51 protein-coding genes, 1 other RNA gene and 2 pseudogenes (2 of these 54 cut by a window edge) are annotated in these 57671 nt (G+C 55.3%); 23 read left to right on the top strand and 31 right to left on the bottom strand.

What is annotated here, in order from left to right:
- Positions 1-705: the 5' portion of an acyltransferase family protein gene (locus tag BM132_RS26050; protein WP_092459678.1), read on the bottom strand. 429 nt of this gene lie to the left of the window's left edge; the window shows 705 of its 1134 coding nt (coding positions 1-705); it begins with the start codon at positions 703-705; its stop codon lies off the left edge, out of view.
- 83 nt (positions 706-788) lie between these two features.
- Between BM132_RS26050 and BM132_RS26045 the strand changes: the two genes are divergently transcribed.
- On the top strand, positions 789-1214 hold the full coding sequence (locus BM132_RS26045) for a cell wall hydrolase (protein WP_092459676.1): 426 nt from the start codon (positions 789-791) through the stop codon (positions 1212-1214).
- Positions 1211-1726 carry a lysis system spanin subunit gene (locus tag BM132_RS26040; RefSeq protein ID WP_092459673.1) on the top strand — a complete coding sequence of 172 codons (516 nt, stop codon included), beginning with the start codon at positions 1211-1213 and terminating at the stop codon, positions 1724-1726. Before BM132_RS26045 ends, BM132_RS26040 begins: the two co-directional genes overlap by 4 nt.
- Positions 1727-1785: 59 nt before the next feature.
- Here the strand turns inward: BM132_RS26040 and BM132_RS26035 are convergent, their stop codons facing one another.
- The 9 genes from BM132_RS26035 to BM132_RS25995 form a co-directional block, all read right to left on the bottom strand.
- Complete coding sequence (locus BM132_RS26035; RefSeq protein ID WP_092459671.1) at positions 1786-2193, bottom strand: PIN-like domain-containing protein; 408 nt, start codon at positions 2191-2193, stop codon at positions 1786-1788.
- Complete coding sequence (locus BM132_RS26030) at positions 2190-2882, bottom strand: MerR family transcriptional regulator (protein WP_092459669.1); 693 nt, start codon at positions 2880-2882, stop codon at positions 2190-2192. The genes BM132_RS26035 and BM132_RS26030 overlap by 4 nt, the downstream gene beginning before the upstream one ends.
- A gap of 598 nt (positions 2883-3480) precedes the next feature.
- Positions 3481-3690 carry a hypothetical protein gene (locus tag BM132_RS26025; protein ID WP_092459667.1) on the bottom strand — a complete coding sequence of 70 codons (210 nt, stop codon included), beginning with the start codon at positions 3688-3690 and terminating at the stop codon, positions 3481-3483.
- Positions 3691-3745: 55 nt separating this feature from the next.
- Positions 3746-3976 carry a hypothetical protein gene (locus tag BM132_RS26020; protein ID WP_092459664.1) on the bottom strand — a complete coding sequence of 77 codons (231 nt, stop codon included), beginning with the start codon at positions 3974-3976 and terminating at the stop codon, positions 3746-3748.
- A gap of 5 nt (positions 3977-3981) precedes the next feature.
- On the bottom strand, positions 3982-4209 hold the full coding sequence (locus BM132_RS26015) for an excisionase (protein ID WP_092459707.1): 228 nt from the start codon (positions 4207-4209) through the stop codon (positions 3982-3984).
- Between the two features lie 32 nt (positions 4210-4241).
- Entirely contained in the window at positions 4242-4439 is a 198-nt protein-coding gene (locus BM132_RS26010; RefSeq protein WP_092459662.1) for a DUF4224 domain-containing protein, read from the bottom strand.
- 447 nt (positions 4440-4886) lie between these two features.
- Positions 4887-6779 carry a tetratricopeptide repeat protein gene (locus BM132_RS26005; protein WP_092459705.1) on the bottom strand — a complete coding sequence of 631 codons (1893 nt, stop codon included), beginning with the start codon at positions 6777-6779 and terminating at the stop codon, positions 4887-4889.
- 480 nt (positions 6780-7259) lie between these two features.
- Positions 7260-8105 (bottom strand): hypothetical protein, encoded by an 846-nt coding sequence (locus tag BM132_RS26000; protein ID WP_143092394.1) that lies wholly within the window; start codon positions 8103-8105, stop codon positions 7260-7262.
- 265 nt (positions 8106-8370) lie between these two features.
- On the bottom strand, positions 8371-9015 hold the full coding sequence (locus BM132_RS25995) for a hypothetical protein (protein WP_092459657.1): 645 nt from the start codon (positions 9013-9015) through the stop codon (positions 8371-8373).
- A gap of 152 nt (positions 9016-9167) precedes the next feature.
- Here BM132_RS25995 and BM132_RS25990 point away from each other — a divergent pair, with 152 nt between their 5' ends.
- From BM132_RS25990 to BM132_RS25965, 6 genes are all read left to right on the top strand, one after another.
- The gene (locus BM132_RS25990) at positions 9168-9992 is read left to right on the top strand and encodes a metal-binding protein (RefSeq protein ID WP_092459655.1); all 825 of its coding nucleotides are present in this window, start codon (positions 9168-9170) and stop codon (positions 9990-9992) included.
- A 382-nt stretch (positions 9993-10374) separates the two neighbouring features.
- The gene (locus tag BM132_RS25985) at positions 10375-12009 is read left to right on the top strand and encodes a Shedu anti-phage system protein SduA domain-containing protein (protein ID WP_092459653.1); all 1635 of its coding nucleotides are present in this window, start codon (positions 10375-10377) and stop codon (positions 12007-12009) included.
- Positions 12010-12278: 269 nt separating this feature from the next.
- Complete coding sequence (locus BM132_RS25980; RefSeq protein ID WP_092459651.1) at positions 12279-12701, top strand: DUF6896 domain-containing protein; 423 nt, start codon at positions 12279-12281, stop codon at positions 12699-12701.
- A 338-nt stretch (positions 12702-13039) separates the two neighbouring features.
- A complete protein-coding gene (locus BM132_RS25975) occupies positions 13040-14002 on the top strand; it encodes a hypothetical protein (protein ID WP_092459648.1) in 963 nt (320 codons plus the stop codon).
- Positions 14003-14246: 244 nt separating this feature from the next.
- Entirely contained in the window at positions 14247-14747 is a 501-nt protein-coding gene (locus BM132_RS25970) for a KilA-N domain-containing protein (RefSeq protein ID WP_177218220.1), read from the top strand.
- A gap of 209 nt (positions 14748-14956) precedes the next feature.
- Positions 14957-15541, top strand: coding sequence for a hypothetical protein (locus BM132_RS25965; protein WP_177218219.1), 585 nt, complete (start codon positions 14957-14959; stop codon positions 15539-15541).
- A 318-nt stretch (positions 15542-15859) separates the two neighbouring features.
- Here BM132_RS25965 and BM132_RS25960 read toward each other — a convergent pair whose 3' ends face one another.
- From BM132_RS25960 to BM132_RS28775, 4 genes and pseudogenes are all read right to left on the bottom strand, one after another.
- Positions 15860-16186: a hypothetical protein gene (locus BM132_RS25960; protein ID WP_092459644.1), complete on the bottom strand. Its 327-nt coding sequence runs from the start codon at positions 16184-16186 to the stop codon at positions 15860-15862.
- 246 nt (positions 16187-16432) lie between these two features.
- The gene (gene mobH / locus BM132_RS25955; RefSeq protein ID WP_092459642.1) at positions 16433-17800 is read right to left on the bottom strand and encodes a MobH family relaxase; all 1368 of its coding nucleotides are present in this window, start codon (positions 17798-17800) and stop codon (positions 16433-16435) included.
- Between the two features lie 411 nt (positions 17801-18211).
- Positions 18212-19075 (bottom strand): integrase domain-containing protein, encoded by an 864-nt coding sequence (locus BM132_RS25950; protein ID WP_092459640.1) that lies wholly within the window; start codon positions 19073-19075, stop codon positions 18212-18214.
- An 815-nt stretch (positions 19076-19890) separates the two neighbouring features.
- A pseudogene (locus BM132_RS28775) lies at positions 19891-20053 on the bottom strand (DUF6124 family protein); the annotation flags it as partial.
- Positions 20054-20349: 296 nt separating this feature from the next.
- On the opposite strand from BM132_RS28775, the gene BM132_RS25945 reads away from it, so the two are divergent.
- A complete protein-coding gene (locus BM132_RS25945) occupies positions 20350-21438 on the top strand; it encodes a hypothetical protein (RefSeq protein ID WP_092459638.1) in 1089 nt (362 codons plus the stop codon).
- Between the two features lie 416 nt (positions 21439-21854).
- Positions 21855-22296, top strand: a pseudogene (locus tag BM132_RS28770) (transposase); the annotation flags it as partial.
- A 214-nt stretch (positions 22297-22510) separates the two neighbouring features.
- On the opposite strand, the gene BM132_RS25940 reads toward BM132_RS28770, so the two are convergent.
- The 14 genes from BM132_RS25940 to BM132_RS25875 all read right to left on the bottom strand — a co-directional run bounded on the left by BM132_RS25940 (position 22511) and on the right by BM132_RS25875 (position 40332).
- The gene (locus tag BM132_RS25940; RefSeq protein WP_092459636.1) at positions 22511-23260 is read right to left on the bottom strand and encodes a hypothetical protein; all 750 of its coding nucleotides are present in this window, start codon (positions 23258-23260) and stop codon (positions 22511-22513) included.
- Between the two features lie 9 nt (positions 23261-23269).
- Positions 23270-24166 (bottom strand): ComEC/Rec2 family competence protein, encoded by an 897-nt coding sequence (locus BM132_RS25935; RefSeq protein WP_092459634.1) that lies wholly within the window; start codon positions 24164-24166, stop codon positions 23270-23272.
- 165 nt (positions 24167-24331) lie between these two features.
- Entirely contained in the window at positions 24332-26560 is a 2229-nt protein-coding gene (locus BM132_RS25930; protein WP_092459632.1) for a Mov34/MPN/PAD-1 family protein, read from the bottom strand.
- Positions 26557-27738, bottom strand: a complete 1182-nt coding sequence (locus BM132_RS25925) for a ComEC/Rec2 family competence protein (RefSeq protein ID WP_092459630.1) — start codon at positions 27736-27738, stop codon at positions 26557-26559. The genes BM132_RS25930 and BM132_RS25925 overlap by 4 nt, the downstream gene beginning before the upstream one ends.
- A 759-nt stretch (positions 27739-28497) precedes the next feature.
- On the bottom strand, positions 28498-28743 hold the full coding sequence (locus tag BM132_RS25920) for a hypothetical protein (RefSeq protein WP_092459628.1): 246 nt from the start codon (positions 28741-28743) through the stop codon (positions 28498-28500).
- 304 nt (positions 28744-29047) lie between these two features.
- Positions 29048-30208, bottom strand: a complete 1161-nt coding sequence (locus BM132_RS25915; RefSeq protein ID WP_092459626.1) for an STY4528 family pathogenicity island replication protein — start codon at positions 30206-30208, stop codon at positions 29048-29050.
- 139 nt (positions 30209-30347) lie between these two features.
- On the bottom strand, positions 30348-31604 hold the full coding sequence (locus tag BM132_RS25910) for an integrase domain-containing protein (RefSeq protein WP_092459624.1): 1257 nt from the start codon (positions 31602-31604) through the stop codon (positions 30348-30350).
- Between the two features lie 183 nt (positions 31605-31787).
- Positions 31788-32181: a transfer-messenger RNA gene (gene ssrA / locus BM132_RS25905) on the bottom strand.
- Between the two features lie 96 nt (positions 32182-32277).
- Positions 32278-32565: a hypothetical protein gene (locus BM132_RS25900; RefSeq protein WP_092459622.1), complete on the bottom strand. Its 288-nt coding sequence runs from the start codon at positions 32563-32565 to the stop codon at positions 32278-32280.
- A 98-nt stretch (positions 32566-32663) separates the two neighbouring features.
- Positions 32664-35531 carry an FAD-binding and (Fe-S)-binding domain-containing protein gene (locus tag BM132_RS25895; RefSeq protein ID WP_092459620.1) on the bottom strand — a complete coding sequence of 956 codons (2868 nt, stop codon included), beginning with the start codon at positions 35529-35531 and terminating at the stop codon, positions 32664-32666.
- On the bottom strand, positions 35528-36199 hold the full coding sequence (locus BM132_RS25890) for a LutC/YkgG family protein (RefSeq protein WP_092459618.1): 672 nt from the start codon (positions 36197-36199) through the stop codon (positions 35528-35530). The genes BM132_RS25895 and BM132_RS25890 overlap by 4 nt, the downstream gene beginning before the upstream one ends.
- A complete protein-coding gene (locus BM132_RS25885) occupies positions 36196-37665 on the bottom strand; it encodes a LutB/LldF family L-lactate oxidation iron-sulfur protein (protein WP_092459616.1) in 1470 nt (489 codons plus the stop codon). The genes BM132_RS25890 and BM132_RS25885 overlap by 4 nt, the downstream gene beginning before the upstream one ends.
- Entirely contained in the window at positions 37662-38486 is an 825-nt protein-coding gene (locus BM132_RS25880) for a (Fe-S)-binding protein (protein WP_092459614.1), read from the bottom strand. The genes BM132_RS25885 and BM132_RS25880 overlap by 4 nt, the downstream gene beginning before the upstream one ends.
- Positions 38487-38637: 151 nt before the next feature.
- Positions 38638-40332, bottom strand: a complete 1695-nt coding sequence (locus BM132_RS25875) for a lactate permease LctP family transporter (RefSeq protein ID WP_092459612.1) — start codon at positions 40330-40332, stop codon at positions 38638-38640.
- A gap of 263 nt (positions 40333-40595) precedes the next feature.
- On the opposite strand from BM132_RS25875, the gene BM132_RS25870 reads away from it, so the two are divergent.
- The gene (locus BM132_RS25870; protein WP_092394318.1) at positions 40596-41363 is read left to right on the top strand and encodes an FCD domain-containing protein; all 768 of its coding nucleotides are present in this window, start codon (positions 40596-40598) and stop codon (positions 41361-41363) included.
- A gap of 154 nt (positions 41364-41517) precedes the next feature.
- Here BM132_RS25870 and smpB read toward each other — a convergent pair whose 3' ends face one another.
- Entirely contained in the window at positions 41518-42000 is a 483-nt protein-coding gene (gene smpB, locus BM132_RS25865; protein WP_025211771.1) for an SsrA-binding protein SmpB, read from the bottom strand.
- A 118-nt stretch (positions 42001-42118) separates the two neighbouring features.
- Here smpB and BM132_RS25860 point away from each other — a divergent pair, with 118 nt between their 5' ends.
- The 3 genes from BM132_RS25860 to BM132_RS25850 are packed head-to-tail and all read left to right on the top strand — an operon-like array spanning position 42119 to position 44272.
- On the top strand, positions 42119-43522 hold the full coding sequence (locus BM132_RS25860; RefSeq protein WP_092459701.1) for a sodium-dependent transporter: 1404 nt from the start codon (positions 42119-42121) through the stop codon (positions 43520-43522).
- 7 nt (positions 43523-43529) lie between these two features.
- A complete protein-coding gene (locus BM132_RS25855) occupies positions 43530-43973 on the top strand; it encodes a type II toxin-antitoxin system RatA family toxin (protein ID WP_092394314.1) in 444 nt (147 codons plus the stop codon).
- Entirely contained in the window at positions 43970-44272 is a 303-nt protein-coding gene (locus BM132_RS25850; RefSeq protein ID WP_092459610.1) for an RnfH family protein, read from the top strand. The genes BM132_RS25855 and BM132_RS25850 overlap by 4 nt, the downstream gene beginning before the upstream one ends.
- A gap of 54 nt (positions 44273-44326) precedes the next feature.
- Here the strand turns inward: BM132_RS25850 and BM132_RS25845 are convergent, their stop codons facing one another.
- Positions 44327-44854, bottom strand: a complete 528-nt coding sequence (locus BM132_RS25845; RefSeq protein WP_092394308.1) for an outer membrane protein assembly factor BamE — start codon at positions 44852-44854, stop codon at positions 44327-44329.
- Positions 44855-44951: 97 nt separating this feature from the next.
- Here BM132_RS25845 and fur point away from each other — a divergent pair, with 97 nt between their 5' ends.
- A complete protein-coding gene (fur, locus tag BM132_RS25840; protein WP_092394305.1) occupies positions 44952-45356 on the top strand; it encodes a ferric iron uptake transcriptional regulator in 405 nt (134 codons plus the stop codon).
- A 77-nt stretch (positions 45357-45433) separates the two neighbouring features.
- Here fur and recN read toward each other — a convergent pair whose 3' ends face one another.
- A complete protein-coding gene (gene recN, locus BM132_RS25835; RefSeq protein WP_092459608.1) occupies positions 45434-47107 on the bottom strand; it encodes a DNA repair protein RecN in 1674 nt (557 codons plus the stop codon).
- Between the two features lie 241 nt (positions 47108-47348).
- On the opposite strand from recN, the gene grpE reads away from it, so the two are divergent.
- The 8 genes from grpE to BM132_RS25795 all read left to right on the top strand — a co-directional run.
- Positions 47349-47915 (top strand): nucleotide exchange factor GrpE, encoded by a 567-nt coding sequence (gene grpE, locus BM132_RS25830; protein ID WP_092394299.1) that lies wholly within the window; start codon positions 47349-47351, stop codon positions 47913-47915.
- Positions 47916-48016: 101 nt separating this feature from the next.
- Positions 48017-49933, top strand: a complete 1917-nt coding sequence (gene dnaK / locus BM132_RS25825; RefSeq protein WP_092394296.1) for a molecular chaperone DnaK — start codon at positions 48017-48019, stop codon at positions 49931-49933.
- Positions 49934-50293: 360 nt separating this feature from the next.
- Positions 50294-51418, top strand: a complete 1125-nt coding sequence (gene dnaJ, locus BM132_RS25820; RefSeq protein WP_047229065.1) for a molecular chaperone DnaJ — start codon at positions 50294-50296, stop codon at positions 51416-51418.
- A gap of 9 nt (positions 51419-51427) precedes the next feature.
- Positions 51428-52234: a 4-hydroxy-tetrahydrodipicolinate reductase gene (gene dapB, locus BM132_RS25815; protein WP_092394293.1), complete on the top strand. Its 807-nt coding sequence runs from the start codon at positions 51428-51430 to the stop codon at positions 52232-52234.
- A gap of 294 nt (positions 52235-52528) precedes the next feature.
- Positions 52529-53665, top strand: a complete 1137-nt coding sequence (gene carA / locus BM132_RS25810) for a glutamine-hydrolyzing carbamoyl-phosphate synthase small subunit (protein WP_047229063.1) — start codon at positions 52529-52531, stop codon at positions 53663-53665.
- 105 nt (positions 53666-53770) lie between these two features.
- Positions 53771-56992 (top strand): carbamoyl-phosphate synthase large subunit, encoded by a 3222-nt coding sequence (carB, locus tag BM132_RS25805; RefSeq protein ID WP_092394290.1) that lies wholly within the window; start codon positions 53771-53773, stop codon positions 56990-56992.
- Positions 56993-56994: 2 nt separating this feature from the next.
- Positions 56995-57471 (top strand): transcription elongation factor GreA, encoded by a 477-nt coding sequence (gene greA / locus BM132_RS25800; protein ID WP_030139783.1) that lies wholly within the window; start codon positions 56995-56997, stop codon positions 57469-57471.
- Positions 57472-57499: 28 nt separating this feature from the next.
- Positions 57500-57671, top strand: partial view of a hypothetical protein gene (locus BM132_RS25795; RefSeq protein WP_047229061.1) — the 5' end (the start) only. It continues 233 nt past the right edge of the window; only the first 172 of its 405 coding nucleotides appear in the window; the start codon lies at positions 57500-57502; its stop codon lies beyond the right edge, outside the window.

Here is a 57671-nt window from a genome sequence, read left to right as displayed (position 1 = left end):
CTTGTTATTCATTTGTGGCGTGCGCTGGTGCATGAACGCCAGGGCGAACCCAGAGAACCATATCGGAGCCAGCATATAAAATAACTGATTCTTGCGCGTGACAATGACGGTGACTACCAAAAGAGCGATAGCCGCTGCCTTTCGCGAAGGCCACAAAAATAAAGCGGCAGCGACGACGTAATACCAAGCTTCAATCGACAGGCTCCATAGGGGGCCGTTTGCGGTTGGTGTTGTAGTTTTGAATTCGTTCAGAAATACCAATGCACCGAACAACTGTTTCGCGATTGCAGTGAACTCGGCTCTCACGAATTTAGCGCCAGGTATCGACAGCAGTTGTTGAGTCCCAGAAGGGAAAACTAACGGTGCGAGGGCAGCCAGCAGAGCGATCAGGATGATTGCTACAACCAGAGGTGGATAAAGCCTAAGCGCTCTGTCTCTCGCATACTGTCCGATGCTGAAACCAAGATTCTTTGCGATATTGTTGCAGACCGATTTTCCTATGAGGAAACCACTCAGTACGAAGAACACCATCACAGACAGTTGAGTAAAGAACCCAACGAAAACCGAGCCTGCCTTTAGGGTCGGCAACAGAATCGTTTGGTTTGTGTGGCCGAGCAGCACCACCAGTGCAGACAGAGCGCGGATCGAGTCCAGTTGCTGCGATTGGTCAGGAGTGATACGAGACAAAGTCAGTTTCCATTTCATTGATTGTGTCGAGCCCTGCGCATCATACGGGGTGACACTATGCCCGCCTAGCTGCGGGCTTTTTTTCGCCTGGAGAAAAGTTTATGACCGCAACCGAGAAGGATCGCGACATCCTCGCGCGCACGCTGTACGGGGAGGCAAGAGGCGAAGGTTTCGCCGGCCAAGTGGCCGTGGCCTGCGTCATCCGCAACCGAGTGAACGACGGCAAGGCCAAGTCTTGGTGGGGTGAAGGCTATGCCGGCGTCTGCCTGAAGCCCTACCAGTTCAGCTGTTGGAGCAAGAACGACCCGAACTATCCGTACTTAAGCGGCGCGAAGGAGATCCCGCCAAAGCAGTTCGCCCAGGCGCAGCGGGCGGCGGATCTGGTGATCTCCGGCCAGGAGCCCGACATCACCCGCGGCGCGACCCATTACTACGCGACCACCATGCCGAAGCCGCCGGCCTGGGCCAAGGCCGCAACCCAGACCCTGCGCTTGGGGCACCACATTTTCTTCAAGGACGTGCCATGACTCCTGCCACGCTGAAGCTGATGATCGCCAGCATTGCCGTGGCGTTGATCCTGGCAATGAGCGCGACATGGAAGGTTCAGGGCTGGCGCTACGGCAAGCAGTTGGCGGAGCAGGCTGGCCTACACCAGTCCGACCTGGACAAGATCAGCAGCGCGGCCGCGGCCCAGGTTCAGGCAGATCAGGGCAAACGTCACGCCCTAGAGCAGCGACTGTCGGCCAGCGAACAAACCCATTACAGGAAATTGAGCGATGCCCAACGTGACCAAGATCGCCTGCGCGATCGCCTTGCTACCGCTGATGTCCGGCTGTCAGTCCTCATTGCCGAGGATTCAGCCAGTTGCAACGCAGTGCCTTCCACCGCCGGCCCCGTCGGCGTGGTTCATGGAGCCCGTCGAGCCCAACTTGACCCAGCGCATGCTCAACGAATTATCAGAATCACCGACGACGGCGACCGGGGAATTATCGCGCTGAAGGCCTGCCAGGCGTATGTCCGAGAAGTGAATCAGCGGTAGGCCTGATCAGATCCGCACCCTGGTTGCACATAATAAAAAGCCCGGCGCTGGGCCGGGCTCTAAATTTTCAACTGTTCAAACTTTCCGGGTGCAGTAAATCGCCAAGCAACCCTAAAGGCGGCACCGCCGCTTATTAGTTCTGATTGTTGAATTATTGACGGCCACCATTTGACAAGGTTTTGCGCTTTGCTCCAATAGGACTCTTGCCCCCATTGCTTCGCCAGGCAAAAAATTGGCAAGCCGCATTCGCGAAAAGCCTTCCGCTCCGCATCGCCTTTGGTGAACTTGTCTTGCGATACCACAGTCCAGCGCCCGTCAGCTTTCAACTCTGAAATCCAATCGATATCGCTAGCGTTCTGCTTGAACTTATCCCTGAGGGCTACTACCTGGTGCCCCTCTAGCTGGCATAGCTCATGAAGGGCTCGTGCTATTGCAGGCGGGAGATTGTTATCAATCAGAAAATTCAAGCAGCAATCCTATGCTCAAAGGTTACTGCTGCATCCACTGCCGCAGTCGGGATTTCGAAAATTAATGAAACGCGTTTAGCGTCCTGACCTTCTGCCAAATACGCATGGTAAATAGACGCTGTATCTACACCCGTGGAGGATAAGACTGGCTTACCAAAGTTGCGATTTGGGTCCAGTACGATTGCCTTGCTTCGCTTGACTGGATACCAGCGCTGCGCCCTTCCTTCTCCTGTATAATCGATTCCCTCATAAAGTGACGGACCGATTACCTGCCTGAATGCATATTGCCGCTTTGCAAGGTCGAGAATTGCTTCGTCGCCGGTTTCGTCAAAGACCGTCGCAAAGATACTCCTGCCATCGGTTTGGAAGCGCTTGCAGGTGAAAGGGTAGCGCTGATCGAATATCTCTCTGGCTTGCCTGGATGCTGATCGAATTGCCTGAAGGCTTACTCCATGCTTTCGAAAGGCATGCACAAATCTGATTTCTAGAAGGTCGTGGAACCCGAGCAGTTTTTCTTCAGGCGAATCTATTTCTGGTGTCCAAAGCCCAGAATGATCAACCCCCTCAGATTTGTAACCAAACATCCATCTCCGGATATCCTTTGCAGGTATGCCTGTGTACAAGGCCGCCTCTGCTGGCGTATAGATTCCCACCCCAATGAGGCGGCTTGCTGCTTCGATGCTTTTCATATGCCCCCTTGTCCGTGGGTTAACCAAAAAATCCATTTTGGGGATGAACGAGACTTCGTTCAACACATCTTAGACGGACTGCTACGCACAGGGTCACTATTCAGCTGGGTATTTTGTGCATCTGCGCCTACCCAGCCTTGCCCGCACGATCCTTCCCGCCTTCACCTCATCCGCATAGGCTGTCAGCCGACTATCGTTATCATGAAGGATGGCGGGCCGCCCAGCAATCAATGGTGTATGCGTTCCGGCGGTGCTGGGGTCGACGAGCTGCATATGAGGGCTGTCGAGCGCTGGAGGCTCCACCCGCTATCCTCCTCTAGCTGGTCTTGAAGGCAGAAACCCATGGGGTTAGTATGTTTGTACATATTTTGTACAGGTATCAGCAGCATGACGCCCCTGGATAAGATCCTTGCCTGGCATCAGAACTGGTCCATTTTGAATGGAACCGTCAGGGGCAAGCGCTGCGGCGGAGTGCAGCAAGAGGGAGATAGATCAATGCAATTCCCTCATTCCCCAGCGTGCACCCTGTTCGGTGCAAACATCCGACCGTGGGTAGCGCTGGACGATGTAAAGCCTGCGGTTGATAACCATGAGCAGGTCACTCAGGTGTCATCAGGACCGCAAGCGTCATCTTGATGAACTCCTCGTTCTTGTCGATGGTGTCCAGGGCGCCGCGCACGTTATCAGCAACGTCCGCCGATCCACGCGCTTCCACCCTGTTAGAAAGCTCCATGATGGCCGCTTCGAGGGCCAATTGGTTTTCATTGATCTTGAACAACAGGGAAGGGAGCAGGTCTGAGTTGGGCAATTGATGTCCTCCAGTGATGAGGACAGGGTAGCAGTGTGAGTGCAGAGCTAACGATTCAATCCAGTTTAAGCATTTTTGCGAGCAATGGATCATTCGAGTCAATCACGGCTGCTTGGATGTCCACAAAGTACATTCCCCCGGTGATCTCCCCGACGATTTCGCCTTCCTCAATCCATTTTTTCAGCTGCTGGAGACTCGGTTTATTACCTGCATAGCGCAGCTTGCGATACTCGCCGGCTTCCATAAGCTTAGGAAGTCTCACTGTGACCTGAGAGATAATTTTCATGTTCCTTACCCTCTGCGAGCCGCCTCTATCCTCTCAACCAGATTACTTCCAGTCGTCCTATCAAGCTGCGCCGGTTCACGATAGCGAGCATTGGACTCTACATAGTAATTGCGCCCATGCTTGATTGGGAGAGGAATGATTCGGCCTTCGCGCGCCCATTTTCTCAGCGTATTTGAACTGGGTGGGGTTCTGAAGTGATCGTTAGCCCATTCAGTGAGAGTCAGTTTGCTCATGGTGCACCCGACGATAAAGGTGAGATCAAACATTATTTCAATCGAAGCTCTGGGTTCCTCTTGGGCTCGCACTGCCCACCGAGACGGCTGATAACGGCTTGGCGCAACACCTTCGGATGTCCGTCCCCGCCGAGAATAAATGGAAAGGAGTTTTCGCGCAGCCAGCGCGATTGTGTTGCAGGCCGCTCGTAGCCGGTCAGGTCGGCTACCTCATCCCTCGTCAACAGCATCGCACCTCTCCTTGCAGATATCGACCACGGTGAGCGGGAAGGCGGATACAGGAAACGCTACAGGACCACTACAAAAGCTGTCATAGAGCTGGCATAACCGAGCCAAAACCACCCATTCAGGCACAAAAAAGGCACTTGCGATAAACGCTAAGTGCCCGATTTGTAGCGCTAATTTGGTGGCCGGGGTAATCTGAAACGGTAATTTATCTTATTGATTATTATAGTTAATATTAGTTGTGTATTTTTATTGGAATACCAAATGGAATACCTCATGGGATAGCACTCCGTTGACCCCCGCCTGTATTCGATCTGAAAACCTTGCTTCGCATCCATGATAAGCAGTGATCTTCTCGCAGCAGGCGGGACAACGGGCAGCACTCGATCCGAGTCGGAAGGTGGCAACAGGCAGAAACCGGCCAAAAGCGGTCGGTCGCTTCGCCTGCAAAGTTAAGATTTTATAGTCGATTTAGAATTATGCCTTCTATGTTGTGAATAGTTGCTCTTAAGAACATCCACTAGATTTTCAGCCGACTCAATCGCCCAGCGAGCCAAACTACTTGTCAGAAATTTAAATGGCCAACTATGAGGCACATCTTTTAACTCTACAGACTTAGGAATCTTCGAATAAATAGCTTCCTTTTTTCGCGGCGGCGGTACAACTTGCTCGTATCCATTTGATTTGAAATGAACAAACTCATTCCTTATATGGATGACATCCTTAACCTGCTGCCACTCTTTCTGAGAAACTAACCAACCTTCACCATTTAAACAATCAGAAATTTCCTGCCATTTTGTTTCCAAACTCCCTTTTCTTTGATAGTTGAAAGGGCCATCTACCGCAAGCAGCTCTGGGAGATTCAGAGTGCGAATATAGTCATCCTCCTTGTTCTGATGCAAGAAAAAGGAAATTTGATTTATAAACGCCTCCAAATAACACACTGACAGAATCACAGTAGCTAACGCAGAGCTCAGATCATCGTCTTCTAACGCTTTTTTCAGCATTTCTTGCGCTGAAAACATATGAATCGAAGCCATATCAGGAAGCTCGGCAATAGATACCCAGCCGTCATGCATATGATGCTCCATCCACGATCGTCTCAATGAGCCTTCTGGAATCTTCCTAAGTATGAAATCCAGTGGGCAGGGTGTTATCCCCAATAATGAAAACTCTTCATGAATCTCCTCCGCCTCTTCAGATAATCCACCATAAATGTGAGATAGATTGACAGGCTCAAAATCAGCCATCCCGCAACAGTCATTGTAAAGTTTTCCGCTATCACAACCACAGAGGGCTTTGTCACCAATACCAACTTTGTTCAAACCTGCTTCTTTAGCAAGGCTGTTAATATAATCTAACTGGCCCTCTGAGATATGCAGTAGCCTCTCATCATTTAGCTCTACACCAATAGCTTTTGCTTCTGCTAGAATTTTTTTCGCCTGCTTAAACTGCTTCATCTCTGCATAAATGGTTGAAAAATTTCCCAGAGTAGACGCCAAATCCCTCTTATCCCCTATCAATCGACTGATGTACAAATCCTTTCTGTAATAGGCTATTGCTCTGCCATATCTTTTTTCCCTTCGAAAATAATTACCGAGATTGCAATAATTATTTGCCACCCCCTTTAGATCCCCTATTTTAAGCTTGGTGCTAGTGGATAGATTCAACTCCTCCACCCCTTCTTTCTGCTCATTCTCTTCCTCGCTATACAGCTTCTGCAAGGATATATTCGCCCGAGCTCTCCCAATGTGCTCCGCCTCACGCTCAGAAAACTCTTCCAATTTTTTTATTGATTGTTCCCAGCAATCAATGGCCTTCGAATTATCTCCATTTGAAGAAAATGCCTTCCCAGCCTCGATCAGCATGAGTCCGCGATAATGACGATCAACTGCATTGGGTGCAGGTTTACACTCCCAATTGTCGATAATTATTTGAAAGAGTTCACATGCATACTCCGTATAACCTAGCGCTCCATAAGATACTGCCAGCTGATACGACACCTTCTCTGCCAAGTCAATTTTATCGCTACATTCTATCGTTTCCAAGGTCGATATAGCGCTCTTATGCTCTCCTTGGTGCTGATAAGCTACGGCCAAACTAAAAGTAGCATTAATACCGTCTGTTTCTGACAGCCCGTCTACTGCAAGTATAGTTTTAAGTTGCTCTATCGCCGACTCCCTTGTTTCTTTGCTATCCCTCATAGCCTTCAGTCCTGCTTCCTCAATCATATCACTGTAGGTCTTTGATTGAGGAACAGAGGAGTGACCTTGAGATATACAGCACTTCTTAAATTTTTTTCCGCTACCACATTTGCACAATGTATTTCTTCCATTACGGCTCATTAAACCCCCTTAGATTTCAAAAGAAAGACTCCTAAAATTGTTAACTAAAGAAACCTGACTCAATAGATTAACCTCCGTATCACAAACGCATCACAGGTAGCCTTGGATCGAATGCTGATGATGCGTATGTTTTTGTGATGATGAGGGATGGAAAGGGATTCGAAACCCCTTCAAGCTTTCCTGGGCCGCTCCAGTCCATCAAACACTGCGCTTTCTGTCTCAAGCAATGTCGTCCTACGGTCTTTGATGGCCCCTAATTTCGCCCTAAAACCTTTCCGCTAGGCAGAGCCAGCCGTGATCGCATGGAGGGCTCACAGTGACCGCTGGTATCCTATGACAGCAATATACATCTACCGATGGACGACTATCGGCCAAAGGCGGCCATTCAGAACCGGCGCGCTCGTCTTGACTATCAGAACGCTGTTTAAAAAAGGCCTTTCCATCTCACAAATCCGAGTTGGAAAATAAGAAAATATCTGCTTACGGTACGATCAGAGGCTCCGGCCCTTTGCCTATCCAGGCTTTCAATTCCTCAAACTCTGCCAAATTCAGATCTGGAAATAATGATTTGTTGACGCCAATTGTGGTTTCTTGGACCGTATGCCCAGGGAATGCTGTGCTCTTATGATTGAGAATAGCTATCTCTTTAGCGAACTCTTCAAGCCCTGAGTCCAAAGTTTTAAAAAATATTCTGGCGTTAGGATTTGCTATGTTAAGCCAACGCTTCAAGCCTGCCATTCTTGAAATTGTCATTAAGTCCGCTATGGAATTATATGCCCTTTTTTCTGTAGTGACCTGGTCACTTGAAGGCGGTTTAGGTTTTAAAACGTCAGACGCATTGCGATTGCCATAAAGACTTGCGACTCCGCAAAGAGTTATTATGTTGCCTCTCTCAACTTGCGACCGATCGGCAACTTCTCCAATTTTTTCCAAAATTGGGGCTCGCTCTCTCTTTTTTAACTTTTGATAGAGGTTCTCCTGCATGAATTGAACTAACGGCGCGTACCTCTTAAAGTCGCGAGGTTGCTGGTCAGAAGCTGCTGATGCGCTAAGAAGCGTTTCATGTTGGAAGAAATCAATATCGATTTTGGCTTTTTTAAAAAAATCGGGAAGATATTCGATTTCTTTTTTTATACCGTCGAATGCCTCAGATGTTGTTTGTGGAGACCCTTTATTCCCTTCAATCATCGCAAAAAGCAAACTTATAGTTACTCCCTTGCGATCTAGAGATTTGATCCGTGCAATTTTTTCCGGCTTCACATCTTTAAAGTTATCCTTAATCTTTCCGATGATATTTCTGTCGATCATATAAATAGTATTGCTCATTTAAGTCCCTTTTTGCCTGTAAAGTCCGCAAATTTTCTAATTGCTACGGTTCTAAATTTTTCGCAGGTTTTCTACTTTTCCGGTGAGGATGAGGCGTGTAAGCAGCCACGACGATTGATAATTTACGATCCGATACTATATTGTGCTGGTCTGTACCGGTATTTTGGGGGCGGTTCATAGGTGAGGGCGTGCCACCGAATTATTTTTTAGGTTGGCGACAGCCCCCCGACCCTGCATAAGCTATTAAAAATAGTGCGGCCTTTAGTTATTTTTTATCGGTTATGGCGTTAATAGGCCGAATCTGGAATTTCTTCGTATAGCGGGGGGATTTGAAAAATCGCCCAACTCTGACTGCCGTCTCTATGAGTTGATCCATCGCTTCCTCAAGACCTTCATCTTTATAAGCAATTGAATCCTGATTAGAATAAATGCCGATGTCATCACTAATGGTTTTGCATGCCACGAATGGATGAGCGATTTCTTCTAAATAATTAAAGAAAGCATCTTTTGCAATCACCAGTCCAAACCGGCGCCAAGCATATTTCCGCCCCCAGTAGTAACCATCTGAGGCCTTATGCTTTACACGTTCGTCATTCTTGCCCTGATTCTCAGCAAGCTTATCGAGAGAGAACTGTTTGGCCGCTGAGTAGCTGAGGTATTTATTGACTGTATCTGCTTTGCCCAAGGAGGAGGGCTCTATGATTCGTCTACCACCAGCATCTTCGATGTATCCAATGTTATAACGATCACCATCTACTAATTCTATAGCGCTACTGTTTGTCTCAAACTGATAAAGGGTCTCAGTAGTCGAAGGTTTGAACTGATGAAGGAATTTTCCGCTTGGGAGTGCCGTGACGGTATAGTCCCTGACTATCAGGTCGTGAATGGTGTACAGATTTCTTGACTTCATGTGGGATTTCCATTTCCTATGTGTGCAGGTGGGGACATTACCCGTTTTTCTGGCAGATTGCCATTACGCCAACCTAAGTGTCAGAGGGTAGAGATATCGCGAGTGCGGGCTGCATGCTATAAACCGCACACACGAGGAGCGGGAGCACTTGGATGGGCAGATATTCGAAGATGCTGTCTGAACGCGGCAAGCACACCAAGATCGTCAGCGGCTATTGCGTGATATGTGGAAAACACGGGGTTCTCTCAAAAGATCATGTTCCCCCACAGGGGAGCATCACCGTTACAAAGGTGGAGCAGTTTCATTTAACTGAAGTCTTGGGTTTAGACCGTAATCCCGTACAGGGCATTCCGTCGTTGAATGGAAGCAAGTTCAGGACTATCTGTCGCGAATGCAATATGACGGCTTTGGGAGCGAACGATGGTGAAATCGCCGATGTGTGCAGGTCACTGACGCGGAAAATCAATCATTTCTTCACTGCTGCCAATAGCCCAGTTTCCCGTGTCCATACACCTGTTAACGCCGTGAGATACTGTCGTGCAATGATCGGCCATATACTCGCTGCCACCTCTGTGACTGAGTGTCGAAATCCACCACAAGAAACGCCGTACTTTACGCCTATGCAACAGTTTGTGCTCGGTGATGACCATGCTCTGGATGCGACCCATGACATCTACTACTGGTTCTTCCCTCATAGGTATCACCAAAGCATTAAACTTTTCACCATGCGAAATCACGGTAATCAATGCTGTATGAGCATTCTTTCATTCTTCCCCTTGGCATTTCTTTTAACCGAGAAGGGAAAAGGCATTTTCCCAGCTGGAGCAGAAAAGCTTGAGCTGTCCGATGAGTTATTACTTGTCGGACTATCTGCACTGAATGTTAATTTTTCCAGCTTCCCAGCCGTAGGTTTAAGTGGGGATCAAATGATTGCACTGGTCAGCCATCTTTCTATTGTTAGCTATCCAATTTCTTGAATGCTGGCGTGGCAGCCGATTTAATGCTTGCGTGAAAAATAATCTTATAATTGTACTTCTCGCAATATAACGGAGTGCTGTCGCAATATATAAGACACTTAGAACAATTGACTCTCCATTCAAGTACCAGCGGAACTTAATCGCCCTTGACTGATAAATGTTGAATGACTGCTTTTGGCCGTCAGCCGCCGTTGATGAACGACGGCGACCGGCCAAAAGAGGATGCGCCCCTGTTGTATGCTGGTTCGGCTATTTTTCAGAATTATCCTCTCACCGAACTACGACCCTAGCGCGAAGGATAGTCGGCAATGTAGCAGGCGGTGGCAGAAGTGATACCTTAATGGCGTTCGCACCCTGCGTTCAACACCTAAGGAAAGCCCGGATGCAAGAGCTGGAAGCACATTACATGGACGGTTCGCTGGCAACGGATACCAGGCTATCGCTTAGCGAAAACGACCTTCCACCTGGTACCGAACCCATGCTGCAGCAGGTCCGCCAAGGCACCCTGCGTGAAATCGTGCAAGGCGAGCATCGTACGCCCGATGTCGATGAGATCGTCAGTTGGGTGCGTAACTGTTATCGCAAGAATCCCTTAATCGGCGATATAGCCCGTGCGATGTTCGTGATCAACGAAGATTTGGTGGTGGCCGATTCGGAGTTGCCTACCCCCGACGAAGTACTGCGCGATCTTCATCGCCTAGAAAAGTTAAAGCTGGATCGCGAGTTCTTTGTCTCCTCCACCTTCGAGGGCCGGCCCTGTGGCGTCCTATTTAGGCGCTCGGAAATGGTGGATGGCGGAGTTCTGTTCGAAATTACGGTTTTTGGGCGCGAAGGGTTGTCTGGCAAGGTGGGGCAATTGAACCTGCAGCTATCGAGCACTCGACCGGAGCCATTCATTTCCATGTGCACGGAAGAAGGCTGGGTCCGGTTCGAGCGCGAGTACGCCGTGCAGGTGGCGCACATCATGTTCCTTCTGCAATGCCTGTATCAATACAAGAAATACCTTTATCCGGTACTGCCGCTGAATTCGATCGTCGATAACCGCAAGGACCGCCCCCGCGACAACCCGTACCTGGTGCAGCTCATCACCCGTGCTTACCATGGTCAGGTGGCGTGTATGCGGGTCAGGGTAGACCTTGCCATTGTGCAGCCTCGGGACATTGACTATGCACTGCGTATCCCAGATGAGGACATTAGCCGGTTCATCACCCATGCTAGAACCACCGATATCCTTTTGTACGAAGAGAACGGCGCGCTGGTCATGGACGACGACTATATCGTCTATATGGCATGCAGGGCGCTTGGTCTGACGCGGGTGAAAGCAGTGATTGTAGGTGCCTTCGACCAGCCGCTTGCCGAGGTAATGGAGGTAGGGGGGCGCGAGCTGATACCGCCCATAGGTGTGACTCGCCGGGACAATCGCTCGCGCCGGGGCAGCGTCGACAAGCAACATTTGCTGCAACGCAAGGTAACAGCGCTGGGGCCAAAGGTCTCTCAGTCGGCAAGGTTTGAGCGCAACTTCATTGAGTTGTGCCAGCTATTGGGCCGGGTCGGCACGCGTGAAAAAGACCTGCACCGTTTCCTCAAGCAGCACACCCAAGTACTGGATTCCCATGTGGCAGCGGTCTACAGCGAAGTTCGCATCGGCAAATACCGTGCAGACCTGGTGCTGCAATACCGCCAATCGGACAAGCGTGTTGTGCTGGTGGAGCTCGAACCCCACAGCGCGCAGATATTCACCAAGCGCAATAGCCAGCGGCACAAGGTGACCCATGCAGTGCAGCAGGTGCAGGACTGGATCAGGGAGATCCATAACAACGCGAGTAACCTGCCACAGTGGCTGGCGGGCAACTATGCCGCAGAAGGTATGGTGGTGATCGGGCGCTCTAAGGATTTGACGCAGGAGCAGAAAGACACCTTGATGATCCATAACGCAAAGTCAGATATCAAGATTCTCACTTACGATGACCTTCTGGAGCGCTTCCAGCGCTTGATCGAGGTGCTCGACAAGCGATGATCAAAGCCTAGGTGTGGTACAGACTGGTCTTCAAAGCGCCATCCCACCGCTTGAGCGCGAACTTGCGATTGGGGTGGTGTGGCGCTCTGTTAACTTGATGAATTGCGGCAACTTTATGCCAGTTTTTATCTTGAACAGTCGCCCAGTGGTTCGTTGCGTAGTGCAGTTCATCGCGACGGTCTGCTGTCGGCCAAAAGCTGCCCATCAGTTGCGTCCACTGCTACTCTCTGCGGTCTCTGGACTCAGTGCTCCTTATAACGTGAGACTTTATGAATAACCAACTCGCCATTTTGATCAGCCACTACCAAGCAAGTGTTGGCACCGCTGTGGACATGATGTATCGGTCTGGTATTCCGCGGCCCTTGACCAATATGGATTGGGTGGGCACTGACATTCCTCAGCGTGGAGAGTTAGAAGGCGGAGTTCGTTACTTCAAGCACGGCTATGGCTGCGCGGTTAGTCTCCCCACAGGTACAGTAGACTTTGACTTTGGGGCTCATGGTGAGATCGGTGGCTTCGACGCGTGGCGACTTGCTAGTTTCGCAGGTGACAAGTTATCGGAATACGGTTTTGCTGATGAGGTTGCACTCACAGAGTGCTTCAAAGCGGAAGTTGCTGCCGGTTCTCTAGTGTATTCCGGGTACATTCTCTACTACGTAGCGGACGACACCTCACAATTTCTGTCGAAATAGTCCGTTCTATCCGTGCATTAAGTTCTCAGTACAGGGCGCCTGCCTGGATCTGCCATTTTCGGTCACCTACCGCCGCCAGGTTTGGCCGATTAATCCCGTTCCGACAGGCAAAAATCGACCCAAAGCGGACAGTTGCGCAGGGTTGGCAGTCCTTCCTAGAAGCTTGAAGGCGTCTACAGAAGCAGGGATGGTTCAGATTTGTCAGGCTTGGCTTGCAGAGCGGGTTTCTTTCAGCCTCTCCGGATCTATCCCATCTGGCCAAAATCCATCAGCATCACCATTCAGATGTTCACTAAGGTCAGGTGTTCGTGTCTTACAGTGATTGGGAAAGAACTAGGATGTGGCTGCGTGCCAAGGCCAAAGACGCCAGATCCCTCTCAGCTGAGGAGGAGGCGTATTTAGATCGAGAGCTGGCGATCAAGCTGCGGGAGCGGATGGAGCATGAAGCCTCAATTCGTTGGTGGCAGCTGTTCGGCATCGAAGGCCATAACTTGGACTGCCTTGAGGCAGAGGCCAAGTTCATCACCCACTTGGACAATATTTTCAAATGCCCGCCCGCCAGCCAATTTCTCGCTCCGAGCGATACGAAGCGACGAAGCCATCATGCCTACCATTTCAGCCGGCAGTGTGTTTACCACGGCGTCGAGTACGTGGCGCCTCCAACGACACGCCTCTTGGAGCTCATGCTGTACGGGTATTTTCCGTACGAGAATACCTGGATCTACCTAGATAGGAGATCTCAGCTGAGTTCAGATGGGTACAAGAAACCCAAGCAATGGCTTGCGCTACCCCCAGGGGAGATCCCCCAGGACAGGCTCGGTATCACCATCGAAATTAGTACGGGGTGGAAGTCCCTGATTCGTTCGCAATCGCCAGCGGCCTTATTCAGCAGCTTGAAGCCATTCGAGAAGGAAAACCTAGCGCGGGAGTTTGGTGCGGAAGGGTCTCATCAGCACTGGCTTGAGCATATTGTGGAAGGGCTCTTCTTTGAGCGAGGGCATCGATCCAGAATCAGTATCAGCTACGCAGGTGAGTCAGAAGGGCAACACCTCACCCTTGCTGAATTGATTGCTGAGGAAGGCCGCACTCCAGGAAAAAAAGTGGTCATGCATGACGGGGATTACCTCAACTGTGAGCCAGGCAATCTCATTGTGCGCTCAAACAGAGGTAGGATAATGAGCTGTAAAACCTGCCGTCGCCCCACAACCAAAGACCAATCTGAGATTACAAAGGACTCATTGGGCTCAAGCCTTCGCATCTGCCATTCCTGTCTACGTTGGATGACCAGAACCTCTGAGTGAACACGGCCTCCTTAGGGGGTTGTCAAAAATGAGCAGCTAATTCAATATAAACCCTATGATGTGGTATCTGCATCAGCAAGACATAGAGGCCGGCTCTTTAGCCGGTTTTTTTGTGTCTTGGATTTTCCTCTCGCCGCGTTCCAGCGGCAGTTTTGTCCCTAAATTTACGTGCACATGGCTTAGGTCACGAGAGTTTCCTCGTGAGGCCTACGCACGCCTATCGAAAATGGGTGGAGATCCCGATATGAAAAATTCGATCCAGGTTGAGTATCAAAGCAAGACCATCGCTTTCAGCGTGAACGGCTGGTTGAACGCTAGTCACGTAGCAAAGCTTTACTCAGCTTCAGTGAATGACTGGCTGGGATCAATAGAGACACAGCAGTACCTAACCGATGCGGCTGCTGCATTTGGTGTCGAGGGGCCTGAGGATCTCATCCAGATCCATGGCGGCCAGGCTGGCGATATCTGGCTGCACCCGAAGGTGGCGATGGAATTTGTGAGTGAGCTGGATCGAAAGCTTGCCCGCTGGTGTGACCTGGCCATCAACAGAATCTTACGAGAGACCGTTTCAATGAAAAGTCGCTTCGACGCTGCCTGCAAGGTGCTGGATGAAAGCCGGCGTGAGGCAAGCGAGCATGGAAGGGGGCTCCTGGAGTGGCGTATGAAAAAGCGGAAGCTTGAATATCGTGTGGCCCATTTGCAGGATCAACTGCAGCTCACGTTAGGGCTAGATAATCCCAACTGATGAAGACGAACGAAAGCCCGCCTAGTGCGGGCTTCGTCGTTTTTGGAGCAAACGAAATGGATCAACCGCCCTAGAGCTAGCCCTGCACTGGATCGGAATTCCTGGGTGGCATGGTCTGGTGATCATTACACTCGCCTGGAGAGCCACGCTCAATTTTCAACCAGCTCAGCCGAAAAAACGGTGAGCTATCCGAAACACTAAGGGAACATATGAAGCGCGTCGAACGGGATTTCATCACGTTGTTTAATTGTCTGTGGTACCGGGATTTCCCGGTGTCCGAGGCGCATGCGGTAGCGGGGCGCACCGACTGGACGATCCATCTTGGATTGGTCGTGCGTCAGTGCGCCACGCTTCTTGGCGCTAGAGCCCTGTTTGAGCAGGGAGGGCGCACTGATGCAGTAATCCGCTATAACGACCAAAATACGCTTTCGTTTGTGGAGTGGGAGTGGAAGCGAGCGCACACCGATATCAATGAGTTTTCTAAGCTGCTTCATAAAACAGATGGCGCAGTCTTTCAGACCTTCATCGGCTATAGCAGGGTCACCGACCTCAAGGCCACGATCGAGCACATCTGCAACCACTGGCAGACCGCGGATAAGCCGCTGATAGCTTTCCTAATCACCTATGAGGTATCCGGAAGAACCCGACGTTTCAAGGAGCTTCAGACCTACATGTTCGCCAAGGGCAAATACAAAAAATATCGCTCTCAACCTGCTTTGCCTTGGGAAGTAAACCGAGCGAAAGCAAACAGTGAATATGAGGAAGCCACATATGCGTGCAACCTACCAGTTTGAGGGAATCTCTCCGCACCGCGATTCAGCCAACTCCTACGCGATATAAGTAGCGTACATAGAGAAATATCCCCCGGAACTGTTCCTGCTTTCGTAGATGCTTTTGAGCGTCTGCTTTTGGCCGACTTCGGTCGGTGGAGCGGCTATTGTGAGAAATCATTAGGGGCGCCAGGCCTGACTTCCTCCCTTTAACCTGGCCCGTCCCTGTTTGATGTTGCCGCCGTTTCACCACACGTGCCCATATATCGCTGAAAAAGCCGCAAAAAAACCACCTATCGAATGACAGGTGGTCTTGATGGTTCCAGTAATCGCAGAGGAAAACTATAAGAAGACTTTCATCGCTCCGATCAAGATTCCGATCGTCACGGCGAGCATGGAAGCCATACGAATGGACAACTTGAGATCAGATTTAGCGATCTCTGCAGTCAGCCGATGATTAGTATTGGCGATCTCAGCAGTCGCCTTGCCGATTTCAGCAGTTGTTCTACTGATCTCGGCAGTCAACCGCTGGTCAAGGTTTGTGAGATCACTCTTCGTAGCGAGTAGTGTGAGCATGTCAGATTCCAATGCTTGGATAACAGCTTCAGCTTTGAGCTCAGGCACGTCGATTGCGCGCAGTGCCTGATACATCGCCAGTTCCATTTTCATTAAGGCCTCCTGAAACAAAAAAAGGCCTTCCCCACGACGGGAAAGGCCCGTCGTGGGTGGGAAAGTCATGCTTCCATCGACATTCAAGTCGACTGGCCGCGCTGCCGGAAGCTATGCGGTCATATGAAGGATCCTGCGGAGAACCGCAGCGCCGTCTTGAAGATCCTGGCGGCTGGTGCTGAACGAATCAGCGAGATGCATAGCAAAAATGCCGCTGAGGGCGTTTGCTGTCAATCAGGAAACCGGTTATCGAGTGTTTCCTAATGTTGTGTGAGGCTTCTCGCTGCCTGGCGTCACCACCTTCAGATTCGGATTGTTGAGAGACGAGTCGCTTATCAAGCCATGGTGCTTTTTCAAGAGATAGCCGTGTAAAAAACGTGTTTTGCGTGCACCGCTGAGCTCATATGTCCAGATGCAACGACCGTTCGCTTGTATGCGGTGCAGTTTCATTTTTCCAAAGCGCTTTTGAACCCATTCCCAGTCAGGCTGCCCCTGTCTTTTCGAGATTGAGGCGGGATGAGGGAATGCTTTCGCGTAACGTTGGAATATCCCGGGAGTGACCAAGAAGAGCGAGTCTTCGACGGAATGCACCAGCGCTTGATCGTCATTCATGATGATCTCGTGAGTGCGTACGCCTTCGATCAGCCACTCCATGAAGTGTTCGCCGCTTGGCTTCGCATGCTTTTCTGACACAGGCGCTTCCTCTGCTGAGGAGGCAGATTCGGTGATAGGTACGGAGTCGGAATCTTCAGGCCACTTGGGAGGCTCGCCGATTTGATTCGTTAATGAGTCGAAATAGTCGGTTGATGGTGTATCTGGCATTAATGGATCTGATGGTTTGGCGATGGTCGCTGGCTTATGGCTCTCAGCTGCCGCGGTGGTCTGTGCAGGGGCTTCGGCTACTAAAGCTTGTTCGGCTTGAATAATGATCGCGCCGAGTGCGCCGGTATGTTCGCTATGGCCAGACCAGCGGGCCATGAGCGAGGCCCACAGTTCAGGGAAAGCGGAAAGCCAGTCCAGGATTTCGCTGCTTAATAGCTGGTGGATCATCAGGCTGGATGCGGGGCCACGCAGTCGATAATCGAGGTCTTTTCGGTATCGAACTCGGTAAGGTCGAGTTAGCGGTCCGTGCCATGGGTGCCAGGCGCAGCCATCCAAATATTCGACTTGGAGATCAATCGCAATCTTGCCAAGGTTTTCACTCAGGATGGCGTATGCCAGTGCGGCATTCCACGCTTCCGTTTGGATGATCTGAACTTCTGGTGGAGCTCCTGGGGGCAGTAATCGTGATCGGCGAATTTTTAGAGCGTACGTAACTACTTCCAGGCCATGGTCCAGCATCCCACCGGAGTAAGCGTGGTGCTGATTTTCGGATGCTGGGAAAAGTTGAACCAGTTCGGCGTATCGTCTAATTGGGGAGAGATAAAGTTCATCGAATTGAGGGCGGGACATGGCGGTGCACTGCCAGATCTGCCTCAGCAATTTTTGTCTGCGGGGAGTGGCCAAGAGTGATTCCGCAGATTGGGGAGTGGTCAGGCCGGCGGGTGATGTTGGGCTAGCTGCAGCCGTGGGGTCGAGTGCACGCCGAAGCTTGCGATGGAACAGTGAGAACATAATTGCTCCTGTCGAGAGGGAAGGGAGGTATTTGCTTGGCGACGACATGAGGCAGCACGCATGAACATGGATGAGTGCTTGGCTTCGAAGCGCCGATACAGACCTGTCAGTGGGCAAAGCATGAGGCGGGCGAGCCGGATTAGTTGGCATCCCCTAGGGGCAGCGGGCGGCTTCTTGCGACGCCCTCAGTTATCCAAGCTTGCAGGGTTGTTCAGGTGACCGAAGCCGGGAATACTCGCCGAGCAGGCATTCGATGCCTCGTGTCCATAGGACACGCAACCGGCAAGCGTAGAAAGATTAAATGCGTCACTACGCATATCCGTATTGGCTGGAAATACGCTTGGTCAAGTCGAGGCGCCAACGAGGCGCGGAGGCGCACTCTTACGGCTCATTGACGTCGAAAGCCTTGAACTATCGTCCGAGGTAGGTCGCAGTAATTTGTGTTCTCTCATGCCCGAGTTCACGGCTGATAATTTGTCGAGCAATACGGTCTTGAGAACGCTGCACTGGGGTCAATTCCCTAAAAGAGATTCCTCCTGCCGCCGGTGCCTTCCACCCTGTCAAAGCTAAGTAACGGCTTTGTGCATAATGATGACGTAGGCCATGCATGTGGCTCAGGCCTGCTGCCTTGCACTGACCATCGTAGGTGTTTCTCTGTTGGATATACGTTTTCTGAGCCGGGATTAGTGATCCGGCTCCCGCTAGTTGATGTGCCGAGTTCAGCACCTCGCGCTGTAGCGAAGTAGTGATCGGCACAGAGCGATCACGCCCACCCTTTGTCCATGAGCCCTTGAGGAGAATGTGATCTCCTTGATCCGCATACTTGGTCTTAAATTTGATCGCTTCCTCACGGCGTAGTCCAAACGCCGACTGAAGCTGGAGGCTCATGTGTACATGGGCATCGGTGATCTTGCCAAGGTCCGTTCCCAGTTCCTGGGCTTTGCTGACGTTAGTGACGAAGCGCCGGTCGGCCACACCCAGTTGCGCGTTGTCCGCAGGGAGAATGCCAGCCTTGCCGATTTTTTCAGCCCACCATCGAAGGTGCGCAAGCCGATTTTTGATAGTGCCAGGTGACAGGCCTTCGCCTTTCCAACGATCCAGCAGTGCTAGTACGTGTTTGCCTTTGAGTGAGGAGGCTTTCATCTGCCGGAAACCAGACTCGCGCAGTTGGCGGGCGATCAGCCCCAATGAGCGGATGCGGTCGGCCTGAGTGTTGTGACTGCCATCGCGATTGCGCCGGCAAAGTTGCCGCAGGGTGTAGGTCAAATCGTCCATATACCGTTCACGCTCACAGACTTTGATTTGTGTCGTTGTCCTGTCCTGAAAATCATTGGTAAGTGTTGGTGCCAACTCGCTAGGCGAGATCCCCGAAGGGTAGGGGCATGGTGTTCAGAAAACACCGATGTCTCGACTGAGACGTCCGTCTTGCTTCCTGCTGGAAGATCGGACGGAGATGGAGCGGGATGAGCTGGTTTTTAGTGTTGATGAGTACTCCAAGGAAATGGATGGGATTGTCAAGTGGAAGCAGTCGGCATTGCGCATAGGCCCGCTGCCTAGGACGCTGCAGTAGCGGCGCATCACGGAATAAATCCGATAGAACAAAAGTGGCTCCGCCCATTAGTATGGGTCGGTATGCTGTTGGAGCCTTGCTTACCTGGCTAACTCCATCCTGCTGGATCAGCGCTTGCAGGAGTCTTGCGCTGTTGGGATGACGACGTTCGAACCTGTCGTCTTAGGTTTTGCTTGGCTAATGTAAGGGGGCATCATCATGTATGCCACATTCTTTAGGGTTCAGGATTCGCCCGTGATGTTGGAGCGTCGGATGGGCCGTCACTGCGGCTTGCAGTGACGGCCCAGTTCATGACTTGCGTGCTTCCGGGCAGAGATGTGTTCTGCGGCAGGTGCATATTTACCCATTGCCTTTGGCACTGACGCGGCCTTCGGCCTTGTCGGCTCCCTGCGCAGGTGCGGCATGGTCCCCATGCCACGCCTGCGCAGGGAGCTTGTGTAAAAAGCGGAGGAGGGAACTACATCGTCCATGCACGCCATGTGAGTGGCACAGTATGTCGCTCGTTACCGAGCCGTATCGACTATGTCGGGTCCAGTTGGTCCAGCGCCCGGTTCAGCGCCAACTCGCACAGCTTGGTGACCTGCGCAATGCCCTGCAGGGTATTGCGACTGCTACCCTCCAACTGATCTACCAGATCCGATGTATGCATTAGCCGACGCCAGTGGCTCGCAGGCATGGGCGAGAGCTTTCTGTCGGAGGTCTGAAGCGACTGATAATTAGCAGATGCAATAGCTCGGTTACGATCCAATGCGTTGAGCAGCAATCTGTATCTGCCTTTTGCCAAAAGCAGAAAACGGCCGAGAAGCGGACATGGTCCAACGCCTAATTTCGGTCAAAGGGGCCTCTCAAATTCGATGAACAGCTCAGTGAGAGTTGTATTTCATGACCAGTGCGAGCGGGCTCGTCACGTGTTCAAATTCTGACACCGCTGTGCTAACGCAATTATGGCAAAATTGCCCGCTCAACAAAGGGGTTCCAAATGACTCAAGAAGCAAAGGATGCGCTACACCTCATCAATTTGATTCTGGCGATTTCACCTATTGCCTGCATCTTGCTCTTCTTTGCCTGCGCCAGTGGGATTTCAACGGATAAACGTGCCACCTTCTATAACTTTGCCTTTCACCTTGATCCTCGCCGAGGGCTGGCTTCCCAATGGCCGTTGCGCTTTTGGCTGACCATGATCTTCGTGTATTTCCTGGCTGCGGGGTACTTGTGTTGGGCGCCCTATACATTGTCGTTTACACCAGAAGGATTCGATAAATTTATCGACATCAGCAAGTTTCCTCTCGCATTGCTTTCGTTGACGATTCCCGTCGGTGTTTTCATCAGCAGGTTGCACAGCACACAGCAGACGGCGGCGCAGATAGAGGCGACTGACATGAAGAACAGACTGGATGCCTTTCATGCACAGCGTAAAGGAATAGTTGAGTACATTGCATCCCTAGGGACGATCGAACTGGCGCATCAAGTGTCCCTCAAAATTCAGATAAACCAAGCATTCCATTCGGTAGTTTTCTGTAACTCCACCCACGAAACAGGTGCGCAGGAAGCAGATGAGCTGGTGATGAGGCAGGTTATGTGGCAGGTAGAGTCAATACTAGATGACCTGGCGCAACTCATACCGAACTTCGAGCCTTTGAAAGACCGTACCTCCAGAGAGCCAAGGTTCAATGAAAGCGGAACATACCTTGAACTGATAAAATCAGTAAATGACCTGTGCGCGAAACTGAGCGTTACCGACTATGTAATAGATCCGCAGAACAAACGCACGACGTTCAAGGCAATATTTCCCGGAGGGAAACGAGAGCAGTATGTCCGATTGGCAGGTAACTACCATGAGCTGATCGCTATTCTAAACTACTGTATCACGGTCAGTTTCTATGCAATGGTTTCTGAAAATCGTAGCTGGAAAGGTCTAGAAAGTCGACTACAGATGGAGCGACTCAAGCAGGAACTGCACGCGCTGGGGCTTGAGACGTTGCATTACGACGACTCTATAAAGTCGTATTCAACCAAAGCGTTTATTTATCCCAAGCCGATACCCGAAGCGGTTAGCGAACCTTCGTAACTTTGATCTGCCCCTAAAGGCTGTGATACGGGTATCAGAGACCTTCTCGTAGGAAAACTCGCTCTTGTGCAAGTTCAACCGCAGCCCGCTATCGGCCAAAAGCGGCATTCGATCCACTACCTTCCAGCCGAAAAGCGAAAACCTCTCGATCTGTGAAAGCTAGTCTCTAAGGGTACGCATTATTTCCTCGACCACCGGCTTCGTGTATTTCTCACTTGGGGTCAGTCTCCGGTGGGGCGTTACTGCGGAACCATTCATCTTGATCGAATGCTCGGTAAAGAGAGAAAGCGGGTTGAGGCATGTCGTTAGTCATGCCTACTTCAACCACGGCATTTATGATCCCGTTCATAATGTAGTGGTCTAATGAAACCGGACACGCCTTTTAGGCGAGAATGCTCGCCAGATCGAGGTGTCAGATGACCCAACAACGCCGCTCCTTTACTCCTGAATTCAAGCACGAGGCTGCTGACCTCGTGCTCAAACAAAACTACAGCTACATCGAAGCCAGCCGTTTACTCTGCATTGGTTAGTCGGCATTGCGCTGCTGGGTTGACCAGATTCAGCAAGGACATAAAGGTATCACCCCCCAGAGCAAGGCATTGACTCCGGGACAGCAAAAAATTCAGAAACTGGAAGCCCGAATTGCTCGTCTTGAGCGAGAGAAATCAATATTAAAAAAGGCCACCGCGCTCTTGATGTCGGAAGATCACGAGCATTCGCGCTGATTGACCAATTGAGCGCCCTTGAGCCGATTGATTGGCTGTGCAAGGTGTTTGACATCACCCGCTCGTGACTACGCCCGGCGCCTACGGTCGCACATCCGACGTTGAATGGCTTCGATTGCGTAGTCGTGTAAGTGTAGCGGTCAACTAATCCCGGGCGCGAACTTGAGTTTACTCTCGGGAGGAACCGGGGCAGTCCAAATAAACTTGTAAGGTGCGTAGAGAATTCGGGGCGATTCAGGAGCTTGGCAAAATCTATGAGATGACTGCCCCAAAGTTTCCCACCGTAACGAAGATGAGTAGAGAAAGCCCCGGCTCATGGCCGGGGTAGGAGCCGCCTTGATCTGCGCTTAGCTGACCTCTTCGCAGCTTGCGAACAAACGCTTGGCATAAGCAAAGCCACGAACGCGAACCCAATCGTGGTTCACCAAGAAGATCCAGCACAGCAAGATGATCAGCTCAACCCCCATGGCTGCGAGCAGGATCGGATGTTTCGCCAAAACAGCCAGGCTCAACTCCTGCAAGGGCACCCCCAAGGAGTGATAGAGGCCTACCAAGCACAGCACAAGACAGGTCAGGGTTAGCGCGATTCCGAAGGGCTTACACGCCGTAAGATTGCGTGCAAATCCGTACTCAACGTTCTCGTTGAAGATCATAGAATACTTGGTCGTGTCCCGCGTTTTCTCGCGAAGGAAATTGGTGGCCGACCGATACATCTCATCTGCGGCTTTCGGGTCAGCCTTTTCCTCCGCTTCAGTGATAATGACAAAGTCTTTGATGAGATCTGCCAAGCGCTGCATGTAGCGCTTTTTCGTGGGCCGCTCCACGGTGTCATCGGAATGCCTGAGAACTATCGTGGTCGGTGCACCACCCCACGTTTTGAATAGCTTGTCCTGAAGCTTATTTCCTTTGCTGGACATTTGGCTGGCCGCGAACGCGATCACCCCGAACGACACCAGAAAGGTTGATAGCACCCCGCCCCAAGATCGGGCCGCCTCGAAGAAGGTCATTACATAAATGACGACTGGCAAAACCAACAACAAAGCAGGCTTTACCCTCGCCTTGTACTTATACGGATCAAAAACTTTGCTAAAATCCATAGCAACCTCTCAGAGAGTGTATTCCGTCTCTACTTCAAGTGAGCCAATGTAGCCAGGGAAGCGACTTTCACCTTCGTTATTCAACAAGTCGTGGGTGTACGATTCCTTGGAGGCATAGAAATGCACATAGCCATCCTTGCAATCCATGGTGATATGGCCGGCACTGTTTTGAGTGATTGTGTCGTAGCCCGTGTAGTAGTGCATAACACGGCTAGGTGCTTCACCAATGACGATTATTTGAGGGTCGAGCTTCTTCAGCCAAGAATTTGGAATCTTGCCGGATTTGCGACCGTGATGCGAAGCGAAAACAACAGTGGTTTTCTCAAGTTCGATATCATCGACGATGCTCTCCATAAACTCAGTTTCAAGATCCCCGAGCCACATGAAACTTGCGCCATCCTTGATAGAATATCGGAGAACACACGAGACGTTATTTGGGCTCTCTCCCGCGTCGCACCTGCGCAGCGCTTCTATGAAGTTGGGGTTTGACACATTCGGCCAGAGGACTTGGATACCGGCGGCTGGACGGCTGTCGTCGCGTTCGTTCAGCCAGCGACGTCGCACGCCTTTTTCTAGATAAAAAGCCTTGTCCCCGTCACGTAAAGATTGATAGTGTAAAAATGAATCCGTCAACTGTTCTTTCTGTGCGTCATTTTTCACACAATAGAAATTGTGGATCGGAAGTGCTCTGTCTAGCAGTTCGATGCCTCGGAAATGATCCTCGTCAGGATGGGTGCAGATGAACCGGCTCATCCCTTTGGTTCGGGATACCTCCTTGAGTTCCGCGATAATTTCGTCTGTGTTATCCGCCTTGAGGTTGCAGTCAATCATGGTGAAATTGTCACTAGCATGTACGATATAGAACATGTCACCCGTGCCGACCGAAAGGCTTTTTATTACCGGCATACGACCCCCTATTAAATGAATAAGTAACCCTCTTGCCGGTCTGGCACAAATAGCCATTCACCGGAAAGGTGAAGCTTGTATGAAATATCGAACACATCTCGTGTAGCGCCGCCTCCCACTACTCAAAAGAGGGAGGCTTATATTTAAACTATTACCTAGAGCTTTTTAGGTGACATAGACACCCAAGTCCGTATCCGAAACGATCAGCATCACCGCTGGCAGACCTTCCACCCTCATCCTGCTTACCAAGGAGGTAAACAAGATGTGATCGTCGGCACTGGGCATAACTGAGCAACTATTGGGATGCGAATGCCAATCCCCTACGTAGTCGACGATGCCTGCGGTGAGGTCATGCACTTTCTTGAGCGCTTCCAATTGCCCTTCTTTACCCCGGATAAAGTGGGTGGGGCTCGACTCGCTGTCCTGTGGCGGTGGCATGGTATCCACGAGGACGATGCTCTTACTTTTCAAATCAGTGATGCCGAGAATTGAGCCTCCGGTTTCGTGGGGGAGAGCCGAAAGCCTCTGTGCTTTGATCTTTGCGATGAGGCCACCGTCGTACTTCACCGACCATTCGCCAACCTTCGCGCAAGTGACTGGGTGAACCTGCGCCTCGTGGGATTCGACGCAGCCTGATTCGTCATCCAAGGTTGAAATTAGGATCTTAGCTTCGGTACCGGTGACCACCTTGCGCAACCGCCGGGAAATCAAACCTGCATGGACATGGATGTTCTCATTGGACATGCGGAACGAGACATCTCGACAGCCGCCGCCCACCCACCGATTGCCCAGATGATCTACGAGATGGGTCTCTCCCCAAGCGCTGCTCAATATGGCCCGATAGTACTGGCCCTCCAGGGCATCGACACGCTGCAGCCGCGCCGAGTCTTCGAGCAAGATGACGTTGGACATCCCGGACGGGGTAAGGAAAACGCTCGCGATCCGAGGCGCCTGATCCCGTAGTGCCAAGTCACGGGGCGCAGCCAGCGTCGTCGTTGCGTCTATCAACAGGTCGGCGTGCTCGATGGCTTCGTGGATGCGTGCATCATCGGCCAGAATGCCTTTGGAGATAGCGCATGGAACCGGCTCCCCTGGATAGATGTGTCGCATCATCTCTTGGAGCACATCCGCTTTCCGAAAGCCAACATAGTCGTCGCAAGCGACGTGCCTAGCCACGTTATGCGGTAGCAGCAAATCCGGGTCTACAAACGTCCAGTTCCCCCAGGCCAAGCGAGTCCAGATGTCTGCGAGCATGCCACCGAGTGCTCCTGTTCCAGCCAGCACGCCCTTGAATGTCGCAGTAGTGGGGTCGACTGCAGACAGGTCTCTGGCAAACTCCGCGTTCAAGGAGCCCCGCACCTCAACCGGTCGAACGCCAAGGCCTTTCCAGGTCTCTCCTGTGTAACCTCCAAGCTGCAGAGCTGGATAATAAACACCCTGGGCGGTTGGCGGTGCCAGCATCTCGAATGAGGCTGCCAGATCAAACAGATTGATCTCCAGCATGTAGCCTTTGACATCCGTTCGATCCACTTCGCCATTGCGAAGCCTGGGTACCCAGGCCAGGATCAAAATCCCTTGTTTATCGCTCTGGTCAGATTTACGGAGCCCACTGGATGCTGCCTCGTGCACAGTGTCAGCGAGATGCTTAGACAGCTCACTGCCCCACTCAACCAACTGATCATGCAATTCACCCAGGTTGGCCGGGAACATGACTACCGAGGTGGGTTCGACAGGCTTTACCATGATATTGAGTAACTGGTAACCGGCTTTTTTGGTTGATGCGTCGGAATCGACAACCGCACGTAGCGTGATTTTCCCGATGCTATCGGTCATCTCGACGCGCAGCTTGCACTCACCGTTAGCCAACTGCGTGGGATCCAGTGCGGGCAGGATGAGCTGGAAAGGGCTTTCATAAAACATCTGCTCCAGCGGCTGATCGTCGCGGTGCAGACGGAGCTCCGATGACTCGCGTAACCACCAGAACAGCCGCTCCAGGAAACGTTCAGCTGTCCAGATTCTCTCGACGCCGCTCCAATCTACGTCGTAAAGGCAGAGGATCTTGGGCATACCCGGCTCCGAGCGGTGGAGGTGCGACAACGCGGGAAAATCCTCGCGCAGTGCATGCGCCGTCACCGGGACACGAAGGCGTGGATTGACGGCAATTGCCAACGTCTCTACGCGATGGACTCCCCCTGGGTTCTCGCCAACGATAGTCCCGTCGCCCGCCTCGATCACGACGTACTCCGTTACTCCGCCGGCTTCGTTTTCCTGCCGAAGCTCCAGGAACTCGACGCCCGAGAACCTTTTGCATGCCTTTACCAATGCTTGGGTGCAGGCATGAATAGGTTCGGGCTGCTCGCCCATTGGCTCCCCCACCACGTAGAAACTGGTCATTTATTAAGGACACCTGCGCGAGGTGCAGCGGCTGCTGCAGCGGACGTGGCAGCGGCGGCAACCGCTACCGCCGCTTTGATCACTGAACCGTCAGATGCTGACTCCAGTTCAAGCACACCCTTAGAACCGTTCTCTTCCGTGCAGGCAAACCAACCATCGACATTCCGCAATATCGCCTTGTACTCACGTTTGGCGCGGATGCAGGGTGGGTCGTTGAAGTCGTCGACGATTTTCTTGCTACTGGAGATAATCGTTGCTGACTTCTTTGCCTGGCCCAGGGCATTACGTGCAGCCTCTGAAACCTTGGCGTTCTCGCCTTTGCCCGACCAGCTATCCCACGACAGGGTGTGCCATGAGCAGTGGTGCGGTGCGAGCAGCAAATCATAAGCGAGGGTCTGTGGGTCGTTCTCGAAACGTTTCCACATCCGCTCCCAGATCAGAACCTCGGCATCGCCACCTACCAGGAACCGGGTACGCTTGCTGCTAAAGACAGATGGCGTGATTTCCAAGTTCATGACGATACTGGACTCGTTCTTGGTCAGATCTTCTTCAAGTTCAGCGTCATCCTCATGAGGTGCCGGAGCCAGAAGCTGGGCCCGGAACATCGACGATGTAGCACCATCGATTGCGCTGAACCATTCGCCTGACTTGACCAGGATCGAGCGTAGGTCATCGGTCTTGCCTTCGATGTCCTCGCCCATGATCTTGATGCGATTGCCGCTGGACGCCCAGCGGTGATCACGCCAGTACTGAACGCGCCGACGCGCCTCTTTGTTAAAGGCACTCGCATCATCGCAAAGGGTGTGGTTTTTCGACCGCCGCCTGAAGACCAGAGGCGACGACCAGAGTTCACGGATGATGATCCGCTTTTCCCAGCGATCCAGTTTGTCATCCGGGTATTGGTCAGGCGGGCCCAGCCAAAAATGCTTGCTCAGACCACTACAGTGATCCTTGTCTGGATGGCTCAACATGAATGCATCGACGAAAGGACGATTATTAGTGTCGTACATCACCCGCTCGCGCAGCGCGCGAGCCACATCGGGGGTATCATCATTCGGCTCATCAGCCTTCGCCCGAACATGGCAATCAATCAGGATGGTTGTTACGTTGAAATCTGCCAAGCGCACCAGAGTCATATCCCCGTTATCTACTTGGAAGAAAGAAAATTTAGCTGGCACTCGTACCTCCTTGCGCTATCTGCAAAACAGCATCTCAGAAAAAGCTGGGCACCATTTTCCATGCGCAGAAGAAAAATTTATGTATAAAACACCGTCCTTCAAATAAAGGCGGAGCACGAATGAAACTTCCTTTGGCGAGCTGTATTTACTCAATATGTGCTTAGTGCGGACTTCGTGAGAGTCGGGGGGGAGAATTTAGTCACCGACCGGCTGAGCACCGGATCGGTATACTGAACGAGCATCCTCAACGCCCATCGCCCCATCGATTAATTCGCTGGCGCTATGGGCAGGATCGCCATTTGGCTATCCGCACTCTCCTATCCTCCACAGAAAAATCCGTTTCTAAGTCACCGAAAAACACAACATATAGCGCCTCTTCCAAGTGGCCACTACAACATATTCAAAAAGCGCGGTGGCTGCAAGCGGTTGCCATGCGAATAGCTCGCGCCTAAATTGAATTTGGATCCAATTTTTTAACTGTACGGATGCACAGACCGCGTGCTTCAAGGGGTTACCAGATTTCACTTGAAACTTATTGTTACAAATTGATCTGGCTGGCCGGTGTAGGCTCTGCGGTGGCTAAAGTCGCAATCAATCAGGTGCCGGAAAAGCGACATATTTTTCTGTCAAATTTATGGCAAAAAAATTATTGATTTAGTGATTTAAATAACGATTGGCGCGAACTATTACCGGGACACAAGAAAAAGCCATCTGCCCTAGAGCAGATGGCTCCTAGTACCAATGGAAAAGGTGGTCTGGTTAATGAATAAACGCGACCGCGGCGAAGAGAATCGCCACCGCGAGGAAAAGCATAACGCCAATATTCATAGTAAGACTCACCTCAAGCTGAGATAACGTTGCCCGAAACTGTGTCATGTCGGAATCGGGCTTAAATGCAGGAGATGGATGCAGAGCAGTCTCCATGGCTTGGATTACTGATTCAATTTTCGGCTCAGGCACGTTAATCGCTTTCAGTGCTTCATACATTGCTAGTCGAATTTTCATTTAGGCCTCCAAAAACAAAGAAAGGCCTGCCCCAGGACGGGGGAGGCCCGTCGTGGGTGGGATGGGATAGCTTGCTTCCTTCGACACTCAAGTCGACTGTCCGCGCTGCCGGAAGTGATGCGGTCATTGGGCGGATCCTGCGGAAAACCGCAGCGCCGTCTTGATGATCCTGACGGCTGATATGCAGTCGTGAAAGTGCTCCCACGGACATTTTCTGTCAATTCACAAACCGGCTATCGAGTGTTACCAGATGTTGGGTAATAGCACCGGACATTCATGAGTTTACAGGCGTTGAACGTCCGCCCTATGCAGGGCACGCCTGCCACCCTTTGTCTTTCATCACCTGTGCCGCCAAGTCTCCAGCGCCCCTAGGACCGGCCAGGATTTCTCGCATGTTGGCAATGTGTGGCCGGCCAATTTCGCGCCATGCCGAGCGCTCTGGTGGCTTCTTGAGCGCTTCTGTGCGAACGCGGGGTGCGGGCGGCATTGCAACTGGGTCGCCAGCTTGATTCTGTTTTTTGCGGCCGGCCCACAAGTGAAACTCGCCGGCCAACACACGCTTCGCTAGGGCGAAGAAATAGGCGACGACATTGCGTACTGTGCCGCTTTGGCTGCGTGCCTGTAGTTCGTCCAGCACGTCCTGGCGATGGTGTGAGGGCAACCGTTTCAAAGCCATCAGCACGTCTCTTTGCTGATCTGCTTTAGCGCTGACCAGGCATGGCGGCAAGGTCAGGGGGAGTGACGATGAATCGCTTGCCTCACGCGTATGCGCGCGGTACGTACGTTCTTTTTTGTATAAATACGTCTTATACGTACGGTGTTGCTCTTGAGGTATCTGTCGGGTCTGTTTGGTCTGCTGTGTAACGGTCGATCTGTTTACGGAAGCAGTAGGTGCGGATGTTCGGTTGAACCTAGAACGCTTTCGCGATGGCGCGGAGGGCGGTGGTTCATCGTCTTTGTTCCGTTGCTCCCGAATGGCAATGGGGGGATGTTCAGGCGTCTGCTCAAAAGTCGCCAGAACGTGCTCGGCAAGATGCTTGATTTGTTTGTTTTCATGGCCGATGCAGGTAGCCATAAGCTCCTCCAGGCTGTCGTCGAGCGCACAGGCTTCATGGAAGCTTAGGGCGCGCTCATTGACCCGATACAGCACGCTTTGAACATTGCCAGTCAGGAGATCGCAATGTTGCCTTACGAAGCTGATCCATCCTGTAAGCCGCAGTACCGCTAAAGCGCGCCAAGCGGTGGCAGCGCCAGCTCGCTGCCCACAGGGAGTACACGTGAGATAGCGGCGCAGCTGCCCCATATTCACTAGCGGACTGAGGCCATCAGTGGTGCGAAGCATGCGCAGGACCTGCCAGCCATTGCGCTCCAACGGGGTAAGACGCCGATCGAGCATGAGCGCCGTCAAGGTAGCGCTCAGAGCATCTTGGTCTTGTGAGTTCTGGTGAGTGCGTAGGTCTGCCATGAGATGACTCCAAGGTATGGGCCACGACGGCCCGTTCCTCTGCATCTCATCGCGGATCAACCTGCATGTAAGTCGACAATACGATTTGCATCACCACCGGCTTTATCGCTGTTCCGTATCAGCCGATGGCAGTCCTTCATCAGCGTATGGCGACGACTTTCCGATCGCTGCTTTCGATGGTTGCTGATACCGAGAGATTGCCGGTAGATGCTCCCTGGATGTGTTCACTCCACCACTGCATCATCGGCCGTCTGCGCTCAATGTAGTCCGCTCGGTTATAGGCGCTACGTACCTCGTCCTTATCGACGTGGGCAAGCGCAACTTCGATCAGCTCTGGGTCCCAACCCTTTTCATTGAGGATGGTGCTCGCCATCGAGCGCATTCCATGACTGACCAGACGCCCTTCGAAGCCCATCCGTTTCAACGCCATGTTCGCGGTCTGGCTGTTGCAATGGGTGCGAGGATTACGGTCGGCGGGAAACACGTACTCCCTGTGTCCGCTGTAGGGCTTGATGGCTTCCAGGAGTGCCAAGGCCTGATCCGTGAGCGGGATGATGTGTGTGCGACGTTTCTTCATGCGCTCCGGTGGAATCGTCCAGATCTTCTTCTTGAAGTCAATGTCAGCCCATCGGGTGGTCGCAGCTTCTGCTGGCCGAGTCATCGTGTGGAGTTGCCACTCGATGAGGCAGCGGGTGGTTCTTTTGATGCTGGCGTTGGCAATTGCCACCATGAGTTCATTGAGCTCATCGGGGGGCAATGCCGGCATGTTTTTCTTCTTTGGTTTTTTGAAGACTGAACGAATTCCGCTCAGGGGGTTGGCATGAATAAGTCCGTAGTTCACCCCGTAAGTCATGATTTCGTTGAGGCGTTGGGTCAGGCGCTTGACCGTTTCCAAGCTTCCTTTGGTCTCAAGTGGCTTAAGCAACTTGATGACCTGGGGAGCGCTGATTTCGGAAATTGGGGTCGCGTGTAAATCCGGGAAGATGTGCAGCGTGAGCGAGCGCCAAATGTCCTCAGCGTAGGCGGTTGTCACGGAGTCTTTCTTCAGCTCAAACCAGGCCGTCGCCACGTTTTGAAAGGTGTGCTCTGTCGCGGCTTTTTTCGCTTGGCGATCGGCATCGCGCTGCTCTTTCGGGTCCAGTCCCTGGGCGACCAATTCCCTGGCCTCAACGGTGCGTTTTCGCGCTTGAGTCAGGCTGAGCTCAGGGAATGTGCCCAGTCCCATGTTGATCCGTTTTTTCGTCACGGGATGGACGTAGTTGAAATTCCATAGCCTTGAACCATTGGTTCGGACTCGCAGCTGGAGGCCGTTGCCATCGGTCAGTATGTAGTCCTTGGCTTTAGGTTTGGCGGCTTTGATTTTCAGGTCTGAAAGGCGTGTGGCTTGGGCTCCCATGGGTACTCCAACGCTGTTTGTGTATTCCAAAATTTACCAGCTGCAGGCTTGGAATACGTCTTGGAATACATTTCAAAATGGATCTGCGTGAAGTGCTATGGAGCCCGATGGCGCTGAAACCCCCGTATTTACTGGGTTTCAGGCACAAAAAAAGACGTCCGTGGACGTCTTTAGATGATGAAGTGGTGGAGCCGGGGGGATTTGAACCCCCGTCCGCCAGTACTCCGCTGTCGGTACTACATGCTTAGCCGTGTCTATTAAGTTAACCCTCAGCGACCCGACGGGCAGGGTGCTTTGGGCGAGTTGTGTAAGTTTTAGCCGATTCGTCCACAACGTACTGCACGGCGATTCCGTTCTATATGACAATCACTTTGGGTTTACGGACATCCCCTGGTGATTGCTGGACCCGAAGGTACCAGAAGGGAAGGGCTAAGGCTGCTTACGCAGCGAGAGCGTATTCCCCGTAGGTTTCGTCATTGGCAACTATAGGAAGTTGCAACAGTGGATTTACGAGTTCTGTTACCAACTCGGCATGCACCTAAAGTTTCGCAACCGGCGTCGAATCCTAAACGGCCCCGAGCCTGTAGCTCCGTGAATCAGCTGGAGCGACAAGCCTGTGCAGTGTACGCCAATCCTCGTCGAAGGCCAACCCGAAGGTTGGCCGGCCGCGAGGTTACTGCTGATCGCCTTTATCGTTGTTCTCCAGTTTTTGCAGGACCTGGTTGGTCAGCGAGATGCAATTTTCGATGCCTTTCTCGGTGCCTGTCGCCTGCTCGGCCTTGGCTTGACCCACTGTCGCGGTAACCTCGGTCTTCAAGCCTTCGCTCATTTTTTGAGCGGTGGTCATGTTGTTGTCAATTTTTTGCAGATTGGTATCGCAAAGGGTTGTTTCCGCTGCAAACACCGGAGAGGCCAACAGTGCCGCGGAAATGAACAAGCCAGCAAATGCGGTGCGCTTCATGTGTATCTCCTTGAACGTTTGGTCTCGGTGCTGGCGGACGGTCACGGCCAGGACCCGAGTCAATGAAGGGCCCGACGGCGTCGGGCCTATTCAAGTGACTACAGCGACACACAGGAATTCGATTTTTCTTCGGGTGCGATGGGGAACCCTTCACCGTCGGCGGATTTGGGCCGGGTGACGCGGTCTACCAGATACACCAGGCCGTGGTAGTCGATTTCGCCATGGCGCGTCAGACCGATCTCGCAGGTGCGGCTGGTGGAAACGCCTTCGCTGCAATGTTGTACCGCGTCCTTGAGGGTTCGCAGCGAGTGCGCGTTGAGCTCCGGTGTGGTGAACCCCTTGTCGCCGGCAAACCCACAGCAATGGATGCCTTCGGGGATCACGACTTGCTTGCTGCATTTGCGCGCCAGGTCGATCAGCGCCTGGCTCTCGCCCAGGTGCTGGGTACTGCAAGTGACGTGTACGGCAATCGGTGCATCCTGCGGGGTGAATTCGAGACGGTCCATCAAGTGCGTACGAATGAAACGCACCGGATCGTACAGGTCCAGTCGAACATGCCCCAGGTCCTGGACCAGCCGCAACGTGCAAGGGCTGGTGTCGCAGTAAATCGGGTCAATCCCGCCGCGGCTGGCGTGGAGCAGGGCGCCGATCAGCTCCTGGCGCTTGTGCTCGGCCTGTTCCGCGTAGCCTTTGGAGGCGAAAGGCTGGCCGCAGCAGAGGCTGTCCACGTTGTCTGGGAAGACCACCTGATAGCCGGCTTTTTCCAGCAGTCGTTGGGTTTTTTCGTACAGTGACATCTGTTCTTTATCACCCGCCGCTGGAGCCATTGCCCGCGACACGCAGGCGGCCAGATAGACCACGCGCGGGCGGGCGTCGGACACGGCCGGGATGAAGCGGATGGCTTTTTCCGGCTGAGGCATGGCGTTGTCCCACTGAGGCACTTGGCCCTTCGATAAGCGGGTCAGGCCGGCTGACAAGCGAGCCAGGCGCGGCGCGCCCAGCAGCATTCGGGCGCCGTTGGCGACGTGCAGGGTAAAGCGTGCCCCTTGCAGTGCAGTGGCGAAATGGCTTGCAAGCCAGTCGGCGGTTTTCGTACGTGTGGCGGTACGCGCGCGAAGCTTTTTCACCAGCTCGCCAGTGTTGATACCGACCGGGCAGCGTTGTGCGCATAAGCCGGTGGCGGCGCAGGTGTCGATGCCCTGATATTGATAGGCCGTTTCCAGTTCTGAAGTGTCGATGCCTGCGCGCTTTTTCGCCTGGATGTCGCGCCAGATCACGATGCGCTGGCGCGGGCTCAGGGTCAGGTCTTTGGACGGACAGACCGGCTCGCAGAAGCCGCATTCGATGCACTTGTCCACTATCTCGTCGGCCGCCGGCAGCGGCTTGAGGTGCTTGAGGTGGATTTGTGGGTCTTCGCTGAGCACCACGTCCGGGTTGAGGATGCCGTTAGGGTCGAGCAGGCGTTTGAGTTGCCACATCAACTGGTAGGCGTCGCTGCCCCACTCCAGCTCGACGAATGGCGCCATGTTGCGTCCGGTGCCATGTTCGGCCTTCAGCGAACCGCCGAACTCCACCGCCACCAACTGCGCCACGTCATCCATGAACGCCTGATAGCGTGCGACTTCTTCGGCGTTGTTGAAGCCTTGGGTGAAGACAAAGTGCAGATTGCCTTCCAGCGCGTGCCCGAAAAGAATCGCTTCGTCGTAGTGATGTTTGTCGAATAGCTCGATCAGGCGGTTCACGCCAATGGCCAGTTGCTCGACCGGAAAGGTCACGTCTTCGATGATCACCGTGGTTCCGGTTTTGCGGACCGCGCCCACTGCTGGAAAAGTGTCTTTGCGGATGGCCCAGAGTCGGGCGTTTTCTCGCGGGTCTTCGGTGAAGTCGACCTGTTTTTCCACAGGGAAACCGGCCAGCGATGCCATGATCCGGGCCAGTTGCTCTTGCAGCAAAGATGACGAAGCCGCGCGGGATTCAATCAGCAGGGCGCAGGCATTTGTCGACAGATGCTGTACGAAATCCGGCATGCCCGGTTTGTCCTGCACCGAACGCAAGCTGCGCCGGTCCAGCAGTTCCACCGCCGATACCGGTTGGCTTTTCAACACCGTGACGGCGTTGCAGCAGGTTTCCACGTCCGGGAAGACGATCAGCGCCGAGGCTTTGTTCGGGTGATCGATGACGGTGTTGTAAGTCACCGCGCTGATGAAGCCGAGGGTGCCTTCGGAACCCACCAACAGGTGGCTTAAGATCTCCACAGGCTCGTCATAATCCACCAAGGCATTGAGCGACAGGCCGGTGGTATTTTTCAGACGGTATTTGTGGCGAATTCGAGCCGCCAATTCGGTGTTGGCGCGGGTCTCGCGGCCAAGGGTTGCCAGACGTTCCAGCAGTTCGCCATGGCTTGTACGGAAGGCCGCCACGCTGGCGTCATCTTCTGTGTCCACACGGGTGCCATCGGCCAGTACCAGGCGAATGCCGGCGAGGGTGTGATAGGTGTTTTGCGCTGTGCCGCAGCACATGCCGCTGGCATTGTTGGCGACGATGCCGCCGATTTTGCAGGCGTTGATCGATGCCGGATCGGGGCCGATCTTGCGGCCGAACGGTGCCAGCCAGGCATTGGCCTGGGCGCCGATCACGCCGGGCTGCAAGCGAATCTGCATGCCCTCTTGGCGAATCTCGCGAGCGTTCCAGTTATCCCCCAGCACGATCAGCACCGAATCGCTGATGGCTTGGCCGGACAGGCTGGTGCCGGCCGCGCGGAACGTGACCGGAACCTGGTCGCGTTGGGCCAGTTGCAGCAGTGCCACCACTTCGTTTTCGGATTCGACGCGTATCACCAGTTTCGGAACCAGCCGATAGAAACTGGCATCGGTGCCGAAGGCCAGTGTCGACAGCGGGTCGTCGAAACGTCTTTTTGCCGGGATCAGTTGTTGTACATCGCGCAGGAACGGGGCCGGGAGGGTCATTGGTCCTCCAGAATCAAAACCACCAGATCCTTCGGACCATGGGCGCCATAGGCCAGCACTTGTTCGATGTCGGCCGTCTTGGAGGGGCCCGACACCAGCAATGCGTTGGTAGGCATGCCTTGGGCCCAGGCGAACTCCTGCTGCACTTCATAAAAGTTGTCGCGGATTTCGCTGGCCTTGAGCAACGCGAAATGCACTGGCGGAACCAGGCTCATCAGCCGCGGTTCTTCCCGCGTCGGCCAGAGAATCAGGCTGCCGGTCGCGGCAATGGCGCCCAGAGTCGCGGTCAGGCTGGCGGGGGTGTCGTTGAACAGCTCGGCTTTCCATTCCTCCACCGGGCGGTCGTAAGCCTTGAGGGTTGGCAGCCCGGGATTGTTCGCCCAGAACTGTGTGATTTTTTGCCCGTGCGGCGTCGTCGGGGCGATGAGCAGGCTTGGCAATTGACGGTCGCGCAGCAACTGAGCCAGCAGCGCAGGCCAACCTTCGCCAGACGTCAGGTGGATTTCAGTGTGCACCGCTTCCATCAGTTTGCGCAGTTGAGCGATGCGCTCTTCGGGGGCGTAGCGATAGATTTTCGTCACCAGTTCGACATCGAAGTTGTCGGCCACTGGCGTGGTGCCGGTCAGGCTTTTACGCAGCTTGGCGAGGATGTTTTCCTTGGCGCTCATCGACGGTCTCCCTGCTGGTTCAGGTGTTCGCGGGCCAGGTCATGCAATGAGCGGGCGGCGGGTTTGGGGGCGCTGTGGTTTTGCGTCCAGGGGCCGACGTTAGCGGGCATCAGGGCGCGCAGGCGCGTGGCGAGGAAAGCGAACAGCCGATACAGGCGCGGTGAACTGTTGAGTCGGGCCCAGGCGTTCCAGATGAAGCGCTCCTTGGGCGAATACTTACTGCCCTGGCCGCGCATCACCGGGTTCGGACTGTCCGGTGCCTTGACGTTTTCTTCGCGCAGGCGCCGCAACAGCGCCGGAATTGGAATCTTCACCGGGCACACTTCGCCGCAAGCGCCGCACAGCGAGGAGGCGCTTGGGTGGTCCGGCACTTTGGCCAGGCCGACCATGTGCGGCGTGATGATTTTTCCGATAGGCCCTGGGTAAACCTCGCCGTAGGCATGACCACCGATTCGGGTGTAGACCGGGCAATGATTCATGCAGGCGCCGCAACGAATGCAGTTCAGGGTCTGGCGCAGTTCGCTGTCGGCAAAGGCCTGACTGCGCCCATTGTCCAGCAGCACCAGGTGGACTTCCTGGGGGCCGTCCAACTCCTCGGCCTTGCGCGGGCCGGAGATCATGTTGACGTAGGTGGTGATCGGCTGGCCGAGGGCCGAGCGGGTCAGCAGCGAGAGCAGCGGCACCACGTCCCGCAGGTTCTCCACGACTTTTTCAATGCCGGTCACGGCAATGTGGACCGGTGGCACGGTGGTGGACATCCGCCCGTTGCCTTCGTTTTCCACCAGCAGCAGTGTGCCGGTTTCTGCCACGGCGAAGTTGACGCCGGAGACGCCGATGTCAGCCTCGAAGAACTTCTGCCGCAAGACCTTGCGACCGATCTGAATGAGTTGGTCAACGTCCTTGGTGTACTCCACGCCAAGTTTGTCGTGGAACAAGGACGCGACCTGACCGGCGTTCTTGTGGATCGCCGGCATAATGATGTGTGAAGGCTTCTCGTGGTCGAGCTGGACGATGTATTCCCCCATGTCGGACTCGAGACATTCGATGTCCCGACCCTCGAGGAAATGGTTCATCTCCATCTCTTCGCTGACCATCGATTTGCCCTTGATCACTTGCCGCGCCTCGTGAGCGCGGATGATCGAGAGGACGATGCCATTGGCTTCGTCCACCGTTTCCGCCCAGTGTACTTTCACACCGTTGCGGGTCAGGTTGGTTTCAAGCTGCTCGAGCAGGTCGGGCAACTTCGATAACGCACGAGCGCGGACGGCATTGCCCAGCACGCGCAGATGTTCTCTTTCGTGGGCATCGCTGAAGGACGCTGCCCGCTTGGTCATCAGTGAATCCATCGCTGTGCGAAAGTTATTTCGCAGTTGCGTGTCGTCCAGCGCCTTATGGGCTCTGGCGCGAAAATCTTCCTGCGCCGCAATTGGCACTTCAACGGTCGGAATCAGCGTCGGTGTGCTCATGCGACACCTCCGGTGCGCTGCCAGAGGAAGCTCGCCAGGTGCTGGCCGCGTAACGCCTCTTGCTGTTTCTCCAGTGCGCCGTTGATATTCATCAGGCAGCCACAGTCGGCACTGACGACCTGGTGCGCGCCGGACTCCTTCAGTGCGCGGGTCTTGTCGGCCACCATCGCGCCGGAAATATCCGGCATGCGAACGCTGAATGTCCCACCAAACCCACAGCATTCACTTTCATGGCTGTGTTCGACTCGCTCCACGTTGTCCAACTGCGCCAGCAAGGCACGGCCATGCAGGTGGGTGTTCATTTCCCGGCGTGCCGAGCAGGACGTGTGCAGCGCGATCTTCACCGGCTCGCCACTGTCCTGAAACTGCACCTTGCAGACAAATAACAAGAACTCGGCCAACTCATAGGTCCGGGCCGCCAGGGCCTGGACCTGTTTGAGCGTATCGGGCTCGTCCTTGAACAGGTCGGCGTAATGCTCGCGCAGCATGCCGGCACAGGAGCCCGACGGCACCACCACCGGATAATCCCCGGCAAACAACGCCAATTGCGCCCGGGCTACCGTCCGGGCCTGATCGGTGTAACCGGAGGTGTACGCCGGTTGCCCGCAACAGGTCTGCCCTTGCGGGTAGTCCACCTGGATCCCTTCGCGCTGCAAAAGATGAATCGCGTCCATCCCGGCTTCGGGATAGAACAGGTCCACCACGCAGGTTCCGAACAGGTAAACCCGTTCGGGCTTGTTGCTGGGGTACTGCCGAGGCTCGGGCAATGGCGGGGCGACACGGGTCGCATTCGGCACGGCGTTGTAAAAAAGCTCGCTCATCAGGCGTGTCTCCGGGTGGTCCCGGTTATCCGTCCGCTGAGGCTGCTGAATATAGATAAGGAATCTTTCAGCAGCCTTGCAGACCCGGTTATCAATAGCAGACGCCGAATCGTGGTTCGGCGTCGTTCTTTTTCGGTGTTAGCTGTCGTGCTTAGTGCACCAGCATGCCGGTGAGCCAATAGGCCTGGGCCAAGGTGATCAAGCCCACGATCGTTGCAAAGAATAGGCTGTGTTTCAGGGTGAAGCGGAACAGATCCGACTCCTTGCCCACCAGGCCGGTCGCAGCGCAGGCCACGGCAATGGACTGTGGCGAAATCATTTTGCCGGTCACGCCGCCGCTGGTGTTGGCGGCGACCAGCAATGTGTCGTTGACGCCGATCTGGTGCGCGGTGGTGGCTTGCAGCGAGCCGAACAACGCGTTGGACGAGGTATCGGACCCGGTCAGGAACACCCCCAGCCAGCCCAGGAATGGCGAGAAGAACGGGAACGCCGCGCCTGTGCCGGCCAACACCAGGGCCATGGTGGACGACATGCCCGAGAAGTTGGTGACGAATGCGAACGCCAACACCATGCCAATGGACAGGATAGGCCACCGCAGCTCGTAGAAGGTTTCTTTTAAAGTGGTAAGACCAGTTCTAAGGTTGATGTTCAGCACCAGCATCGAGATCAATGCCGAAAAGAAAATCGCTGTGCCGGTGGCGGAAATCGGATCAAGTTTGAAGATCGCCGGGATGGCCGTTGGATTGGTCACGATCGGTGCGACCTTGATCACCATCTGATCCAGGTGCGGGATGGCGAAATTGAACACCCAGCCATACATCGATCCGCCCGGGGCGAACATGGCCTTGAACGGTTTGAGCGTCCAGATCGTCACCAGCACGGTGAGGATCAGGAACGGCGACCAGGCCTTGATGATTTCTCCCAGGCTGTAAGGGGACGCCACGGTGCTGCGCGGCTGGCCGAAACCGCCGACGCTGGCGGTAATGGCTGCGCTGGAGGTGGCGCCGGCAATCTGCGCGCCGGCAGTGCGTTTTGGCTGCCAGACTTTCAGGAACAGAGTCAGGGAAACCAGGCTGGCCAGGGCCGAGGTGATGTCCGGCAGTTCCGGGCCGATGAAGTTGGAGGTGAAGTATTGGGTGATGGCGAAGCTCAAGCCTGCCACCAGCGCTGCCGGCCAGGTTTCCCGTACGCCGCGCACACCGTCCATCATGAACACCAGCCAGAACGGCACGAACAGTGACAACAATGGCAACTGACGGCCCGTCATGGCGCCGATCTTGAACGCGTCGATCCCGGTGACCTGACCGGCCACGATAATCGGAATGCCCAGGGCGCCGAAGGCCACGGGGGCGGTGTTGGCGATCAGGCACAGGCCGGCGGCGTACAGGGGGTTGAAGCCCAGGCCGACCAACAGTGCTGCAGTAATCGCTACCGGCGCGCCGAAGCCGGCGGCACCTTCCAGAAATGCCCCGAAGCAAAAGCCGATCAACAGCACCTGAAGGCGCTGGTCATCGGTGATCGACAGCACCGAGCTGCGGATCACTTCGAACTGGCCGCTCTTGACGGTCAGTTTGTAGAGAAATACTGCCGCGACGATGATCCAGGCGATCGGCCACAGGCCATAGGCAAAACCATAACCGGCTGCAGCGAACGCCATGTCCGCCGGCATTTGAAACGCGAAGATCGCCACGGCGATCGCCAGGGCCAGAGTGATGCTGCCGGCCACATGTCCCTTGAGGCGAAACACCGCCAGGGCCAGGAAGAAAAATACGATGGGAATGACGGCCGCAAGTGCGGACAAGCCGAGGCTGCCGAGCGGGCTGTAGAGCTGTTGCCAGGTTTGCATAGTGGGTGGGCCCCTAATTGTTGTTGGTCAGGCACTGGTCAGCGATTTTGGATAATTGGTAAGACCAATTTACAAGCGCTGTCGGCTAGGGTAAAAGCCTTGGTTGTCGCATGTCAATTTGCCGCTCTGAAACTTTCGTCGAATGAGGACGGTCGTTGGCATCTGATCTGTGGGTATAAGTGGCTTCTGGAGGGTGTCGGCGGGGCGCGGATAGGCCAGAATAGAGAGCCCGGCGAGCCGTCGGGATCGTGGAGAGTCGAGTTATGGGGTTTGATCAGATTCGTCAGCGCCGTTTGTCTGACGATATTGTCGAGCGGCTTGAAGGAATGATCCTTGAAGGCACGCTGAAATCCGGCGAACGCCTGCCCGCCGAGCGTGCCTTGGCTGAGCAGTTCGGCGTGTCACGCCCTTCGTTGCGCGAAGCGATTCAGAAACTGGCGGCCAAGGGTTTGCTGGTCAGTCGCCAGGGTGGTGGCAACTATGTGGTGGAGTCGCTGGGCTCAACCTTCAGTGATCCACTGTTGCAGTTGTTGGAAAGCAATCCTGAAGCGCAACGTGATTTGCTGGAGTTTCGCCATACCCTGGAAGCTTCCTGCGCTTACTACGCGGCACAGCGGGCCACTGACGTGGATCGCGAGCGGCTGACGGCGGCGTTCGAGGAGCTTCAGGATTGCTATTCACGCCATGAAAATGTGAGCCGGGCAGAGGAGGGCGCGGCCGATGCCCGGTTTCACCTGGCCATCGCCGAAGCCAGTCACAATGCAGTGTTGCTGCATACGATTCGGGGTCTGTTCGACCTACTCAAACGCAACGTCGTCACCAACATTGGCGGCATGTACAAGCAGCGCAGCGAAACCCGAGACATGCTCATCAGCCAGCATCGGGAGTTGTACCAGGCCATTATGGGCGGGCACGCCGAGCAGGCCCGGGAAGTCTCCAGCCGGCATATTTTGTATGTGCAGGAAGTGTTGGAAGAGGTACGTCAGGAAGTGCAGCGGGTGGCGCGGGCGGAGCGGCGCAAGGGGATGTAGTCAGTTGGTTCTATAGCGATTGGACTCCTGTGGGAGCGAGCCTGCTCGCGAAAACGGTCTGTCTGACACATCAAGGTTGCATGTGCCTCCGTCATCGCGAGCAGGCTCGCTCCCACATTGGATCTTCAGCGAGCACAGAGCCCAGGCGAAAGAATCAGTCTTCCTTGCCCTTGTTACGCACCGCGCGTTGCAGCTCGCGACCGGCGTCGCGTTCGCGCTCGGTATCACGCTTGTCGTATTCCTTCTTGCCTTTGCCCAGCGCGATTTCGCACTTGATCAAATGCTTGCTCCAGTACAACGACGTGCAGACGCAGGCGTAGCCTTTTTGCTGCACGGACGCGAAGAGCTTTTCCAGCTCGCGCCTGTTGAGCAGCAGCTTGCGCGAGCGTGTCGGATCGGCGATGACGTGGGTGCTGGCGGTGGTCAGGGGCGTGATATGGCTGCCCAGCAGCCAGGCCTCGCCGTCCTTGAGCAGCACATAACTGTCGACCAGTTGCGCCTTGCCTGCACGTAAGCTCTTTACTTCCCAGCCGGCCAGGACCATGCCAGCCTCGAAACGCTGTTCGATGAAGTAGTCGTGTCGCGCTTTTTTATTTTGCGCGATGGTCCCTGTGGGGTGTTTCTTCTGTTTAGCCATAGGGGCGGCATTATAGGCAGTTGCGGGCGTGTCGGCTACGGTGAAGCTGCGTGCTTGAGCAGGTTGAATGAATCCCGGACAATGCGGCCTCTTTTTCGAACGCTTGGGCGTGATCACGATGTCGACAGACAAGGTTTCTGTCCACGGCAGTTGGGCTAGCCGCTGGGTCTTCATATTCGCCGCAACCGGTTCGGCCGTGGGGCTGGGCAGTATCTGGAAATTTCCCTACATGGTCGGCGTCTATGGTGGCGGTGCCTTTGTATTGATGTTTCTGGCGTGCATCGCGCTCATTGGCGCGCCGGTGATGCTGGCCGAAACCCTCATCGGTCGTCGCGCCCGGCAAAGCCCGGCCAATGCCTTGAAGGTGCTGGCAATGGAGGCCGGGCACTCGGCCAAGTGGTCGTGGGGCGCGTTTGCCGGAATGATCACGGCGCTACTGATCCTGTCTTTCTACAGTGTGGTTGGCGGCTGGTCGCTGGACTACATCATCGATATGGGGCGTGGGGACTTTCAGGGGGTGACACCCGATCAGGTCGGCGCCTACTTCGGCGATGTGATCTCCGATCCCTGGCGGCTGACACTTTGGCATACGATTTTCATGCTGCTTTCTGCGGTGGTGATTGCCCGTGGGGTGGTTGCGGGGCTTGAGCGCAGCCTGCGAATCATGATGCCGCTGCTGTTCGTGATGATCCTGGTATTGCTGGGCTACAGCATGACCACCGGGCACTTCATGGAAGGCGTTCACTTCATGTTCGATTTCCAGCCGGAGAAAGTTCTGGATGGCCTGCTGCCGGCCATGGGGCATGCGTTTTTCTCCCTGAGCGTGGGGGTGGGGTCGATCATGATCTATGGCGCCTACATGCCCAAGAGCGCCTCGCTGACCAGGACCGTCGTTGGTGTCGCGCTGCTGGATACCTTTGTATCGTTGCTGGCCGGGCTGGCGTTGTTTCCGATTGTCTTCGCCGCCGGCCTGAACCCTAGCGAAGGGCCGGGGCTGATGTTTGTCAGCCTGCCATTCGCTTTCGGCAACATGGCATTTGGTCAATTCATGGGCGTGGTGTTTTTTCTCCTGGTGGCCATTGCCGCCTGGAGTTCGGCCATTTCCCTGCTCGAACCCATGGTCGCCTATCTGGTGGAGCGGACCCGGCTCAGTCGCGCCTGGGTGACGTTCTGGCTGGCCTTTACCTGTTGGTTCGTTGGCCTGGGGACGGTGTTTTCCTTCAATATATGGAAACAAGCGAAGTTTTTCGTGAACGACGGCGGGCTGTTCCATCTCTACCAGTGGGGAGCGGCCGGAGGGCTGGATTTCTTCGGCGTGATTGATTTCTTCACATCACGGATCATGCTGCCGCTGGGTGGTTTGTGTTTCGTGGTGTTTGCAGGATGGGTCATGGGGCGTGAGGCGGTGCGTGACGAATTGTCGTTGCGCAGTCCTGTATTGTTTACCTTGAGCCTGTTCTTGATGCGCTATGTGGCGCCCATCGGCATTCTCGTAGTGTTTGCCGCCCAGCTGTGGAAGTGACGCTTACATGACGACACATATTCAACGCTCGGCCTTGCTGCCCTATCCGGCGCAGGCGTTGTACGACCTGGTCAACGATGTAGCAAGTTACCCGCAATTTTTGCCTTGGTGCTCGTCCGCCGAAGTGCTCGAAAGCTCTGAAACCCATATGCGCGCCAGCCTCAATGTCGCCAAGGGCGGATTGAGCCAGCACTTTGTCACGCGCAACACCCTGGTGCCTGGACAGTCCATTGAAATGAACCTGGAAGAAGGGCCTTTCAATCAGCTCCACGGCGTCTGGGTGTTCAAGGCGCTGGGAGAGAAGGCCTGCAAGATCAGCCTGGATCTGTCGTTCGACTACGCAGGCCCGTTGGTGCGAGCCACGCTTGGCCCGCTGTTCAATCAGGCGGCCAATACCCTAGTCGACGCATTCTGCCAGCGCGCCAAGCAAAACGCCGAGCTTGCGCGTTGATTGAGCTGGAAGTGGTGTATGCCTGCGTCGATCGTCAGGTCTTGCGCGTATTTTCCGTGCCGGAAGGCACCAGTGTTCGGACGGCGTTAGCGGCTTCTGGCATTGCTGCCGAGTTTCCGCAGCTGGATCTGGCCACTTGCCCGGTGGGGATTTTTGGCAAGGTGGTGGCCGATCCGGATCGCCAGGTGGTGCGGGCGGCTGATCGACTTGAAATTTATCGACCGTTATTGGCCGATCCAAAAGAGATTCGGCGGCTGCGCGCCGCCAAGGCCGCTCAGGCGCGCCAAGCTGATCAATAGCGCTGAATTGCAGGCCATAAAAAACCCGGCAAGCCGGGTTTTTTATTGAGCAATTTATTGCGGCGAGGTATCCAGCGGTTCTGGCGTCGGGACCGGTACGGTCTCGACGTTGTCCACGTCCTTCTGGATCTGATCGAGCAACGAGCCTGGCTTGACCGGTTTTTCCGGTTTCGGCTGCTCGGCATTCTGGGCTGGGTCGGTCACCACAGTGCCGCTGTCCTGGCCCATAATGGCCTCGTCGCGGCTCACGCCGGGCATGAAATCGCCCGACAGGCTGACAAGCTGGTCATTGGCGTTGAAGATAACGCTGATGCGTTCCTGTTGGCGTTCACCACCACCTGGTTGCAGGCTGTACAAATAATCCCAGCGATCGGCATGGAACGTGTCGGTCAGCAGAGGGTTACCCATGATAAACCGTACTTGCCGACGGGTCATTCCCGGGCGTAACTGGTCTATCATGTCCTGCGTGACGACATTGCCCTGCTGGATGTCGATTTTGTAAACCCCGGGGAATGAACAACCGGCGAGTGCGAGCAGTCCCACAAAGGTGAAACTGGTTAGCAAGAGCTTGGTGTTTTGCATCGGTGGGCGACTTCCACTATCTTGGCTGGGACAACGTAAACGCCGATCATACCCGCATTAAGAGAAGCTGCGAAGCAGCATCGCGAGAAAGCTGACCATGGTTGAAAATAGCGAACTACGCAAAGCCGGCCTCAAAGTGACCCTGCCACGGGTCAAAATTCTACAAATGCTCGATTCCGCCGAGCAGCGCCACATGAGTGCCGAGGATGTCTACAAGGCACTTATGGAAGCTGGCGAGGACGTCGGTCTGGCCACGGTTTACCGTGTCCTGACCCAGTTCGAAGCGGCGGGGCTTGTGGCTCGTCACAATTTCGATGGCGGTCATGCGGTCTTTGAATTGGCTGACGGGGAACATCACGATCACATGGTGAACGTGGAAACCCGTGAGGTCATCGAATTCATTAGCCCGGAAATCGAAGCGCTGCAAAAGGAAATCGCTGAAAGACATGGTTTCGAGCTGATCGATCACCATCTCGTCTTGCATGTGCGCGAGAAGAAGTAAGCACGTCGCGTGAGCCCAAAGCTCTCAAAACGAAAGAAGGCGACCCCCAGGGTCGCCTTCTTGCTTTACGGCTTTTGTCAGGCTTTTGCCGCGACGACCATTTTCTTCGCGTGGGCCAGGGATTCTTTGGTGAGATCAATCCCCCCCAGCATCCGTGCCACTTCTTCAACTCGCTCGTTCTTGTTCAGCTTGGACACAGCGGTGCGAGTGGCGTCCTCATCACGCACCTTGTGCACAAATAAATGCTGGTGTCCTTGGGCTGCGACCTGGGGCAGGTGAGTCACTGTCAGCACCTGGCCGCGCTCCCCGAGTCGACGCAGCAACTGGCCGACAATTTCCGCCGTAGGGCCGCCAATACCCACGTCCACTTCGTCGAATACCAGCGTCGGCACGCGAGAGGTCTGTGCGGTGATGACCTGGATGGCCAGGCTGATTCGTGATAACTCGCCGCCGGAGGCGACTTTGGCCAGGGCCTTGAGCGGTTGCCCGGGGTTGGCGCTGACCAGCAACTCCACCTGCTCCAGCCCGTTGGGTTGAAGCTCGTCCCCCGTGTTGGGGTGCAGCTCGATGGTGAAGCGCCCGCCGGGCATGCCCAGGCGCTGGATCTCCTGCTCAACGGCACTGGCCAGCCCGGTCGCGGCCTGTTGACGCAGTTCACTGAGCTCCCTGGCTTTCTCCTGATAATGACGGGCATAGGACGCCAATTCGTCTCCCAGGCGCTCAATGGATTCGTCGTTAGCGTTCAGGGTCTCCAGTTCTTCAAGCAGGCGTTGCTGCAGTTCGGCGACATCGGTTGGCTGGACGCGGTGCTTGCGCGCCAGGGTATAGATAGTGTCCAGGCGTTCTTCCAGATATTGCAGGCGCGCCGGATCGGCGTCGAAATGATCCAGAAACCGGTTGAGTTCGCCGACGGCCTCCTCGACCTGAATCTGTGCACTCGTGAGCAGATTGGTCGCCTCGCTCAGGGCGCCTACCGAATTGTTGACGCTGGACAGCCGGTTCAGGCTGGCGGTCAGTGCATTGAGCACGTTACCCGAGTCGCTTTCACTGCATTGCTCGACCACTTGCCGGCAAATGCCCAGCAGGGTTTCGGCATTGGTGAGGTTCTTGTGTTCCTGTTCCAGTTCCGCCAGCTCGTTTTCACCCAAGGCCAGGTTCTCCAGCTCTTCGAGCTGATAACTCAGCAACTGGTGGCGGGCACGTTGTTCGTCACCGGAGTTGGAGAGTCGATCCAGTTCCTGGCGGGTCTGGCGCCATCGCTGGGCGGCCAGTTGAACCTGGCGGGCCAGGTCGGTGGCGCCGGCGTATTCGTCGAGCAGGCGGCGATGGGTCTCGGTCTTGAGCAGGGACTGGTGTTCATGTTGGCTGTGGATGTCGATCAACAGCTCACCCAACGCCTTGAGGTCGCCGAGGGGGCAGGGCGTACCGTTGATGTAGCCCCGCGACCGACCTTCGGCGGTGATGACGCGGCGCAATATGCACAGGCCGTCGGTATCCAGGTCACGTTCCGCCAGCCAGGCGCTGGCTTCGGGAATGTCGATCAGGTCGAAGGTGGCCAGGATGTCGGCCTTGTCCGCGCCGGGGCGTACCACGCCACTGTCGGCGCGATCGCCCAGCGTCAGGCCCAGGGCGTCGAGCATGATGGATTTGCCAGCACCGGTTTCACCGGTGATCACGCTCATGCCCCGATCGAGTTCGAGGTCGAGGTGTTCGACGATGGCGTAGTTGTGTACGGACAGGTGCACCAGCATAAAGGCCGCTCCCAGGCTTAGGTCTGGTTATTTATACAGTGTTTTGTTTCGAGCTGACAATGCCTTTGCTTAGCTCGATTTGCTTGAGCGAATGACTTTCTTAGCACCGGGAGGAATGGATATGCAGGGGTTTTTTGTAAGGTTAATTCGTCGGACCGCCCTTGAAGCTGAAAAACCCGGCCCCATATACCGGGGCAGAAGCGCGAGTTGAGCTCGCGGACGAAGTTGAAAGGAGAAATCTATGGCTGACGAACAGACGCAGGACACGCAAAATCTAGACGCCAATCAGGCTCCCCAGGATTCGGGTGACGACCTGGCGGCACGTGTACAAGTGCTCGAAGAGCAACTGGCCGGTGCGCAGGATCAGGCGTTGCGTGTAGCCGCCGACCTGCAGAATGTCCGCCGTCGCGCCGAGCAAGATGTTGAAAAAGCTCATAAATTCGCCCTGGAGCGGTTCGCAGGCGACCTGTTGCCGATCATCGACAGTCTGGAGCGCGGCCTGGAGCTGTCCAATCCGGACGACGAAAACATTCGTCCGATGCGTGAAGGCATTGAGCTGACCTTGAAAATGTTCCAGGACACGCTCAAGCGCTATCAGCTTGAAGCCATTGATCCGCATGGCGAGCCCTTCAATGCCGAGCACCATCAGGCCATGGCGATGCAGGAAAGTGCAGACGTCGAGCCCAACAGCGTATTGAAGGTTTTCCAGAAGGGCTACCTGCTCAATGGTCGCTTGCTGCGCCCGGCCATGGTTGTGGTCAGCAAGGCACCAGCACCGGTTTCGCCTTCTATTGATGAGCAGGCTTGAAATTCCGCGCAGCGGCCCCATTTAGAAGTCAAGCGTTTAAGTGCTACCGCAGTTAGCCACCACTGCTGCGGCAACAAAATCCAAGTTCCGGGAGAGTTAACATGGGCAAGATTATCGGTATCGACCTGGGGACCACCAACTCGTGCGTCTCCGTGCTGGAAAACGGCAAGGCCAAAGTAATTGAAAACGCTGAAGGCGCGCGTACTACGCCGTCGATCATCGCGTACGCCAACGATGGCGAAATTCTGGTTGGCCAATCCGCCAAGCGTCAGGCAGTGACCAATCCGCATAACACCCTCTACGCGGTGAAGCGTCTGATCGGTCGCAAGTTCGACGAAGAAGTCGTTCAGAAAGACATCAAGATGGTGCCTTACAAAATCGCCAAGGCTGACAACGGCGACGCCTGGGTTGAAGTGAACGGCCAGAAAATGGCGCCGCCACAGATCTCGGCGGAAATCCTGAAGAAAATGAAGAAAACCGCCGAAGACTACCTCGGCGAAGCGGTGACCGAAGCGGTCATCACTGTTCCGGCCTACTTCAACGACAGCCAGCGTCAGGCGACCAAAGACGCCGGCCGCATCGCGGGCCTGGACGTCAAGCGCATCATCAACGAACCCACCGCAGCCGCTCTGGCTTACGGCATGGACAAGGCCAAGGGCGATCACACCGTGATCGTTTATGACTTGGGTGGCGGTACCTTCGACGTCTCCGTGATCGAGATCGCTGAAGTCGATGGTGAGCACCAGTTCGAAGTACTGGCCACCAACGGTGACACCTTCCTCGGTGGTGAGGACTTCGACATTCGTCTGATCGACTACCTCGTCGACGAATTCAAGAAAGAAAGCGGCATGAACCTCAAGGGTGACCCGCTGGCCATGCAGCGTCTGAAAGAAGCTGCCGAAAAAGCCAAGATCGAGCTGTCCTCGAGCCAGTCGACCGACGTGAACCTGCCGTACATCACTGCAGATGCCACCGGTCCGAAGCACCTGAACGTGAAAATCTCCCGCGCCAAGCTCGAAGCGCTGGTGGAAGACCTGGTTCAGCGCACCATCGAACCTTGCCGCATTGCCATGAAGGACGCCGGTATCGACGTTGGTTCGATCAACGACGTGATCCTGGTCGGCGGCCAGACCCGTATGCCGCTGGTTCAGAAGCTGGTGACCGATTTCTTCGGTAAAGAAGCGCGTAAAGACGTGAACCCGGACGAAGCCGTTGCCATGGGTGCCGCGATCCAGGGTGCTGTTCTGGCCGGTGACGTGAAAGACGTTCTGCTGCTCGACGTCAGCCCGCTGACCCTGGGTATCGAAACCATGGGTGGCGTGATGACTGCGCTGATCGAGAAAAACACGACGATTCCTACCAAGAAATCCCAAGTGTTCTCGACCGCCGATGACAACCAGAACGCCGTGACCATTCACGTGCTGCAGGGTGAGCGCAAGCAAGCTGCGCAGAACAAGTCCCTGGGCAAGTTCGACCTGGCCGAGATTCCGCCAGCTCCACGTGGCGTGCCACAAATCGAAGTGACCTTCGACATCGACGCCAACGGCATCCTGCACGTTGGTGCGAAAGACAAGGCCACCGGCAAGACCCAGTCGATCGTGATCAAGGCCAACTCCGGTCTGTCCGAGGAAGAAATTCAGCAGATGGTTCGCGATGCTGAAGTCAACGCCGAAGAAGACCGCAAGTTCGAAGAGCTGGCCAGTGCTCGCAACCAGGGTGACGCCCTGGTGCACTCGACTCGCAAGATGATCGCTGATGCTGGCGACAAAGTGACCGCTGAAGAGAAAACCGCCATCGAGGCTGCCGTGGTTGCCCTTGAAGCAGCTGTCAAAGGCGACGACAAGGCAGCCATCGAGGCGAAGATCGAAGAGCTGTCCAAGGTCTCCGCACCAGTGGCTCAGAAGATGTACGCCGAGCAGGCTCAGCCGGCTGAAGGCGCGGCGCAGCAAGGCGAGTCGGCCGAAAAAGCCGATGATGTCGTTGATGCCGAGTTCGAAGAAGTGAAAGACCACAAGTAATCGCTTGTTGGTCGGCCGGTTGACTGCATTTGTGCGGTGACTGGTAGGATGTCGCCGCGCGGGAGCTTGCTCCCGCGTTGGCGTGTCTGGAGTCAGTGAATTTTTACAGCATGCGACAGCGTTCGGATGCTGGCGGCGTGATCGGGAATGCTCCTGCTTTCCGAGCGAGAGACGCCGCGTTTTGGCCGGTTCCCTGGCTGAAAGAGGTGGGTTTGTACGGAAAGTCGCACTTTTCGTTCAAGGCCCAAGACCAGGATCGTTGAATCGACGTGAGTTGGGTCCGGGCCTGTATTGCGGCTCAACGAGTTTGGCAAGGTTCAGGAGAGGTTTGCCGGACGTCCTATAAGAGTGCAAAGACTAATGGCAAAGCGTGACTATTACGAAGTATTGGGTGTCGAGCGTGGTTCAAGCGACGCGGACCTGAAAAAGGCCTACCGTCGTCTGGCAATGAAGCACCACCCGGACCGTAATCCCGACGACAAAGCGTCGGAAGAGTTGTTCAAGGAAGCCAACGAGGCTTACGAAGTACTGTCCGATTCCAGCAAGCGTGCTGCTTACGACCAGTACGGTCATGCTGGCGTCGATCCGAGCATGGGCGGCGGCGGTGCCGGTTTTGGCGGGCAGAACTTCTCCGATATTTTTGGCGATGTGTTCAGCGACTTCTTCGGTGGCGGTCGCGGTGGTGCGCGTGGTGGCGCCCAGCGCGGCAGCGATTTGCGCTACACGCTGGAGTTGAATCTGGAAGAGGCGGTGCGCGGTACCACCGTCAATATCCGTGTTCCCACGCTGGTCAATTGCAAGCCGTGTGACGGTTCGGGCGCCAAGAAGGGCTCCTCGCCCGTCACCTGCCCGACCTGCGGCGGCATCGGTCAGGTGCGTATGCAACAGGGCTTCTTCTCTGTGCAGCAGACCTGCCCGCGTTGCCACGGGCAAGGCAAGATCATCTCCGATCCGTGCGATTCCTGCCACGGCGAAGGGCGCGTCGAAGAGTACAAGACGCTGTCGGTGAAAGTGCCGGCTGGTGTCGATACCGGTGACCGCATCCGTTTGTCCGGCGAAGGCGAGGCGGGTGCCCAAGGCGGCCCGACCGGCGACTTGTACGTGGTCATCAATGTGCGTGAGCACGCTATTTTCCAGCGCGACGGCAAGCATCTGTTCTGCGAAGTGCCGATCAGTTTCGTCGATGCGGCCTTGGGCGGCGAACTTGAGATCCCGACCCTCGATGGTCGCGTGAAGCTGAAAATCCCCGAGGGCACGCAAACCGGCAAGCAGTTCCGGATTCGCGGCAAGGGTGTTGCGCCGGTGCGTGGCGGCGGTGCGGGTGACCTGATGTGCCGTGTTGCGGTGGAAACTCCGGTCAACCTGAGCCGGCGCCAGCGCGAGTTGCTGGAAGAGTTCCGCAGTTCGCTGGCGGACGATAACAGCCACTCCCCGAAAACCACCGGTTGGTTCGAAGGCGTGAAGCGCTTCTTCGGCGATCTGTAAGGAGCTCGCATGCGACGTATAGCTGTGATGGGCGCTGCCGGGCGCATGGGCAAGGCGTTGGTCGAGGCGGTGCAGCAGCGCTCGCCGCTCTCGGGCCTGACAGCCGCTATCGTCCGGCCCGACAGTACGCTGGTCGGTGCTGATGCGGGTGAGCTGGCATCCCTGGGGCGTATCGGGGTACCGATGTCCGGTGGCCTGGAAAAGGTCTTGGATGAGTTCGATGTCCTGATCGATTTCACCCTGCCGCAAGTGATGCTGAAAAACCTCGCCATTTGCCGCAAGCACGGCAAGGCGATGGTCATTGGCACGACCGGGCTGGATGCTGCGCAAAAGCAGTTGCTGGCCGAGGCTGGCAACGATATTCCGATCGTTTTTGCGGCGAACTTCAGCGTGGGTGTGAATCTGTCGTTGAAGCTGCTTGAGATGACGGCTCGGGTTTTGGGTGACGATGCGGATATCGAAATCATCGAGGCTCACCACCGACACAAGATCGACGCGCCTTCGGGCACGGCCCTGCGCATGGGTGAAGTGATTGCCGATGCCTTGGGTCGCGATCTGCAGAAGGTCGCCGTCTACGGGCGCGAAGGGCATACCGGTGCCCGTGAGCGAGACACCATCGGTTTCGCCACGGTGCGTGGTGGTGATGTGGTGGGGGATCACACCGTGCTGTTCGCCACAGAGGGCGAGCGTCTGGAGATCACTCACAAGGCGTCAAGCCGGATGACCTTCGCCAAGGGTGCGGTGCGTGCCGCTTTGTGGCTGGATGGTCGCGAGGCTGGTCTGTACGACATGCAGGATGTTCTCGACCTGCGTTGATGTTCCGGTGTGCTGTCTCGCAAACCTTTTGCCAGACGCAGCGCCAGAAAGCGGGGTTCAGGTTATACTGAGCCCCGTTTTACACCGCCTCGCGACGACCTGTCGCATTCCCCTGCCTTTAAGGCTCATTAGCGGTGGACCAAAAAAGCCTTTTTCTGTAAGCTACAGCTTTAGTGTGTCCACTAAAAGCGCGCAGAATAATTCAGTGAACAAGCGGGGTGACGTGTCCATACGTCACTCCGCTTTTTTACAACCTGCGATCGCCCTTTCAGGCTTTATTTACGGGAGGTCTTCTTGACTAAGCCAGCCATACTCGCCCTTGCTGATGGCAGCATTTTTCGCGGCGAAGCCATTGGAGCCGACGGTCAGACCGTTGGTGAGGTGGTGTTTAACACCGCAATGACCGGCTATCAGGAAATTCTTACCGATCCTTCCTACGCCCAGCAAATCGTTACTTTGACTTACCCGCACATCGGCAACACCGGCACCACGCCGCAAGATGCCGAGTCCGATCGTGTCTGGTCCGCCGGCCTGGTCATCCGTGACCTGCCGTTGGTAGCGAGCAACTGGCGTAACACCATGTCCCTGTCCGACTACCTGAAAGCCAACAACGTTGTGGCGATCGCCGGTATCGACACCCGTCGCCTGACCCGCATCCTCCGCGAGAAAGGCGCGCAGAACGGCTGCATCATGGCCGGTGACAACATCACCGAAGAAGCTGCCATCGCCGCTGCCCAGGGCTTCCCTGGCCTTAAGGGCATGGATCTGGCGAAAGTCGTCAGCACCAAGAAGCAGTATGAGTGGCGCTCCACGGTCTGGGACTTGAAAACCGACAGCCACGCGACGATCGAGGCTTCCGAGCTGCCGTACCACGTGGTTGCGTACGACTACGGCGTCAAGCTGAACATCCTGCGCATGCTGGTGGAGCGTGGTTGCCGCGTTACTGTGGTGCCCGCGCAGACCCCGGCGGCAGATGTCCTGGCCCTCAATCCTGACGGCGTGTTCCTGTCCAACGGCCCGGGTGACCCCGAGCCTTGCGACTACGCTATCCAGGCGATCAAGGACGTGCTGGAAACCGAGATCCCGGTGTTCGGCATCTGCCTCGGTCATCAGTTGCTGGCCCTCGCGTCGGGCGCCAAGACCTTGAAAATGGGTCACGGTCACCACGGCGCCAACCACCCGGTCCAGGACCTGGATACTGGCGTGGTGATGATCACCAGTCAGAACCACGGTTTTGCGGTGGATGAGGCGACCCTGCCGGCAAACGTGCGTGCGATCCATAAGTCGCTGTTCGACGGCACGCTGCAAGGCATCGAGCGTACCGACAAGAGCGCATTCAGCTTCCAGGGCCACCCTGAAGCGAGCCCTGGCCCGAACGATGTAGCGCCGCTGTTCGATCGCTTCATCACCGAGATGGCCAAGCGACGCTGACCGCGTGAAGCCCGAGGGCGGCCCCGAAACCGGTGGTCCCCTTGGGCGCTGCAAAGATTGTTCGACGGCCTAGCCGACTGACCTGCGGATTTGAGTGACAAACCCATGCCAAAACGTACAGACATAAAAAGCATCCTGATTCTCGGCGCTGGCCCGATCGTGATCGGCCAGGCTTGCGAATTCGACTACTCCGGCGCCCAGGCCTGTAAAGCCCTGCGCGAAGAGGGTTATCGCGTCATCCTGGTGAACTCCAACCCGGCCACCATCATGACCGACCCGGCCATGGCCGACGCCACCTACATCGAGCCGATCAAGTGGCAGACCGTTGCCAAGATCATCGAAAAGGAGCGCCCGGACGCACTGCTGCCGACCATGGGTGGTCAGACTGCATTGAACTGCGCCCTGGACCTGGAACGTGAAGGCGTCCTGGAGAAGTTCGGTGTGGAAATGATCGGCGCCAATGCCGATACCATCGACAAGGCCGAAGACCGTTCGCGCTTCGACAAGGCGATGAAATCCATCGGCCTGGACTGCCCGCGCTCGGGCATCGCCCATAGCATGGAAGAGGCCAACGCCGTTCTGGAGCGTCTGGGTTTCCCATGCATCATCCGTCCGTCCTTCACCATGGGCGGCACCGGTGGCGGCATCGCTTACAACCGTGAAGAATTCGAAGAAATCTGTGCCCGTGGTCTGGATCTGTCGCCGACCAAAGAGCTGCTGATCGACGAATCTCTGATCGGCTGGAAAGAATATGAAATGGAAGTTGTCCGCGACAAAAAGGACAACTGCATCATCGTCTGCTCCATCGAAAACTTCGACCCGATGGGCGTGCACACCGGTGACTCCATCACCGTCGCACCCGCCCAGACCCTGACTGACAAGGAATACCAGATCCTGCGTAACGCCTCCCTGGCGGTGCTGCGTGAGATCGGCGTGGAAACCGGCGGCTCCAACGTCCAGTTCGGCATCTGCCCGAACACCGGTCGCATGGTGGTCATCGAGATGAACCCGCGGGTATCCCGTTCCTCGGCCCTGGCCTCGAAAGCCACCGGCTTCCCGATCGCCAAGGTCGCGGCCAAGCTGGCTGTGGGTTACACCCTGGACGAACTGTCGAATGACATCACCGGCGGCAAGACCCCGGCGTCTTTCGAGCCGTCCATCGACTATGTCGTCACCAAGCTGCCACGTTTCGCCTTCGAGAAATTCGCCAAGGCCGACGCCCGCCTGACCACTCAGATGAAGTCGGTCGGTGAAGTCATGGCCATCGGCCGGACCTTCCAGGAGTCCCTGCAGAAAGCCCTTCGCGGTCTGGAAGTGGGTGTTTGCGGCCTTGATCCGAAGCTGGACCTGAGCCATCCGGACGCCATGAGCGAGCTCAAGCGTGAGCTGACCGTACCGGGTGCCGAGCGGATCTGGTACGTGGCGGACGCCTTCCGTGCCGGCATGACCGTCGAGCAGATCTTCGGCATGAACATGATCGACCCTTGGTTCCTGGTGCAGATCGAAGATCTGATCAAGGAAGAAGAGAAGGTCAAGACCCTGGGCATGTCCAGCATTGACCATGCCACCATGTTCCGCCTCAAGCGCAAGGGCTTCTCCGACATGCGCCTGGCAAAACTGCTGGGTGTGACCGAGAAGAGCCTGCGGGCTCATCGCCACAAGCTTGAAGTGTTCCCGGTCTACAAGCGCGTAGACACCTGCGCCGCCGAATTCGCCACCGACACCGCTTACCTGTACTCCACGTACGAAGAAGAGTGTGAAGCTGCGCCGTCGACTCGTGACAAAATCATGATCCTGGGCGGCGGTCCTAACCGGATCGGCCAGGGTATCGAGTTCGACTACTGCTGCGTGCACGCGGCACTGGCTCTGCGCGACGACGGGTACGAGACCATCATGGTCAACTGCAACCCGGAAACCGTGTCCACCGACTACGACACCTCTGATCGCCTGTATTTCGAACCAGTGACCCTGGAAGACGTGCTGGAAATCGTCCGTGTCGAGAAGCCAAAAGGTGTGATCGTCCAGTACGGTGGCCAGACCCCTCTGAAACTGGCGCGTGCTCTTGAAGCGGCCGGTGTGCCGATCATCGGGACCAGTCCGGATGCCATCGACCGTGCCGAAGACCGTGAGCGCTTCCAGCAGATGGTCGAGCGTCTGAACCTGCGTCAGCCGCCTAACGCTACCGTGCGCAGTGAAGACGAAGCGATTCGCGCCGCCGCCAAGATCGGTTACCCGCTGGTGGTGCGTCCGTCCTATGTACTGGGCGGTCGGGCGATGGAAATCGTCTATCAGGAAGATGAGCTCAAGCGCTACCTGCGCGAAGCGGTTCAGGTGTCCAACGACAGCCCTGTGCTGCTGGACCACTTCCTCAACTGCGCCATCGAAATGGACGTGGATGCGGTCTGTGACGGCAAGGACGTGGTGATCGGCGCGATCATGCAGCACATCGAGCAGGCCGGTGTTCACTCCGGTGACTCCGCTTGTTCGCTGCCGCCTTATTCGTTGCCGGCCCACATCCAGGACGAAATGCGCGAGCAGGTCAAGAAAATGGCCTTGGAACTGGGCGTGGTCGGCCTGATGAACGTGCAACTGGCCCTGCAGGGCGAGGACATCTACGTCATCGAAGTCAACCCGCGCGCTTCCCGTACCGTACCGTTCGTCTCCAAGTGCATCGGTGTGTCCCTGGCGATGATCGCTGCACGGGTCATGGCCGGTAAGACCCTGAAAGAGCTGAACTTCACCAAGGAAATCATTCCGAACTTCTACAGCGTCAAAGAGGCGGTGTTCCCGTTCGCCAAGTTCCCTGGCGTGGACCCGATCCTCGGCCCTGAAATGAAGTCCACCGGCGAAGTCATGGGCGTGGGCGATACCTTCGGCGAAGCGTTTGCCAAGGCCCAGATGGGCGCCAGCGAAGTTCTGCCGACTGGCGGCACGGCGTTCATCAGCGTGCGTGATGACGACAAGCCGCTGGTTGCAGGCGTGGCCCGTGATCTGATCAACTTGGGCTTCGAAGTGGTCGCCACTGCCGGTACCGCCAAGCTGATCGAAGCGGCTGGCTTGAAGGTGCGCCGCGTGAACAAGGTGACCGAGGGGCGTCCGCACGTGGTCGACATGATCAAGAATGACGAAGTCACGCTGATCATCAACACCACCGAAGGTCGCCAGTCGATCGCCGATTCGTATTCCATTCGTCGCAACGCGCTGCAGCACAAGATCTACTGCACCACGACCATTGCTGCGGGCGAAGCTATCTGCGAAGCGCTCAAGTTCGGTCCCGAGAAGACCGTGCGTCGCTTGCAGGATCTACATGCAGGATTGAAGGCATGAGCATAACCAAGTACCCGATGACTGTTCAGGGCGCGAAGGCCCTGGAGGAAGAACACGCTTTCCTGACCAAGGTCGAGCGCCCGCGCCTGAGCCAGGCGATTGGCGAAGCGCGTGAGCTGGGCGATCTCAAGGAAAACGCCGAATACCACGCTGCCCGCGAGGAGCAGGGTATGGTCGAGGCGCGAGTCCGTGATATCGAAGGCCGCATGCAGAATGCCGTGATCATCGATGTCACGACGATCCCGCACACTGGCAAGGTCATTTTCGGCACCACGGTGGAAATCGCCAACGTTGAGACGGATGAAAGCGTCACTTACCAGATCGTTGGTGAGGATGAGGCGGACATCAAGCTCGGCAAGATTTCCGTCGGCTCTCCCATTGCCCGCGCCTTGATTGCCAAGGAAGAGGGTGATGTGGTGGCTGTGAAGACACCAGGTGGTGTCATCGAGTATGAGATTGTCGAAGTCCGTCACATCTGAGCGAAGGCGTCCGCTGCGAGCGGGCGCCATGATCTGGCAGCTCACCCAGATGTTGTGGGTGGGCGGCGTCTGGTTGTTGCACGTCGGTTTGCTGCCGGTGCTGGGTCGAATCGGCCTGGCACCGCTGCTCATCGATGAAATCGCAGCTATGCTGACGTCGCTTCTGGTGGGTTTTTCCTCGGCATGCGTAGTGTTTCAGG

Source organism: Pseudomonas sp. NFACC45, from assembly GCF_900113505.1.
GTDB classification, from domain to species: Bacteria; Pseudomonadota; Gammaproteobacteria; order Pseudomonadales; family Pseudomonadaceae; genus Aquipseudomonas; species Aquipseudomonas tehranensis.
Note: the sequence above shows the minus strand (reverse complement) of the source record. Positions and strands in the feature narration are given on the sequence as shown.

Bases quoted from the DNA above. Each gene is read 5' to 3' on its own strand.
- BM132_RS26015 (WP_092459707.1), bottom strand. From the start codon at position 4,209: ATGAGCAAACTGACTCTCACTGAATGGGCTAACGATCACTTCAGAACC.
- BM132_RS25885 (WP_092459616.1), bottom strand. From the start codon at position 37,665: ATGAGCACACCGACGCTGATTCCGACCGTTGAAGTGCCAATTGCGGCG.
- BM132_RS26040 (WP_092459673.1), top strand. From the start codon at position 1,211: ATGACTCCTGCCACGCTGAAGCTGATGATCGCCAGCATTGCCGTGGCG.
- BM132_RS25855 (WP_092394314.1), top strand. From the start codon at position 43,530: ATGACGACACATATTCAACGCTCGGCCTTGCTGCCCTATCCGGCGCAG.
- BM132_RS25880 (WP_092459614.1), bottom strand. From the start codon at position 38,486: ATGAGCGAGCTTTTTTACAACGCCGTGCCGAATGCGACCCGTGTCGCC.
- BM132_RS25980 (WP_092459651.1), top strand. From the start codon at position 12,279: ATGAATAACCAACTCGCCATTTTGATCAGCCACTACCAAGCAAGTGTT.
- BM132_RS25970 (WP_177218220.1), top strand. From the start codon at position 14,247: ATGAAAAATTCGATCCAGGTTGAGTATCAAAGCAAGACCATCGCTTTC.
- BM132_RS25915 (WP_092459626.1), bottom strand. From the start codon at position 30,208: ATGGCAGACCTACGCACTCACCAGAACTCACAAGACCAAGATGCTCTG.
- carB (WP_092394290.1), top strand. From the start codon at position 53,771: ATGCCAAAACGTACAGACATAAAAAGCATCCTGATTCTCGGCGCTGGC.
- BM132_RS25890 (WP_092459618.1), bottom strand. From the start codon at position 36,199: ATGAGCGCCAAGGAAAACATCCTCGCCAAGCTGCGTAAAAGCCTGACC.
- dnaK (WP_092394296.1), top strand. From the start codon at position 48,017: ATGGGCAAGATTATCGGTATCGACCTGGGGACCACCAACTCGTGCGTC.
- BM132_RS25990 (WP_092459655.1), top strand. From the start codon at position 9,168: ATGGGCAGATATTCGAAGATGCTGTCTGAACGCGGCAAGCACACCAAG.
- BM132_RS25845 (WP_092394308.1), bottom strand. From the start codon at position 44,854: ATGCAAAACACCAAGCTCTTGCTAACCAGTTTCACCTTTGTGGGACTG.
- BM132_RS25910 (WP_092459624.1), bottom strand. From the start codon at position 31,604: ATGGGAGCCCAAGCCACACGCCTTTCAGACCTGAAAATCAAAGCCGCC.
- BM132_RS25995 (WP_092459657.1), bottom strand. From the start codon at position 9,015: ATGAAGTCAAGAAATCTGTACACCATTCACGACCTGATAGTCAGGGAC.
- BM132_RS26010 (WP_092459662.1), bottom strand. From the start codon at position 4,439: ATGCTGTTGACGAGGGATGAGGTAGCCGACCTGACCGGCTACGAGCGG.
- BM132_RS25860 (WP_092459701.1), top strand. From the start codon at position 42,119: ATGTCGACAGACAAGGTTTCTGTCCACGGCAGTTGGGCTAGCCGCTGG.
- BM132_RS25935 (WP_092459634.1), bottom strand. From the start codon at position 24,166: ATGCCGGTAATAAAAAGCCTTTCGGTCGGCACGGGTGACATGTTCTAT.
- BM132_RS26005 (WP_092459705.1), bottom strand. From the start codon at position 6,779: ATGAGCCGTAATGGAAGAAATACATTGTGCAAATGTGGTAGCGGAAAA.
- BM132_RS25950 (WP_092459640.1), bottom strand. From the start codon at position 19,075: ATGGACGATTTGACCTACACCCTGCGGCAACTTTGCCGGCGCAATCGC.
- mobH (WP_092459642.1), bottom strand. From the start codon at position 17,800: ATGTTCTCACTGTTCCATCGCAAGCTTCGGCGTGCACTCGACCCCACG.
- BM132_RS25945 (WP_092459638.1), top strand. From the start codon at position 20,350: ATGACTCAAGAAGCAAAGGATGCGCTACACCTCATCAATTTGATTCTG.
- BM132_RS26000 (WP_143092394.1), bottom strand. From the start codon at position 8,105: ATGAGCAATACTATTTATATGATCGACAGAAATATCATCGGAAAGATT.
- BM132_RS25900 (WP_092459622.1), bottom strand. From the start codon at position 32,565: ATGAAGCGCACCGCATTTGCTGGCTTGTTCATTTCCGCGGCACTGTTG.
- grpE (WP_092394299.1), top strand. From the start codon at position 47,349: ATGGCTGACGAACAGACGCAGGACACGCAAAATCTAGACGCCAATCAG.
- BM132_RS25985 (WP_092459653.1), top strand. From the start codon at position 10,375: ATGCAAGAGCTGGAAGCACATTACATGGACGGTTCGCTGGCAACGGAT.
- BM132_RS25895 (WP_092459620.1), bottom strand. From the start codon at position 35,531: ATGACCCTCCCGGCCCCGTTCCTGCGCGATGTACAACAACTGATCCCG.
- dapB (WP_092394293.1), top strand. From the start codon at position 51,428: ATGCGACGTATAGCTGTGATGGGCGCTGCCGGGCGCATGGGCAAGGCG.
- BM132_RS25870 (WP_092394318.1), top strand. From the start codon at position 40,596: ATGGGGTTTGATCAGATTCGTCAGCGCCGTTTGTCTGACGATATTGTC.
- BM132_RS25960 (WP_092459644.1), bottom strand. From the start codon at position 16,186: ATGAAAATGGAACTGGCGATGTATCAGGCACTGCGCGCAATCGACGTG.
- recN (WP_092459608.1), bottom strand. From the start codon at position 47,107: ATGCTGGTGCACCTGTCCGTACACAACTACGCCATCGTCGAACACCTC.
- fur (WP_092394305.1), top strand. From the start codon at position 44,952: ATGGTTGAAAATAGCGAACTACGCAAAGCCGGCCTCAAAGTGACCCTG.
- BM132_RS25875 (WP_092459612.1), bottom strand. From the start codon at position 40,332: ATGCAAACCTGGCAACAGCTCTACAGCCCGCTCGGCAGCCTCGGCTTG.
- BM132_RS26020 (WP_092459664.1), bottom strand. From the start codon at position 3,976: ATGAAAATTATCTCTCAGGTCACAGTGAGACTTCCTAAGCTTATGGAA.
- BM132_RS25930 (WP_092459632.1), bottom strand. From the start codon at position 26,560: ATGACCAGTTTCTACGTGGTGGGGGAGCCAATGGGCGAGCAGCCCGAA.
- BM132_RS25940 (WP_092459636.1), bottom strand. From the start codon at position 23,260: ATGGATTTTAGCAAAGTTTTTGATCCGTATAAGTACAAGGCGAGGGTA.
- smpB (WP_025211771.1), bottom strand. From the start codon at position 42,000: ATGGCTAAACAGAAGAAACACCCCACAGGGACCATCGCGCAAAATAAA.
- dnaJ (WP_047229065.1), top strand. From the start codon at position 50,294: ATGGCAAAGCGTGACTATTACGAAGTATTGGGTGTCGAGCGTGGTTCA.
- BM132_RS26045 (WP_092459676.1), top strand. From the start codon at position 789: ATGACCGCAACCGAGAAGGATCGCGACATCCTCGCGCGCACGCTGTAC.
- BM132_RS25965 (WP_177218219.1), top strand. From the start codon at position 14,957: ATGAAGCGCGTCGAACGGGATTTCATCACGTTGTTTAATTGTCTGTGG.
- BM132_RS25975 (WP_092459648.1), top strand. From the start codon at position 13,040: ATGTGGCTGCGTGCCAAGGCCAAAGACGCCAGATCCCTCTCAGCTGAG.
- BM132_RS26030 (WP_092459669.1), bottom strand. From the start codon at position 2,882: ATGAAAAGCATCGAAGCAGCAAGCCGCCTCATTGGGGTGGGAATCTAT.
- BM132_RS25920 (WP_092459628.1), bottom strand. From the start codon at position 28,743: ATGAAAATTCGACTAGCAATGTATGAAGCACTGAAAGCGATTAACGTG.